The sequence below is a fragment of the Pseudomonas sp. LBUM1672 genome, assembly GCF_059695655.1.
In genome coordinates, this window is record NZ_CP166781.1 from 4,935,214 (window position 1) to 4,991,916 (window position 56,703).

General features: G+C 59.6%; 55 protein-coding genes and 1 pseudogene (2 of these 56 cut by a window edge). 27 read left to right on the top strand and 29 right to left on the bottom strand.

Features of this window, described 5'->3' with window-relative positions; genetic code table 11:
- From aspS to ACA053_RS22550, 4 genes are all read right to left on the bottom strand, one after another.
- Positions 1-454: the 5' end (the start) of an aspartate--tRNA ligase gene (aspS, locus tag ACA053_RS22535; protein WP_497313238.1), read on the bottom strand. It extends 1,322 nt beyond the left edge of the window; the window shows 454 of its 1,776 coding nt (coding positions 1-454); the start codon lies at positions 452-454; its stop codon lies off the left edge, out of view.
- A gap of 94 nt (positions 455-548) precedes the next feature.
- Positions 549-770, bottom strand: coding sequence for an FmdB family zinc ribbon protein (locus tag ACA053_RS22540; protein WP_010457489.1), 222 nt, complete (start codon positions 768-770; stop codon positions 549-551).
- 136 nt (positions 771-906) lie between these two features.
- The gene (locus tag ACA053_RS22545; RefSeq protein WP_109634298.1) at positions 907-1,245 is read right to left on the bottom strand and encodes a ribbon-helix-helix domain-containing protein; all 339 of its coding nucleotides are present in this window, start codon (positions 1,243-1,245) and stop codon (positions 907-909) included.
- Positions 1,246-1,507: 262 nt separating this feature from the next.
- Entirely contained in the window at positions 1,508-1,978 is a 471-nt protein-coding gene (locus tag ACA053_RS22550; protein ID WP_094470990.1) for a Dps family protein, read from the bottom strand.
- 308 nt (positions 1,979-2,286) lie between these two features.
- On the opposite strand from ACA053_RS22550, the gene ACA053_RS22555 reads away from it, so the two are divergent.
- The gene (locus ACA053_RS22555; RefSeq protein ID WP_497313241.1) at positions 2,287-2,889 is read left to right on the top strand and encodes a cold-shock protein; all 603 of its coding nucleotides are present in this window, start codon (positions 2,287-2,289) and stop codon (positions 2,887-2,889) included.
- Between the two features lie 61 nt (positions 2,890-2,950).
- On the opposite strand, the gene ACA053_RS22560 is transcribed toward ACA053_RS22555, so the two are convergent.
- The 3 genes from ACA053_RS22560 to ACA053_RS22570 all read right to left on the bottom strand — a co-directional run bounded on the left by ACA053_RS22560 (position 2,951) and on the right by ACA053_RS22570 (position 4,483).
- Positions 2,951-3,157 carry a SlyX family protein gene (locus ACA053_RS22560; RefSeq protein ID WP_010457497.1) on the bottom strand — a complete coding sequence of 69 codons (207 nt, stop codon included), beginning with the start codon at positions 3,155-3,157 and terminating at the stop codon, positions 2,951-2,953.
- Between the two features lie 3 nt (positions 3,158-3,160).
- Positions 3,161-3,586, bottom strand: a complete 426-nt coding sequence (locus ACA053_RS22565; RefSeq protein ID WP_497393735.1) for an HIT domain-containing protein — start codon at positions 3,584-3,586, stop codon at positions 3,161-3,163.
- 609 nt (positions 3,587-4,195) lie between these two features.
- Entirely contained in the window at positions 4,196-4,483 is a 288-nt protein-coding gene (locus ACA053_RS22570; RefSeq protein ID WP_497393736.1) for a hypothetical protein, read from the bottom strand.
- Between ACA053_RS22570 and ACA053_RS22575 the strand changes: the two genes are divergently transcribed.
- Positions 4,461-5,807, top strand: a complete 1,347-nt coding sequence (locus ACA053_RS22575; RefSeq protein ID WP_497393737.1) for an OprD family porin — start codon at positions 4,461-4,463, stop codon at positions 5,805-5,807. The two genes, ACA053_RS22570 and ACA053_RS22575, sit on opposite strands and share 23 nt — an antisense overlap.
- A gap of 139 nt (positions 5,808-5,946) precedes the next feature.
- On the opposite strand, the gene ACA053_RS22580 is transcribed toward ACA053_RS22575, so the two are convergent.
- Together ACA053_RS22580 and ACA053_RS22585 are read right to left on the bottom strand one after the other, a co-directional pair.
- Positions 5,947-6,789, bottom strand: coding sequence for a mechanosensitive ion channel family protein (locus ACA053_RS22580; RefSeq protein WP_497393738.1), 843 nt, complete (start codon positions 6,787-6,789; stop codon positions 5,947-5,949).
- A gap of 196 nt (positions 6,790-6,985) precedes the next feature.
- On the bottom strand, positions 6,986-7,471 hold the full coding sequence (locus tag ACA053_RS22585; protein WP_007906601.1) for a YajQ family cyclic di-GMP-binding protein: 486 nt from the start codon (positions 7,469-7,471) through the stop codon (positions 6,986-6,988).
- A gap of 140 nt (positions 7,472-7,611) precedes the next feature.
- On the opposite strand from ACA053_RS22585, the gene ACA053_RS22590 reads away from it, so the two are divergent.
- The 3 genes from ACA053_RS22590 to ACA053_RS22600 are packed head-to-tail and all read left to right on the top strand — an operon-like array spanning position 7,612 to position 11,196.
- The gene (locus ACA053_RS22590; protein WP_109634304.1) at positions 7,612-8,529 is read left to right on the top strand and encodes a putative 2-dehydropantoate 2-reductase; all 918 of its coding nucleotides are present in this window, start codon (positions 7,612-7,614) and stop codon (positions 8,527-8,529) included.
- A 45-nt stretch (positions 8,530-8,574) separates the two neighbouring features.
- Positions 8,575-10,611 carry a sensor histidine kinase gene (locus ACA053_RS22595; protein WP_497393739.1) on the top strand — a complete coding sequence of 679 codons (2,037 nt, stop codon included), beginning with the start codon at positions 8,575-8,577 and terminating at the stop codon, positions 10,609-10,611.
- A gap of 3 nt (positions 10,612-10,614) precedes the next feature.
- Positions 10,615-11,196, top strand: coding sequence for a cob(I)yrinic acid a,c-diamide adenosyltransferase (locus tag ACA053_RS22600; RefSeq protein ID WP_109634306.1), 582 nt, complete (start codon positions 10,615-10,617; stop codon positions 11,194-11,196).
- Positions 11,197-11,310: 114 nt separating this feature from the next.
- Here the strand turns inward: ACA053_RS22600 and ACA053_RS22605 are convergent, their stop codons facing one another.
- From ACA053_RS22605 to secA, 4 genes are all read right to left on the bottom strand, one after another.
- Positions 11,311-12,261: a Nudix family hydrolase gene (locus ACA053_RS22605; RefSeq protein WP_497393740.1), complete on the bottom strand. Its 951-nt coding sequence runs from the start codon at positions 12,259-12,261 to the stop codon at positions 11,311-11,313.
- On the bottom strand, positions 12,258-12,890 hold the full coding sequence (locus ACA053_RS22610) for a glutathione S-transferase family protein (RefSeq protein WP_497393741.1): 633 nt from the start codon (positions 12,888-12,890) through the stop codon (positions 12,258-12,260). Before ACA053_RS22610 ends, ACA053_RS22605 begins: the two co-directional genes overlap by 4 nt.
- Before the next feature lie 163 nt (positions 12,891-13,053).
- Positions 13,054-14,271 (bottom strand): bifunctional glutamate N-acetyltransferase/amino-acid acetyltransferase ArgJ, encoded by a 1,218-nt coding sequence (argJ, locus tag ACA053_RS22615; RefSeq protein WP_497393742.1) that lies wholly within the window; start codon positions 14,269-14,271, stop codon positions 13,054-13,056.
- Between the two features lie 122 nt (positions 14,272-14,393).
- Positions 14,394-17,129 (bottom strand): preprotein translocase subunit SecA, encoded by a 2,736-nt coding sequence (gene secA, locus ACA053_RS22620; RefSeq protein WP_109634312.1) that lies wholly within the window; start codon positions 17,127-17,129, stop codon positions 14,394-14,396.
- Between the two features lie 307 nt (positions 17,130-17,436).
- Between secA and ACA053_RS22625 the strand changes: the two genes are divergently transcribed.
- Positions 17,437-17,892, top strand: coding sequence for a DUF721 domain-containing protein (locus tag ACA053_RS22625; RefSeq protein WP_109634314.1), 456 nt, complete (start codon positions 17,437-17,439; stop codon positions 17,890-17,892).
- A 121-nt stretch (positions 17,893-18,013) separates the two neighbouring features.
- Here the strand turns inward: ACA053_RS22625 and ACA053_RS22630 are convergent, their stop codons facing one another.
- Positions 18,014-19,501: a helicase HerA-like domain-containing protein gene (locus ACA053_RS22630; protein WP_109636189.1), complete on the bottom strand. Its 1,488-nt coding sequence runs from the start codon at positions 19,499-19,501 to the stop codon at positions 18,014-18,016.
- Positions 19,502-19,689: 188 nt separating this feature from the next.
- On the opposite strand from ACA053_RS22630, the pseudogene ACA053_RS22635 reads away from it, so the two are divergent.
- The 5 genes and pseudogenes from ACA053_RS22635 to gpgF form a co-directional block, all read left to right on the top strand.
- Positions 19,690-20,721, top strand: a pseudogene (locus ACA053_RS22635) (HAMP domain-containing protein); the annotation flags it as partial.
- A 93-nt stretch (positions 20,722-20,814) separates the two neighbouring features.
- Positions 20,815-21,579: a methyl-accepting chemotaxis protein gene (locus tag ACA053_RS22640; protein WP_427701491.1), complete on the top strand. Its 765-nt coding sequence runs from the start codon at positions 20,815-20,817 to the stop codon at positions 21,577-21,579.
- 190 nt (positions 21,580-21,769) lie between these two features.
- Entirely contained in the window at positions 21,770-22,891 is a 1,122-nt protein-coding gene (gpgS, locus tag ACA053_RS22645; RefSeq protein ID WP_497393743.1) for an N-acetylglucosaminyl phosphatidylglycerol synthase, read from the top strand.
- Positions 22,884-23,660 carry an N-acetylglucosaminyl phosphatidylglycerol deacetylase gene (gene gpgD, locus ACA053_RS22650; protein ID WP_497393744.1) on the top strand — a complete coding sequence of 259 codons (777 nt, stop codon included), beginning with the start codon at positions 22,884-22,886 and terminating at the stop codon, positions 23,658-23,660. Before gpgS ends, gpgD begins: the two co-directional genes overlap by 8 nt.
- Positions 23,657-24,652 carry a glucosaminyl phosphatidylglycerol flippase gene (gpgF, locus tag ACA053_RS22655; RefSeq protein WP_497393745.1) on the top strand — a complete coding sequence of 332 codons (996 nt, stop codon included), beginning with the start codon at positions 23,657-23,659 and terminating at the stop codon, positions 24,650-24,652. The genes gpgD and gpgF overlap by 4 nt, the downstream gene beginning before the upstream one ends.
- Here gpgF and ACA053_RS22660 read toward each other — a convergent pair.
- Positions 24,639-24,815, bottom strand: a complete 177-nt coding sequence (locus ACA053_RS22660) for a hypothetical protein (RefSeq protein ID WP_178082322.1) — start codon at positions 24,813-24,815, stop codon at positions 24,639-24,641. The genes gpgF and ACA053_RS22660 overlap by 14 nt on opposite strands.
- Positions 24,816-24,901: 86 nt before the next feature.
- A complete protein-coding gene (gene purU / locus ACA053_RS22665; protein WP_461976236.1) occupies positions 24,902-25,750 on the bottom strand; it encodes a formyltetrahydrofolate deformylase in 849 nt (282 codons plus the stop codon).
- Positions 25,751-26,089: 339 nt separating this feature from the next.
- Between purU and mvaT the strand changes: the two genes are divergently transcribed.
- Positions 26,090-26,467, top strand: coding sequence for a histone-like nucleoid-structuring protein MvaT (gene mvaT / locus ACA053_RS22670; RefSeq protein ID WP_007933316.1), 378 nt, complete (start codon positions 26,090-26,092; stop codon positions 26,465-26,467).
- 99 nt (positions 26,468-26,566) lie between these two features.
- On the opposite strand, the gene sbcB is transcribed toward mvaT, so the two are convergent.
- Positions 26,567-27,997: an exodeoxyribonuclease I gene (gene sbcB / locus ACA053_RS22675; RefSeq protein WP_497393746.1), complete on the bottom strand. Its 1,431-nt coding sequence runs from the start codon at positions 27,995-27,997 to the stop codon at positions 26,567-26,569.
- A gap of 182 nt (positions 27,998-28,179) precedes the next feature.
- Between sbcB and ACA053_RS22680 the strand changes: the two genes are divergently transcribed.
- From ACA053_RS22680 to ACA053_RS22715, 8 genes are all read left to right on the top strand, one after another.
- Positions 28,180-28,905 (top strand): RDD family protein, encoded by a 726-nt coding sequence (locus tag ACA053_RS22680; protein ID WP_497393747.1) that lies wholly within the window; start codon positions 28,180-28,182, stop codon positions 28,903-28,905.
- Positions 28,902-29,879 carry a stage II sporulation protein M gene (locus tag ACA053_RS22685; RefSeq protein ID WP_497313269.1) on the top strand — a complete coding sequence of 326 codons (978 nt, stop codon included), beginning with the start codon at positions 28,902-28,904 and terminating at the stop codon, positions 29,877-29,879. The genes ACA053_RS22680 and ACA053_RS22685 overlap by 4 nt, the downstream gene beginning before the upstream one ends.
- Positions 29,866-31,410, top strand: a complete 1,545-nt coding sequence (locus tag ACA053_RS22690; RefSeq protein ID WP_497393748.1) for a DUF4129 domain-containing protein — start codon at positions 29,866-29,868, stop codon at positions 31,408-31,410. The genes ACA053_RS22685 and ACA053_RS22690 overlap by 14 nt, the downstream gene beginning before the upstream one ends.
- Entirely contained in the window at positions 31,407-32,570 is a 1,164-nt protein-coding gene (locus tag ACA053_RS22695) for a DUF4350 domain-containing protein (RefSeq protein ID WP_497393749.1), read from the top strand. The genes ACA053_RS22690 and ACA053_RS22695 overlap by 4 nt, the downstream gene beginning before the upstream one ends.
- Positions 32,567-33,568, top strand: coding sequence for an AAA family ATPase (locus ACA053_RS22700; RefSeq protein ID WP_497393750.1), 1,002 nt, complete (start codon positions 32,567-32,569; stop codon positions 33,566-33,568). Before ACA053_RS22695 ends, ACA053_RS22700 begins: the two co-directional genes overlap by 4 nt.
- Positions 33,569-33,737: 169 nt before the next feature.
- Complete coding sequence (locus tag ACA053_RS22705; RefSeq protein ID WP_497393752.1) at positions 33,738-35,069, top strand: DUF58 domain-containing protein; 1,332 nt, start codon at positions 33,738-33,740, stop codon at positions 35,067-35,069.
- Between the two features lie 133 nt (positions 35,070-35,202).
- Positions 35,203-35,421 (top strand): hypothetical protein, encoded by a 219-nt coding sequence (locus ACA053_RS22710; protein WP_497313277.1) that lies wholly within the window; start codon positions 35,203-35,205, stop codon positions 35,419-35,421.
- A gap of 260 nt (positions 35,422-35,681) precedes the next feature.
- On the top strand, positions 35,682-36,065 hold the full coding sequence (locus ACA053_RS22715; protein ID WP_497393753.1) for a DUF6124 family protein: 384 nt from the start codon (positions 35,682-35,684) through the stop codon (positions 36,063-36,065).
- 154 nt (positions 36,066-36,219) lie between these two features.
- On the opposite strand, the gene ACA053_RS22720 is transcribed toward ACA053_RS22715, so the two are convergent.
- Together ACA053_RS22720 and ACA053_RS22725 are read right to left on the bottom strand one after the other, a co-directional pair.
- Positions 36,220-36,579, bottom strand: a complete 360-nt coding sequence (locus tag ACA053_RS22720; RefSeq protein ID WP_109636196.1) for a PilZ domain-containing protein — start codon at positions 36,577-36,579, stop codon at positions 36,220-36,222.
- A gap of 237 nt (positions 36,580-36,816) precedes the next feature.
- The gene (locus tag ACA053_RS22725) at positions 36,817-37,191 is read right to left on the bottom strand and encodes a tetratricopeptide repeat protein (RefSeq protein WP_109634345.1); all 375 of its coding nucleotides are present in this window, start codon (positions 37,189-37,191) and stop codon (positions 36,817-36,819) included.
- A 157-nt stretch (positions 37,192-37,348) separates the two neighbouring features.
- On the opposite strand from ACA053_RS22725, the gene pyk reads away from it, so the two are divergent.
- A complete protein-coding gene (pyk, locus tag ACA053_RS22730; RefSeq protein ID WP_497393754.1) occupies positions 37,349-38,800 on the top strand; it encodes a pyruvate kinase in 1,452 nt (483 codons plus the stop codon).
- 194 nt (positions 38,801-38,994) lie between these two features.
- Here pyk and ACA053_RS22735 read toward each other — a convergent pair whose 3' ends face one another.
- From ACA053_RS22735 to ACA053_RS22745, 3 genes are read right to left on the bottom strand one after another with little or no spacing between them, the layout of a single operon-like run.
- Positions 38,995-39,744, bottom strand: coding sequence for an enoyl-CoA hydratase-related protein (locus ACA053_RS22735; RefSeq protein ID WP_497393755.1), 750 nt, complete (start codon positions 39,742-39,744; stop codon positions 38,995-38,997).
- A gap of 32 nt (positions 39,745-39,776) precedes the next feature.
- Entirely contained in the window at positions 39,777-40,712 is a 936-nt protein-coding gene (locus tag ACA053_RS22740; protein WP_497393756.1) for an iron-sulfur-binding ferredoxin reductase, read from the bottom strand.
- Positions 40,705-41,811 (bottom strand): GGDEF domain-containing protein, encoded by a 1,107-nt coding sequence (locus tag ACA053_RS22745; protein WP_497393757.1) that lies wholly within the window; start codon positions 41,809-41,811, stop codon positions 40,705-40,707. The genes ACA053_RS22740 and ACA053_RS22745 overlap by 8 nt, the downstream gene beginning before the upstream one ends.
- 493 nt (positions 41,812-42,304) lie before the next feature.
- Here ACA053_RS22745 and ACA053_RS22750 point away from each other — a divergent pair, with 493 nt between their 5' ends.
- The 5 genes from ACA053_RS22750 (at position 42,305) to ACA053_RS22770 (ending at position 49,567) form a co-directional block, all read left to right on the top strand.
- Entirely contained in the window at positions 42,305-43,828 is a 1,524-nt protein-coding gene (locus ACA053_RS22750) for a fumarate hydratase (protein WP_109634353.1), read from the top strand.
- A gap of 159 nt (positions 43,829-43,987) precedes the next feature.
- Positions 43,988-45,754, top strand: a complete 1,767-nt coding sequence (locus tag ACA053_RS22755) for a sensor histidine kinase (RefSeq protein WP_497393758.1) — start codon at positions 43,988-43,990, stop codon at positions 45,752-45,754.
- Positions 45,748-47,082 (top strand): sigma-54-dependent transcriptional regulator, encoded by a 1,335-nt coding sequence (locus ACA053_RS22760; RefSeq protein WP_497393759.1) that lies wholly within the window; start codon positions 45,748-45,750, stop codon positions 47,080-47,082. The genes ACA053_RS22755 and ACA053_RS22760 overlap by 7 nt, the downstream gene beginning before the upstream one ends.
- A gap of 297 nt (positions 47,083-47,379) precedes the next feature.
- Positions 47,380-48,699: an MFS transporter gene (locus ACA053_RS22765; RefSeq protein ID WP_109634358.1), complete on the top strand. Its 1,320-nt coding sequence runs from the start codon at positions 47,380-47,382 to the stop codon at positions 48,697-48,699.
- A 238-nt stretch (positions 48,700-48,937) separates the two neighbouring features.
- A complete protein-coding gene (locus ACA053_RS22770; RefSeq protein ID WP_497393760.1) occupies positions 48,938-49,567 on the top strand; it encodes a flavin reductase family protein in 630 nt (209 codons plus the stop codon).
- On the opposite strand, the gene ACA053_RS22775 is transcribed toward ACA053_RS22770, so the two are convergent.
- Both ACA053_RS22775 and ACA053_RS22780 read right to left on the bottom strand, forming a co-directional pair.
- Entirely contained in the window at positions 49,568-49,798 is a 231-nt protein-coding gene (locus tag ACA053_RS22775; RefSeq protein ID WP_109634362.1) for a hypothetical protein, read from the bottom strand.
- 41 nt (positions 49,799-49,839) lie between these two features.
- The gene (locus tag ACA053_RS22780; protein ID WP_497393761.1) at positions 49,840-50,193 is read right to left on the bottom strand and encodes a putative quinol monooxygenase; all 354 of its coding nucleotides are present in this window, start codon (positions 50,191-50,193) and stop codon (positions 49,840-49,842) included.
- A gap of 335 nt (positions 50,194-50,528) precedes the next feature.
- On the opposite strand from ACA053_RS22780, the gene ACA053_RS22785 reads away from it, so the two are divergent.
- Positions 50,529-51,458: an AraC family transcriptional regulator gene (locus tag ACA053_RS22785; RefSeq protein ID WP_497313295.1), complete on the top strand. Its 930-nt coding sequence runs from the start codon at positions 50,529-50,531 to the stop codon at positions 51,456-51,458.
- Between the two features lie 152 nt (positions 51,459-51,610).
- On the opposite strand, the gene ACA053_RS22790 is transcribed toward ACA053_RS22785, so the two are convergent.
- From ACA053_RS22790 to ACA053_RS22810, 5 genes are all read right to left on the bottom strand, one after another.
- Positions 51,611-52,666, bottom strand: coding sequence for an ABC transporter ATP-binding protein (locus ACA053_RS22790; protein WP_109634368.1), 1,056 nt, complete (start codon positions 52,664-52,666; stop codon positions 51,611-51,613).
- Between the two features lie 15 nt (positions 52,667-52,681).
- Positions 52,682-53,530 (bottom strand): ABC transporter permease, encoded by an 849-nt coding sequence (locus ACA053_RS22795; RefSeq protein ID WP_497393762.1) that lies wholly within the window; start codon positions 53,528-53,530, stop codon positions 52,682-52,684.
- Positions 53,527-54,435 carry an ABC transporter permease gene (locus ACA053_RS22800; RefSeq protein WP_497393763.1) on the bottom strand — a complete coding sequence of 303 codons (909 nt, stop codon included), beginning with the start codon at positions 54,433-54,435 and terminating at the stop codon, positions 53,527-53,529. Before ACA053_RS22800 ends, ACA053_RS22795 begins: the two co-directional genes overlap by 4 nt.
- A 193-nt stretch (positions 54,436-54,628) precedes the next feature.
- Entirely contained in the window at positions 54,629-55,732 is a 1,104-nt protein-coding gene (locus tag ACA053_RS22805; protein ID WP_131063254.1) for an extracellular solute-binding protein, read from the bottom strand.
- A 217-nt stretch (positions 55,733-55,949) separates the two neighbouring features.
- Positions 55,950-56,703: the 3' portion of an aldehyde dehydrogenase family protein gene (locus ACA053_RS22810; RefSeq protein WP_497393764.1), read on the bottom strand. Its footprint extends 695 nt past the window's final position; only the last 754 of its 1,449 coding nucleotides appear in the window; the start codon falls outside the window, past its right edge; its stop codon occupies positions 55,950-55,952.

Below are 56,703 nucleotides of genomic sequence, written 5' to 3' on the forward strand. Positions count from 1 at the left end.
GGATGCTGGTGGTCATGCGCGAACGCAGACGCAGCTTCTCGGCCATTTCCGGGCGGCGCAGATCAAGGAAGCGATAACGCAGGCGGGTTTCTTCACCGACGTCGGAGTACTCGTTCAGCGGGAACGGCGGGGTTTCCGATTCGTTCAGCACTTCCAGCTCGTAACCCAGGACTTCGATCATGCCCGACGCCATGTTGGCGTTGGTGGCACCGGCCGGACGCAGGCGAACCTTGCCGGTGATCTTCACGACATACTCGCTGCGCACGCGATCGGCGGCGGCGAAGCTCTCGGCGCGGTCCGGGTCGAACACCACCTGGGCCAGACCGTCACGATCACGGATATCGAGGAAAATCACCCCACCGTGGTCACGGCGACGGTGAACCCATCCGCAAAGGGTAATTTCCTGGCCTTCCAGGGCTTCGTTCAGTTGGCCGCAATAATGGCTGCGCATCATGGTAGTGGTTTCACTTCTCGTAATCGAAATTCGGTTGGAGCCCCTGCAGATGTTGCTAGGGCTCGCGCGTGTCGTTCAACTCAGGTTCCAGACCTTAGTCAGCTTTGTCGCCGCCGGCCAGATTCTTCTTGGAACCGGTCTTGAAATCGGTTTCGTACCAGCCGGTGCCGCTCAGGCGGAAGCCCGGCATGGACAGCATCTTTTTAAGCTCTGGCGCCTGGCAGGCAGGGCAGTCGACCAGCGGTGCTGCGCTGATCTTTTGAATGGCTTCCAACTGATGACCACAGGAAGCACATTGATAGTCGTACATCGGCATGGGGGTTGTCTCGGCGATCAGATTGCTACCGCATACGCTGGGTTTTGCGGCAAAGAGCGGGATTATATCCATTAAATGCGGCCTGTGCAGCCGTAAGACTGCACGGACCGACACTCTGCCCGATCCACCGCTGTGGCTAAGGCATTGCGACACAACCGCCTTCTTTCAGGCTATGCACGACGCAGACAACCCGCACCAGCCCGGTAAAGTTCTTGACCCCGCCATGACGCAAGTGCACTTCGCGGTCCACATGGGACAGCAGCGCACTGACCGTACAACAATTGACCTTGGCCATATCGCCCAGAATATCCCAGTACACCTGCTCAAGCCGCAAGCAGGTGGCGAAGCCGTTCAACCTCACCGACCGGGACAGAGGCCGGGCCAGCCCCATATCAAATTCGCTGACAAACGGATCGATCTTTATATCCTTGACCGGACCGACCCTCCCCTCGCTTCGCCTGTCTCCATAATCCATATCGTTGACACTCCTTTGTCATCCTTGCCTTCTGTAAGAGCACTCTCGTGGCCTTATAAAAGCGCAGGCGCAAAGGTATATCCAGATGACTTTATGACCATCGACGTAGGATAAGCCAACAGCTGTAGGGCGATCATGGACAGCGTCCTAGGCCGGCCATATTCCTACGCAACCAGACGAATTTTAACGAGAGCAAAAGCGATTTTAAGAAGGCAAAGACCGCGAATAACGCCCGACGGGCATCATTCGCGTATTGACGATATTACTGATCCAGCAGAGAACGCAGCATCCACGCAGTTTTTTCGTGGACTTGCATGCGCTGGGTCAGCAGGTCAGCCGTTGGCTCGTCACTGACTTTTTCCAGCAGCGGAAAGATCCCGCGCGCCGTACGGGTGACCGCTTCCTGGCCATCGACAAGCTGCTTGATCATGTCTTCGGCGCTCGGCACGCCGGCTTCTTCCTTAATAGAAGACAGCCGCGCATAAATCGAATAGGCGCCTGGCGCAGGAAATCCGAGGGCGCGAATGCGCTCGGCAATCGAATCGACGGCCAGGGCCAACTCGTTGTATTGCTCCTCGAACATCAGGTGCAGGGTCCGAAACATGGGACCGGTGACATTCCAATGGAAGTTATGGGTTTTCAAATACAGCACATAAGTGTCCGACAGCAGACGCGAAAGCCCGTCGACGATGGACTTGCGGTCCTCTTCACTGATACCGATATCGATTGCCATGTTTATCCCCTAAAGGTGATGAGTTCATCCAACAGGTGCAGGGACCACTCTAGCAAGCCTGCCACCCCCTCGCAGCCCGGGATTGCACAATACCCTGCGACAAATCGCCCCTCGGAGCACCGCTGGACTGCCTGATTTGAGTAGCTGCAGGCTTTGCTGTTAAATAGACAGTGTGTCGCGACCGCCTATTTTCCGGGGGCTGCGCATAGGCTGGTACCGGGTACGTGTCCAACGCCTCTTATTGTTCTGAAGCGAACCGTGCTCCATCAGCTCTTCCTTGTGATCCGTCTTAACGTGAGTTAATCAAAATGTTGAAAATCGTCCACCTGCTAATGGGCGCAGCAGCTTTGCTGTTGTCCTTCATCCCTAGCCTGCGATCCGAAGCACTACCTTACCTGCAACAACCCGATGCGCTGTACCTGGCCTTTTTCGGCCTGCTCAACCTCACCCTTGCTCCCGTTATCCCTTACTGGAACAAAGGCCCGCGTCATCAACTGCAAAATCTGGTCAGCGCCCTGCTGGTCCTGGCCGTCGTCCTGCAAACCCTGACGTTGCTCGCGCCGATGCCCGTCATCGCCGGTCAACCTGCCGTTCTGTTCAGCCTGGTGGCTGCGCTGATTGCCGTTCTCCTGCACCTGGCAATCAGCTTCTACAAATCTTCACCGGCCGCCGCCTCGCCAAGCTATGACATGAGCAACCGCGATACCGGCACCGTCAAGTGGTTCAACACCTCCAAAGGCTTCGGCTTTATTTCCCGTGATTCCGGCGATGATATTTTCGTGCATTTCCGGGCCATTCGTGGCGAAGGTCACCGTGTTCTGGTCGAAGGCCAGCGCGTGGAGTTCTCCGTCATGAATCGTGACAAAGGGCTGCAAGCCGAAGACGTGATCGCCGCATTGCCGCGTCGCTGATTCAAGGCTAAAAAAAACCGCGAACAGCTGAGCTGTTCGCGGTTTTTTATTGCCTGCGGTTTCAATAATGAGGCGGCGGTGCTTCTTCTTCGAAGGTCTCGAACTGCCCAGCCATTTCTTCCTGGCGCTTGAGCAAGGCGGCCATCTGCAATTGCAGGCGCTCAACGGCGCGCTGCTGCGTCGCCAGCACATCGCTCAATGACTGGATGGTGTCATCCTGAAACGCCAGCTGGCTCTCCAGATCGGTAACGCGATCTTCCAGGCTCATAATTCAACCCTCCAGAAACGTGAAGTCTTCGGTTAACAGCAGACGCAGACGCTCGCGAATCGACGCGATCTGCGCTGCGCTGTAAGGCACGGCCGGGTGCTTACCCCAGACCGGGGCTGGCCAGGCGGCATCCTCGCGTTTGCGCACAATCACATGCATGTGCAACTGACTGACGACATTACCCAGCGCCGCGACATTCAACTTGTCGGCGTCGAACGAATCCTTGAGCAGTTCCGCCAGCGCAGTTGTTTCCTGCCACAGCTGCTGTTGATCTGCGACACCCAACTGAAATATCTCACTGATATCTTCACGGCGTGGCACCAGGATGAACCAGGGGTAGTTCGAATCATTGGATAACAACAACCGGCAAAGCGGGAAATCGCCAATCGGTAGCGTGTCTTGTTGAAGTCGTGAATCTAAAGCGAACACCGCGCGCACTCCCGCATTCATCATTTTTCAGCTTAGCGCGCCTCCCAAGCGGCAGCGAACCAAGCGACAGGACGGCAGCATACCTGTGAACGTCACTGGCTTCACGCCGCACGAACGCCCCGATATGGGCCTTTTTTGCTCACGACGCACCATTACAGAACCGAAGATCACACCGAAAACGCCGAAATGACTGATAACCAATGAATAGTTCCAGGCGAGCCCGTTACCGCACTGTGTGATTTCAGCACAGCGATTAAGATTTTTTGCACCAAAACCGCACAGTGCGTCTACGCTGAGTTCGTCAGCATCCGCCAAGTACTCACTGGAGGGGTGAACCGGTAACATTTTTTGTTGTCACGCCGTCCACCGTCGGGTGACAACACCATGCAACGCATGGCGTCAAGCGCGCAAAAAACGCGCTTGAAGCCCCCGGTTTTATGAGGTTTTTACAGCGACAGGCAGGCTTTCAGAAAAAAACAGCTGCACAATTGCAGTTTGTGCACGCTTGTTGCATTCACACCCACATCGCTCTGGAAGCCTCCGCTGGAAGTAGAGGCCCCAAGGCAAATAAAAACAGTGGCAGGGCTGCCCAATGGAGATTCAAACGTTTCACCAGGGACTCTTTTTACCGATGCTCAAGCCTTGGAAAACAACGCTAAAGTTGCCAATCCGCTTGCGTCGAGGCAGTAAATTTGCGACATCTACCAAGCTGTTTGCGACACCGTCGTAAAGAAGCTGAAAGGTTAGATACGCAAGTATCGCCAACATGGTCTGCGTGATATAACTTTGCGCCGACTCAAAAAAGAAAGAGCCGCCCAGATAATAAAACAGGTGGGACGGCAGTACTCTTCTAAAACCAAAGGAGCAAATCACGATGCGCGTGATGAAGTGGAGCATGATCGCACTGGCAGTTGCAGCAGCAGCCAGCACCCAAATGGCTACGGCCGCACCTTTTGTAAGTGACCAGGCTGAAGCCAAGGGTTTTGTTGACGACGCCAAGTTGGACTTGCTGGTTCGCAACTACTACTTCAACCGTGACAACAAAGATGGCGCACGCGACGTCAAAGACTGGACCCAAGGTATCTGGGGCACCTTCAACTCCGGTTACACCCAAGGTACTGTTGGCGTCGGCGTTGATGCATTCGGTTACCTGGCCATCAAACTCGATGGCGGCGATGGCACTTCGGGTTCGGGCAACATGAGTCGTAGCGACACCGTCAACGCCAACGGTGGCCGCGACGTCAACGACAGCCAGGGTAAAGCCGGCGCTGCCGTTAAATTCCGCATCTCCAAAACCGAGCTGAAATTCGGCGACATGTCGCCAAGCACTTCTCCAGTGTTTGCTGTTGGCGGTTCCCGTATCCTTCCTCAAGTTGCCAGCGGTTTCCAACTGCAAAGCAGCGAAGTCAAAGACCTTGACCTCGAAGCCGGTCACTTCTACTCGGGTTCCAGCCAGGACAAAAACGCTCGTGACGGCGACCTGTTTGCAACTTACGCTGGCGCTCAAGCCGACTCCATCGACTACTTCGGTGGCAAATACGGCATCACCGACAACCTGAGCGCATCGCTGTACGGCTCCAAGCTGGAAGACATCTGGAACCAGTACTACGCCAACGTGAACCTCACCACCCCGATTAGTGGTGACACGTCGCTGAACACTGACTTCAACATCTACCGCACCACCGATACCGGTGACGCGAAAGCCGGTGACATCAGCAACACCACGTTCTCGCTGGCCACTGCTCTCTCGTTCCTGAAAGCACACACCATCACCTTGGCCTTCCAAAAGGTTAATGGCGATACCCCATTCGACTACATCGGTATCGGCAAGAACAACCGCGGCGGCGATTCGATCTTCCTCGCCAACTCCATCCAGTACTCTGACTTCAACGCCCCGAACGAGAAGTCTGCCCAGATCCGTTACGATCTGAAAATGGCTGAGTACGGCGTTCCTGGTCTGAGCTTCATGACCCGTTACGTGAAGGGTTGGGACATCGACGGCACCAAAACTCCAGCAGGCAGCGCTTACGCCGGTCTGTACGGTGAAGACGGCAAGCACAACGAAACCAACTTCGAAGCCAAGTACGTTGTTCAGTCTGGCCCGGCAAAAGACCTGTCCGTCCGCTTCCGTCAAGCTTGGCACTTTGCTAACGCCGACGAAGGTGAAGGCGACGTGAAAGAGTTCCGTGTGATCGTCGACTACCCACTGTCGATCTTGTAATCGCAGCGGTTTAGTTAGCAAGTATAAAAAAGGCCCCTCTTCGGAGGGGCCTTTTTTTTAACCGTGTTTCGTGTGCATTAATGATTAGCTTGCTACTCAATAAGCCTGACTGTTAAGTCAGGCTCGGTAACAACACCACTCAATTTACCGATGCTTCCTGAACCACACGAATAACCCGCTGTGGGAACGGAATATCGATACCAGCAGTTTTCAATCGATCCCGGGACTGTTCGTTAAACATGAACATCACATCCCAGTAATCCGCAGTCTTCACCCACACTCGCAGCGAAACAGTAATCGAACTATCACCCAGTGTCGAAATCACTGCCTGAGGTGCCGGTTCAGCCAAAATACGCTCGTCTTTGGCCAGATCCAGCAATACTTCACGGGCCTTCTGAAGATCCGCTTCGTAGTCCACGCCCACATCAAACACAACTTTGCGGGTTGGCTGGCGATTTGTATTGGTAATGATACCGTTCGACAAGTTGCCGTTAGGCACGATGATGGTTTTGTTATCGCCTGTGCGCAGCACGGTGTGGAAAATCTGGATACTGTCGACCGTACCGGCAACGCCTTGGGCTTCGATCCAGTCACCGATGCGAAACGGACGGAACAACAGAATCAGCACGCCGCCCGCGAAGTTCGCCAGACTGCCCTGCAAGGCCAGACCGATGGCCAGACCCGCCGCACCGATGGCCGCCACGAACGAAGTGGTTTCCACGCCGATCATCGAAGCTACGCTGACTACCAGCAAAACCTTGAGAATAATGTTCGCCAGACTGCTGATGAACCCCTGCAGCGCGAGGTCGGCATTACGCAACGCCAGCAGACCACCGAGCTTTTGCGCCACTTTGCTGATCAACCACCAGCCGACGGCCAGCGTTATGACCGCCAGCAACACGCGGCTGCCGTACTCCATGATCATCGGGATCCAGGCTTGTGATGCCTTGACCAGGTTGTCCACTTCGGTATTCAAATCCATCTACTTTCTCCTGATTCCCGGCCATCCGGCACGCGAAAAATAAGCGGCAGAAAAGCCCCGCCGGGGTTAAGCACATTCCAGTGTGGGAGCGGCGGTGCGGCGATCCGACTTGCTCGCGAAAGCGGTGTGTCATTCAACAGTGATGTCGACTGATACGCCCTCTTCGCGAGCAAGCCCGCTCCCACAGGTTCCCGCATCAGTCGCGGAAGTTGTTGAACTGCAGCGGCATGTCGAAAGTCTTGGCGCGCAGGGCCGCGATGGCTTCCTGCAAATCATCACGTTTCTTGCCAGTGATGCGCACTTGCTCGCCCTGAATGGCAGCCTGGACCTTGAGCTTGGCGTCCTTGACGTGAGCGACAATTTTCTTCGCCAGCTCTTTGTCGATGCCTTCCTTGAGGACGGCTTCCTGTTTCATCAGCTTGCCCGACGCGTAGGCATCCTTGACCTCAAGGCACTGCACGTCGATCTTGCGCTTGACCAGGGCCAGCTTGAGGATCTCGATCATCGCTTCGAGCTGGAAGTCAGCTTCGGCGGTCAAGTTGACGGTCAGGTCCTTTTCCTTGAATTCAAAGGTGCCCTTGCCTTTCAGGTCATAACGGCGATCGAGTTCCTTGACGGCGTTCTCGACCGCGTTGGTGACTTCGTGTTTGTCCAGTTCGGATACCACGTCGAACGACGGCATGTAATCTCTCCAATAAAAGGCGCGCTCAATAGCGATGGCGCGCGCTTGGCTTGCGGTTAAAATCGGGCTCATTATAACGGGTCTTTTCCAACCGATACTGCGAGCCTCCACATGCCTGCGCCAATCCGAGTAAAAAGCTGATGTCCACCACCTGGCATGTATTGGGCGCCGGCAGCCTCGGTACGTTATGGGCTACCCGTCTGGCGCGGGCCGGGGTGCCGGTCCGGTTGATCCTGCGCGATGAGCAACGCTTGCAGGCGTATCAGGCGGCCGGCGGGTTGACGCTGGTGGAGCACGGTGAGGCCAAGACTTACGAAATACCGGGAGAGACACCGGACAGCCTCGAGCCAATCAACCGTCTGCTGGTGGCCTGCAAAGCCTACGATGCCGAAAAGGCCGTCGCACAACTGGCATCGCGCCTGACGCCTGATGCCGAGCTGATCCTGTTGCAGAACGGCCTCGGCAGTCAGGACGCCGTCGCCGCCCAGGTTCCGCAGGCCCGTTGCGTATACGCCTCGAGCACCGAAGGCGCGTTTCGCGATGGCGACTGGCGCGTAGTGTTCGCCGGTCACGGCTACACCTGGCTGGGAGATGCCGGTCATCCAGTCGCGCCGATCTGGCTGGATGACCTGACGGCTGCCGGTATTCCTCACGAGTGGAGCACCGACATCCTGACCCGGCTGTGGCGCAAACTGGCGCTCAACTGTGCGATCAATCCACTGACGGTGCTGCACGATTGCCGCAACGGCGGCTTGCAGGAACACCGTTGCGAAGTCGCCACCCTCTGTGGCGAACTGACCGACTTGCTGGAACGCTGCGGTCAGCCGGCAGCGGCCCAGGACCTGCAACAGGAAGTCGAACGGGTGATCCATGCCACGGCGGCCAACTACTCGTCGATGCACCAGGACGTCGCGAGCCAGCGCCGGACCGAAATCAGCTACCTGCTGGGCTATGTCTGCAAAGTGGCCTCGCGACACCAACTGAACCTGCCCCACCTCAATCAATTACAGCAGCGACTGATTACCCATCTTCAAAGCCTTGGATTGCCCAGCGACTGAGCACCGGCTACGCTGGCCACTTGTTCCTTTTCAGCGATGAACCTGATGCCATTGCGCCAGCGTCTCGAAAACCTTCCGGTCGGCCAGAAACTGCTGGCCGCCCTGCTCGTGCTGTTGATCACCATCCTGCTGGTCGCCAACCTGACCTTTATCAGCGCCGCGTATTACATCTCTCAGGAAAGCATGGCGCCCCAGGCCTTGCAGACCATCGGCCGACTGGTGTCCAACCCGAGCCTGGTGGCCGACGCCTTGAAGTCGCCGCAAAGCGCCGAACGCCTGCTCAACGAACTCAACAGTTATTCACCGCTGCGGGCGGCGGCCTTGTATGACGGCAAGGGTGAGCGACTGGCGCAGTTGCAGCATGGCGACAAGTTGCACCTGCCGGAACGTTATCGGCACATTGAATCCTGGCAGGCCACCGAGTTTCGCAGCAATCAAGTGATCACCCTGCCCCGCCCCGGCACCGCGCCGGGCCATCTGTTGTTAGTGGCCAGCAGCGAGTTGCCGATGGCGTTCTACACCGGGACCCTGACCGCCAGCCTGGGCATTCTGATCTTCAGTGTGCTGTTGTGGCTGGTGATCGCCCGGCAGATCAAACGCCTGATTACCCGGCCGATCCATCAGCTCGAAGAACTGTCCCGGCAAGTGACCCGCGAAGAGAACTACGCCCTGCGCGCCTCCCGTGGCAACCACGACGAAATCGGCAGCCTCGCCGAGGCCTTCAACACCATGCTCTCGCGGATCGAAGCCCGGGAGCAGCAGCTCAAGCGTGCCCGGGATGACTCACAGGCGGCTTACGATCAGGCGCAGGGCCTGGCCGAAGAAACCCGCCACACCAATCGCAAACTGGAACTCGAAGTCCAGGTGCGCAGCAAGATCGAGAAGAAGCTCACCGGTTTCCAGAACTACCTCAACAGCATCATCGACTCCATGCCGTCGGCCCTGATTGCCCTCGACGAGCAGCTCTATGTGACCCAGTGGAATCAGGAGGCCAGCGCCCTGTCCGGCACCCGTCTGGACGAAGCCTTGAACCAGCCGATCTTCCTCGCCTTCGAACCCTTGAAGCCATTTCTGCCGCAGCTCAAGCAAACCGTCGAGCAGCACACCGTGGCGAAGATCGAGCGCGTGACCTGGTTCAAAGACGATGAACCCAAGCACTACGCCCTGACCTTCTACCCGCTAATGGGCGGGGCCGGGCGCGGTGTGGTGATCCGGATCGACGACATCACCCAGCGTCTGTCTCTGGAAGAGATGATGGTGCAGTCAGAAAAAATGCTCTCGGTCGGTGGCCTCGCCGCCGGTATGGCCCACGAGATCAACAACCCACTGGGCGCGATCCTGCACAACGTGCAGAACATTCGGCGACGCCTGTCGCCTGACTTGCCGAAGAACCTCGAACAGGCCGAGCTAGCCGGCATTTCCCTGGACACGGTCAACAAATACCTGCAATTGCGCGAAGTCCCGCAGTTGCTCGATGGCATTCAACAGGCCGGCGCCCGGGCAGCGAAGATCGTCACGCACATGCTCAGCTTCAGCCGGCGCAGCACCCGGCAAATGGCCCCGTGCGACCTGCCGGCGCTGATCGATCAAGCAGTGGAAATTGCCGGTAATGACTTCGACCTGGCCATCGGTTTCGACTTCAAGGGCCAGGCGATCATCCGTCAGTTCGACCCGGCGCTGGGCCCTGTGCCCGGCACGGCCAACGAACTGGAACAAGTGCTGCTCAACCTGTTGAAAAACGCCGCCCAGGCGATTCACCAACGTGAAGACGACCGCGAACCTGGACGGATCATTCTGCGCACCCGGCTGAATCCGCCGTGGGCCGAAATCCAGGTCGAGGACAACGGCATCGGCATGAGCGAGAACGTGCGCAAACGCACCTTCGAACCCTTCTTCACTACCAAGGAAATCGGTCAGGGCACCGGTCTTGGCTTGTCGGTTTCTTATTTCATCATCACCAATAACCACAAGGGTCAGATGGAAGTGCAATCCACACCCGGCCAAGGCACCTGCTTTACCTTGCGTCTGCCACTGGCGGGCAGCCCCGTCATCTCCCAAGAACTCAATCAGCTATCGAGGTAACCCATGGGCTTTCGCTTGTCGAAGATCTACACCCGCACCGGCGACAAAGGCGAAACCGGACTCGGCGATGGCCGCCGCGTCCCCAAGGACCACCCGCGGATCGAGGCCATTGGCGAGGTCGATACGCTGAACAGCCAGGTGGGCGTGCTGTTGGCCGGGTTGGCGGCAGAAAGTGCGGCGTATCCGGGTTTGAACGAGGTGATTGAGGTTTTGGCGCCTTGCCAGCATCGGTTGTTCGACCTGGGTGGCGAGTTGGCGATGCCGGTGTATCAGGCGCTGAATGCAGCGGAAATCGAACGGCTGGAAGCGGCGATCGATCTGTGGAATGAGGAGTTGGGGCCGCTGGAGAATTTCATTCTGCCGGGGGGTTCAGCGCTAATTGCCCAGGCCCATGTGTGCAGAAGCCTGGCGCGTAGCGCGGAGCGACGGTGCCAGCAGTTGAATGGGATTGAACCGTTGGCCGGGGTTGGCTTGGCGTATATCAATCGGTTGTCGGATGTGTTGTTTGTGGTGGCGAGGGTGATTGCCAAGCGCCAGGGGGTTGCCGAGATTTTATGGCAGGCAGCCGCTAAACCTCAGGAATAATCGGCGTATTCGAGGACGCTATCGCGAGCAGGCTCGCTCCCACAGTTGACCGAGTTCCTCCAGAAGGAATGCGATCAAAGGTGGGAGCGAGCCCGCTCGCGATGAGGCCGGTGGCTACACCAGAGAATCAGGCCAAAACGCCCGGATCCCCGCCACACCTTGAGCCCCTGTTTCCCACGCCTTTTGCTGCTCTGCCGGGCCTACGCCACCGAGCAAAAACACTGGTTTGCTGAAACCTTCGATCAACGCCGTAGCCTGCTCCCAACCCAGCGGCAGCGCATCCGGGTGAGTCTGGGTCTTTTGCACCGGCGACAAGGTCACGAAATCCACCCCCATCTGTTCAGCCAGCGCCAGCTCTTCAGCATTGTGACAAGACGCCGCCAGCCAGCGCGACGCCGGTAGCGGTCGACCCGCTGCCGCGTATTTGCGCAATTGCGCAGCCGTGATGTGCCAGCCGGCGGACGGGAAGTCGCCCAGCCACTCGAACGGGCCCTTGATCATCAATTGCGCCTTGCCGGCACACAACCCCGCCGCATCCACCGCCAGATCGCGGTACTTCGGATCGTAGCCGTTGGGCGCGCGCAGCTGGATCAACTTGATGCCACCAGCGATGGCTTTCTGGATACCGCGCAGCAAGGCCGGGGTTTCCAGGTCTTCAGGCGTTATCAAATACTGCGCAGGCAAACGTGCAGCCGCAACGATCGGCTGGTTGGCCGCCGGGAACTCGTAGTTCAGCAGATCACGCTGAGCCACCCATTCCAAAGGCTGGCCTTCGGCGCCGTGGGGTTCGCCGGTAAAGGCCGAGACTTCCCAGACGTCGAGCAACACCTGTTTGTCCGGGTAATCGTGGCGGACTTTGATCAACGGTCGCGCGGCGCTCACCACAATACCCAATTCCTCCTGGAGCTCGCGAGCCAGAGCGGTTTCGACGGATTCGTCGTCCTCGACCTTGCCGCCTGGGAATTCCCACAAACCGCCCTGGTGCTGGGTGTCGGCGCGACGTGCGATCAGGATCTTGCCACTGCTGTCACGGATAACGGCGGCGGCTACGTGTACTCGTTTCACTGCCCAATCTCCTCCAGGCCTGCCTTCTGCCAGGCCTTGAACGACGGCCATTGGTAGACGGTTTCAACATAGGCTTCGTCCGCTGCCGGCAACTTCACCTGATACGTGCGCAAGCGCACGGCAATCGGTGCGAAGAAGGCATCGGCGAGGGTCGCGCCGCCAAACAGGAACGGACCGGTTTCAGTGGCGGCCGCACGGCATTCAGCCCACAACGCCAGCATGCGTTCGATATCCGCCTGCACCTCTGGAGGTGTCGGCGACAGTGGTGCATCGCGGCTCAGGTCGAACGGCATACTCCCGCGCATGGCAAAAAACCCGGCGTGCATCTGCGCGCAGGCCGAACGTGCCTGGGCACGGGCGGCGGGGTCTTTGGGCCAGAGACCGGCGTCGGGAAATTGCTCGGCCAGGTATTCGGCAATCGCCAAAGAGTCGGCGATGGTGCCGTGTTCGGTTTTCAGCAACGGGACTTTGCCGGTCGGCGAGTGCTTGAGCAGCCGTTCGCGGGTGTCTGGTTGATTCAGCTTGATCAGTTCTTCGGTGTAAGGGGCGCCGGTGAGGTCGAGCGCCAGAGCGCCGCGCAGGGACCAGGAGGAAAGCAGTTTGTCGCCGATGATCAGGTGGAGGCTCATGTTCGGGGCCTTTTGAGAAGGGTAATGTCCAGACTCTTTAGTGCCTGGTCGGCCGCCTTCGCGAGCAAGCCCGCGCCCACATTTGACCGAGTTCTTTCAGAAGAAATGCGATCGAATGTGGGAGCGGGCTTGCTCGCGAATGGAGCGCCTCGGTGTAACAGTATTAAGTACGGTATTCGGCGTTGATCTTCACGTATTCGTGGGACAGGTCGGTGGTCCAGATGGTTTCGCTGCAATCACCGCGACCCAGTTCGATACGGATGGTGATTTCTTCCTGCTGCATCACCGCCGCGCCCTGGGCTTCGGTGTAGGTCGCGGCGCGGGCGCCACGGCTGGCGATGCAGACTTCGCCGAGGAACACGTCGATCTTGCTCACGTCCAGGTTCGGCACGCCGGCACGGCCGACGGCGGCGAGGATGCGGCCCCAGTTCGGGTCGGACGCGAACAGCGCGGTCTTGATCAGCGGCGAGTGCGCCACGGTGTAGCCGACGTCCAGGCATTCCTGATGATTGCCGCCGCCGTTGACTTCGACGGTGACGAACTTGGTCGCGCCTTCGCCGTCACGCACGATGGCCTGGGCCACGTCCATGCAGACTTCGAACACAGCCTGCTTCAGCTTGGCGAACAATTCGCCGCTCGCTTCGGTGATTTCCGGCAGCGCTGCCTGACCGGTGGCGATCAGCATGCAGCAGTCGTTGGTCGACGTGTCGCCGTCGATGGTGATGCGGTTGAACGACTTGTTCGCACCGTCCAGCAGCAGGTTTTGCAGCACGTCGCGGGCGACTTTGGCGTCGGTGGCGATGTAGCCGAGCATGGTCGCCATGTTCGGACGGATCATGCCCGCGCCTTTGCTGATGCCGGTGACGGTGATGGTCACGCCGTCATGCTGGAACTGGCGGCTGGCACCTTTTGGCAAGGTGTCGGTGGTCATGATGCCGGTGGCGGCCGCTTCCCAGTTGTTGACCGACAGATCATCAAGGGCAGCCTGTAAAGCACCTTCGATTTTCTCGACCGGCAGCGGCTCGCCGATCACACCGGTGGAATACGGCAGCACCAGGCTGGCGTCGACGCCGGTCAGCTCAGCCAGTTTGGCGCAGGTGCGCTCGGCAGCGGCCAGGCCAGGTTCGCCGGTGCCGGCGTTGGCATTGCCGGTGTTGGTGAGCAGGTAACGCACCGGGCCTTGCACACGTTGCTTGGCCAGAATCACAGGTGCTGCGCAAAACGCGTTCAGGGTGAACACGCCCGCGACCGTGGAGCCTTCGGCGCAGCGCATGACCACGACATCCTTGCGCCCCGGGCGCTTGATGCCGGCCGAGGCAATACCGAGTTCAAAACCGGCAACCGGGTGCAACGTTGGCAAAGGACCAAGACCAACAGCCATGAATGCGCTCCTTAGTAAATGATGTCAGCACCGCTTTCAGAAAGAACGGTGGTGTAAATGGCAAAACGCCGCGACGGCTGATGCCGGTCGCGGCGCGGGTATTTCAGCGATTGAAACGGGGTTTACTGGATCTGCCCGTGGCAATGCTTGAATTTCTTGCCCGAACCGCAGTAGCACAGTTCGTTACGGCCCAGCTTCTGTTCGTTGCGTACCGGCGCGGTGGCGAGGGCTACATCGACCTCTTCACCGAGCAGTTCCGGTTGCTCAAGACCTGGCGCCTCATCGTGCTGGAACTGCATGCGCGCGGCCAGTGCCTCGGCTTCCTGACGCAGGCGTTGCTCTTCTTCGATCGGATCTTCGCGGCGAACCTGAACGTGCGACAACACACGGATCGAGTCACGCTTGATCGAATCCAGCAGCTCGGAGAACAGCGTGAACGACTCGCGCTTGTACTCTTGCTTCGGGTTCTTCTGCGCATAACCACGCAAGTGGATGCCGTGACGCAGGTGATCCATGGTCGACAGGTGATCTTTCCACAGGTCGTCCAGAACACGCAGAACGATTTGCTTCTCGAAGGTGCGCAGCGCATCGGCGCCGGCCTGGTCTTCTTTCTCGTTGTAGGCAGCGATGAGCTCCTGCATCAGCTTCTCGCGCAGGGTTTCTTCGTACAGGTGATCGTCTTCGTCGAGCCATTTCTGGATCGGCAACGCCACACCGAAGTCGCTCTGCAACGCCGCTTCCAGACCGGCCACGTCCCACTGCTCAGGCAGCGATTGAGGTGGAATGTGCGCGCTGATGGTTGCGTTGAGCACGTCCTGACGGAAGTCGGCGATAGTTTCACCGATGTTGTCGGCGGCCAGCAACGTGTTACGCATGTGATAGATCACTTTACGCTGTTCGTTGTTGACGTCATCGAACTCGAGCAGTTGCTTGCGAATGTCGAAGTTGCGGCCTTCAACCTTGCGCTGGGCCTTCTCGATGGCGTTGGTCACCATGCGGTGCTCGATCGCCTCACCGGACTGCATGCCCAGGGCCTTCATGAAGTTCTTCACCCGGTCAGAGGCGAAGATGCGCATCAGGCTGTCTTCCAGCGACAGGTAGAAACGGCTGGAACCGGCGTCACCCTGACGACCGGCACGACCACGCAGCTGGTTGTCGATACGGCGCGACTCGTGACGCTCGGAAGCGATCACCTGCAAGCCGCCCGACTCCAGCACTTGCTGGTGACGTTTCTGCCAATCGGCCTTGATCTGGGCAATCTGCTCAGGGGTCGGGTTTTCCAGGGTCGCGACCTCCACTTCCCAGTTGCCGCCCAACAGAATGTCGGTACCGCGACCGGCCATGTTGGTGGCGATGGTCAGCGCACCCGGACGACCGGCCTGGGCAATGATCTCGGCTTCTTTTTCGTGGAACTTGGCGTTCAGGACCTTGTGTTCGATGCCTTCCTTCTGCAGCAGCGCAGACATGTGCTCGGACGTTTCGATGGTTGCAGTACCCACCAGCACCGGACGGCCCAGGGTCATGCATTCCTTGATGTCATTGATGATCGCCGCATATTTCTCTTCGGCGGTCAGGAACACCAGGTCGTTGTAGTCTTTACGCGCCAACGGCTTGTTCGGCGGGATCACCATCACCGACAGACCGTAGATCTGGTGGAATTCGAACGCTTCGGTGTCCGCGGTGCCGGTCATGCCGGACAGCTTGTTGTACAGACGGAAGTAGTTCTGGAACGTGGTCGAGGCCAAGGTCTGGCTTTCGGCCTGGATGTTCAGATTTTCCTTGGCTTCGATGGCCTGGTGCAGGCCTTCGGACAGGCGACGACCCGGCATGGTACGACCGGTGTGTTCGTCGACCAGGACGACCTGGCCATCCTGCACGATGTATTCGATGTTGCGATTGAACAGTTTGTGAGCGCGCAGACCGGCGTAAACGTGGGTCAGCAGGCCCAGGTTGTGCGCCGAATACAGGCTCTCGCCTTCAGCCAGCAGGCCAACGCGGGTAAGCATGTCTTCGATGAACTGGTGACCGGCTTCGTTGAGTTCGACCTGACGGGTCTTCTCGTCAACGGTGTAATGGCCAGCCTTGGTGACTTCGCCTTCCACTTCTTCGACGTGCAATTCCAGCTGCGGGATCAGTTTGTTGATCTCGATGTACAGCTTGGAGCTGTCCTCGGCCTGACCGGAAATGATCAGCGGGGTACGGGCTTCGTCGATGAGGATGGAGTCGACTTCGTCGATCACGGCAAAATTGAGTTCGCGCTGGAATTTTTCTTCCATGCTGAACGCCATGTTGTCGCGCAGGTAGTCGAAACCGAATTCGTTGTTGGTGCCGTAGGTAATGTCGGCAGCGTAAGCCAGACGTTTCTCTTCCGGCGGCTGGAACGGCGTGACAACACCGACCGACATGCCGAGGAATTCGTAGAGCGGACGCATCCAGTTGGCGTCACGACGGGCCAGGTAGTCGTTCACCGTTACAACGTGCACGCCCTTGCCGGACAGCGCGTTGAGGTAAACGCCCAGTGTTGCCACCAGGGTCTTGCCTTCACCGGTACGCATTTCCGCGATCTGGCCTTCATGCAAGGTCATGCCGCCGATCAACTGGACATCGAAGTGGCGCATACCCATGACACGCTTGCCGGCTTCGCGGGCGACCGCAAAGGCTTCGGGCAGCAGCTTGTCGAGGGTTTCCCCTTTGGCGATGCGGGCCTTGAACTCGTCTGTCTTGGCACGCAATTGATCGTCCGAAAGGGCCACCATTTGCTCTTCGAAGGCATTGACGAGTTGCACCGTCTTGAGCATGCGTTTGACTTCACGCTCGTTCTTGCTTCCAAAAAGTTTCTTTAACAAAGGCGCAAACATATCGGCAGGATCTTCCACACTAAAGGGATGGAGGGCGGCCCCGTGAGTCGCCCGTGCAGCCCTCATGGCCGCATGCGAACGAGCATTCTACCCGGAAACGATGGTGAGGAAAGTGGCGTTGTTCCACGATGCATGCACTGCGCTATAACGGGGCTCACTTAAAATAAGGGCTTTTTACTGAACTTCAAGCCATTCGCGGCAGAAGTTACTTGTTGATTTAATGGGTAAAGCGCTCGCAAAGCAATGGGTCGGGTGCCGGTGGTGCTTTCTGCTACCATGGCGGCTCTGTTACTTCAGGTGTCTGATCATGGCATTTCGCCCTCTCACGGCCAGAGCACCCGCCGTTCTGCTTCGCGAAGCCAAACCGCTGAAAGCCATTTTTGGCCATGCTCAACGCCTGGGTCATTTACAACGCCTGCTGGAAAGCCAGTTACAGCCTGCCGCGCGCGAGCATTGCCATGTGGCCTCGTGGCGCGAAGGCAGTTTATTGCTGATCGTCACCGACGGTCATTGGGCCACCCGCCTGCGTTATCAGCAAAAGCGTCTGCAACGCCAGTTACAGATGTTCGACGAATTCGCCAGCCTGACGCGGATTCTGTTCAAAGTGCAGCCGCCTACCGTTCAGCAAGGGGCAGCGGGCCATACCATCAGTTTGTCGACGGATGCCGGCGCGACCATTCAGGCCACGGCCGATGGCATCAGCGATCCGAATCTGCGAGCAGCGCTGGAGCGGCTTGCGGCGCACGCCAAACCCAAGGAATGACACAAAACCCAATGTGGGAGCGGGCTTGCTCGCGAAAGCGGTGTGTCAGTCACAGTTGATGTCGACTGAAACACCGCTTTCGCGAGCAAGCCCGCTCCCACATTTGGACCGTGCCCGCTGGCTATCGGCGTTTGCTGCCGCCGAGCAGCGAGCCCATCAGGCCGCGTACCAGCTGTCGGCCCAATTGATTGGCCGCCTGGCGCATCGCCGATTTCAGCGCCTGCCCCGCGGCTGTACCGAGGAATTCCCCGGCCTTGTCGGTAAAGCTTGGCTCTTCGGCGGCCGGTTTACCCGGAACGGCGTCGGGCTCCGGCGCCAACCCTTTGCGCCCCATCAATATTTCATACGCCGATTCCCGATCAACCGGCTTGTCATACCGTCCCTTGAACGGCGACCCGGCGATCAGCATCGTGCGTTCGGTTTCGGTCAGTGGCCCGATCCGCGATTGCGGCGGGGCGACCAATACGCGCTGGACCATCTCCGGCGTGCCTTTGTCCTGCAAAGTGCCGACCAGCGCCTCGCCGATCCCCAGCTCGGTCAGCACCGACAAGGCATCAAACGCCGGGTTCGGCCGGAAACCTTCGGCTACCGCGCGCAGGGATTTCTGCTCCTTGGCGGTGAAGGCACGCAAACCGTGCTGGATGCGCAGGCCGAGCTGGGCCAGCACGTCATCCGGCAAGTCGCCCGGTGATTGCGTGACGAAATACACGCCCACACCTTTGGAGCGAATCAGCCGCACCACCTGCTCCAGGCGATCCTGCAACGCCTTGGGCGTGTCGGCGAACAACAAATGCGCTTCGTCGAAAAACAGCGCCAGCAGCGGTTTGTCCGAATCGCCCCGCTCCGGCAGTTGCTCGAACAACTCGGCCAGCAACCACAGCAGGAACGTCGCATACACCTTCGGCGCTTCATGAACCAGACGACTGGCATCCAGCAAGTGTATGCGTCCACGGCCATCGGCCGTCGGTTGCAGAATGTCTTCGAGTTGCAGCGCCGGTTCGCCGAACAGCGCCTCGGCGCCTTGTTGTTCCAAAGTCGCCAGGCGCCGCAATAGCGCCTGACTGGAACCGGTGGTCATTAGCGCCGCGTCGTCTCCCAGCAATTCAGGGTTGTCACGCAGGTGATTGAGCAGCGCCTTCAAATCCTTGAGGTCCAGCAACAACAGCCCTTCGCGGTCCGCCACCTTGAATGCGGCATACAGCGCCGACTGCTGACTGTCGGTCAACTCCAGCAGGCTGCCGATCAACAACGGCCCCATTTCACTCAAGGTGGTGCGCAACGGATGACCGGACTGACCGTGAATGTCCCACAAGGTGACCGGATAGGCTGCCGGCTTGTGGTTCAGCCACGGCATTCCGGCAATCCGCTCGGCGATTTTGCCTTGCGGGTTGCCGGCGGCACCCAGGCCACACAGGTCGCCCTTGATGTCTGCGGCGAACACCGCGACGCCAGCATCGCTGAAGGCTTCGGCCAGACGCTGCAACGTGACGGTTTTACCGGTCCCGGTAGCGCCCGCCACCAGACCGTGACGGTTCGCCAGGCGCATGGCCTGAGAGATTGGCTGGCCGGTCAGGTCGGCGCCGATAACGAGTTGCAATGAGTCAGGCATTTTGTCACCCATGGTTAATCTTTGATCCTGCACGGCCGATACAAATAGTTGTGAGACCAATCCGAAAATAGCGTCGGTAATTCCCTAAGGAGAGGATGGAAATATCAGCTTTTTTTCAACATTGCCCATTTAGCGTGCCTTTATAAAAGCACGCTCGGGACATTAAGACCTTAGCGGAACCCCAAGCCATGAACAAAAACCTGCGCTTCAGCCATAAAATTTTGCTTGCCGCCGCCCTCATCGTCATTGCCGCCTTCGCCTCGTTCACACTGTACAACGACTATCTGCAGCGCAACGCCATTCGCGAAGACCTGGACAATTACCTTAATGAGATGGGAGACGTCACCGCCAGCAACATCCAGACCTGGCTGGCCGGTCGTATCCTGCTGATCGATAACCTCGCTCAAAATATCGCGGTCAATCCTGAACAGGCCAACGTCGCCAGTCTGCTTGAGCAGAAAGCCCTGACGTCGACCTTCATGGCGTCCTACCTGGGCGATGCCACCGGCAGCTTCACGATTCGCCCCGACGCCAAAATGCCCGCCGGCTTCGACCCTCGGGTACGCCCTTGGTACAAAGGCGCCGAAAGCAGCAGCACGGCGACCCTGACCGAACCTTACATCGACGCGGCCACCGGCCAGACCATCATCTCCATCGCCACCGCCTCGAAAAAGGCCGGGCAAAGCGTGGGCGTGGTGGGCGGCGACTTGAGCCTGCAAACCCTGATCGATACCCTCAGCGCCCGGGACTTCGACGGTATGGGTTATGCCTTCCTGGTCAGCGCCGACGGCAAGATCCTGGTGCACCCGGACAAAGCCCTGGTGATGAAGTCCCTGAGCGAGGCGTACCCGAAAAACACCCCGCGCATCAGCAGCGACTTCACTGAAGTGGAGGTCGACGGCAAGACCCGCATCGTCACGTTCACGCCGATCAAAGGCCTGCCATCGGTCAACTGGTACATCGGCCTGTCGGTGGATAAAGACAAAGCCTTCTCGATGCTCAGCGAATTTCGCGCCTCGGCGGTCGTCGCGACGATCATCGCCGTGGCAATCATCATCGCCTTGCTGGGCATGCTGATCCGCATCCTGATCCAGCCGCTGCACGTCATGACTCGCGCCATGGAAGACATCGCCGACGGCGAAGGCGACCTGACCAAGCGCCTGACCATCGTCAACAACGACGAATTCGGCGTTCTCGGCACCGCGTTCAACCGTTTTGTGGAACGCATTCACGGTTCGATCCGTGAAGTGTCCTCGGCCACCGGCCAGGTCAACGAAGTGGCCCTGCGTGTGGTCGCCGCGTCGAACTCGTCGATGTTCAACTCCGACCAGCAAGCCTCGCGCACCAGCAGCGTGGCCGCGGCGATCAACCAGCTCGGTGCCGCCGCTCAGGAAATCGCCCGCAACGCCGCCCAGGCGTCCAGTCAGGCCAGCGATGCCCGCAGCCTCGCCGAGGACGGCCAGCAAGTGGTGGATCGCAGCATCAAAGCGATGAATCAGCTGTCGAGCATGCTCAGCGCTTCGAGTACCAACATCGAATCGCTGAACAGCAAAACCGTGAACATCGGGCAGATTCTCGAAGTGATCACCAGCATCTCCCAGCAAACCAACCTGCTGGCGCTCAACGCTGCGATTGAAGCAGCACGTGCCGGTGAAGCCGGACGGGGTTTTGCCGTGGTGGCCGACGAGGTGCGCAACCTGGCGCACCGCACGCAAGAATCGGCGCAGCAGGTACAGACCATGATCGAGGAGCTGCAAGTCGGCGCCCGTGAATCCGTCAGCACCATGAGCGATAGCCAGCGCCACAGCCAGGACAGCGTGGAAATCGCCAACCTGGCAGGCGAGCGTTTGAACAGCGTGACGTTGCGTATTGGTGAGATTGACGGGATGAACCAGTCGGTGGCGACGGCGACTGAGGAACAGACGGCGGTGGTGGAGTCGATCAACGTCGACATTACCGAGATCAATACGCTGAATCAGGAAGGTGTGGAGAACTTGCAGTCGACGTTGCGAGCGTGTTCGGACCTGGAGCAGCAGGCGGCGCGGCTTAAGCAGTTGGTAGGCAGTTTCCGCATTTAGTGTCTGATAGGGCCCTATCGCTAGCAGGCTAGCTCCCACAGGTTTAGCACTGAACCTGTGGGAGCTAGCCTGCTAGCGATGGCGGTCTGAAATACACCGCAAAAACCTCGCTGGACCCCCCGCCACAAAACCCTAACCGAACATCTATCCTTCATAAAGGTCAACCAAGGGAGAACAACGGACCGGAGGGATGCTCATTGTGCATATCGCGGACATAACCATGTTCTACGCCCCTGCCAGCGGAGGCGTGCGCACGTATCTGGATGCCAAGCACCGTCGCCTGGGTATCAAGCCAGGCATTCGCCACAGTTTGCTGATTCCGGGGGCACACCTGAGTGAACGGGATGGCGTCTACACCGTTCCGGCCCCGGCCCTGCCTTTCGGCAAGGGTTATCGTTTTCCCCTCCGCTTGGCGCCATGGCGAAATGTCCTGCAGGATTTGCAGCCCGACCTGATCGAAGTCGGCGACCCCTACCTCACCGCCTGGGCGGCTCTGGATGCGCGGCGGCAACTGGATGTGCCGGTGATCGGGTTTTATCACTCCGACTTGCCGCTGCTGGTCAGCAATCGAATGGGCAATTGGGTAACCCCGAATGTCGAAGCCTACGTCAGAAAACTGTATGGCAACTTCGACCGGGTCTTGGCGCCGAGCCAGGTCATGGCCGACAAGTTGATCGGGCTCGGGGTGAAGAATGTGTTCGTGCAGCCATTGGGCGTGGACCTGCAAACATTCAATCCCGAAGCAAGGGACAGCGGCTTGCGGGCCGAATTGGGCATCGATGAAAACACCCATCTGCTGATCTTCGCTGGCCGGGGTTCCAAGGAAAAGAACCTGCCGGTCCTGCTCAACTGTATGAAACGCCTCGGGCCTCGTTATCACTTGCTTCTGGTCGGCTCGTCGATGCCCGCCGTGGTGCCGGACAATGTCACCGTCGTCGACGAGTTCTGCCCGGCCGTACAAGTCGCGCGGTTAATGGCCAGTGCGGACGCGTTGCTGCATGCCGGTGATCAGGAAACCTTCGGCCTAGTGATCCTCGAAGCCATGGCCAGCGGCATTCCGGTCGTAGCGGTGGCCGCCGGGGCCTTTCAAGAAATCGTGACCGATCAATGCGGTCTGCTCTGTGCGCCGAACAATCCCCTGGCGATGGCCAACGCGGTGCGCGAGCTGTTCAGTCAGGGTAGCGCTGCTTTGGGCAAACAGGCGCGCAATCATGTTGAACAACATTACGCCTGGGATACCGTGGTCAACAGCCTGTTGGGGCACTATCACGCCGTGCTCGGCAGCCAATGGCCGCTGACCGCCAATGGTTGACCCCATGAACCCGCCCAGTCTGTTACTTGTGCTGCATGACGTTGCGCCGCAAACCTGGGCCGATTACCAGCCTTTTGTCGAAGCCGTCGATGCCCTGGGCGAGGTGCCGATGACCTGGCTGGTGGTGCCAAACTTCCACAAGCACAATGAACTGGACGAGCATCCTGGATTTCGTCGGATGCTGACCAGCCGAGTAGCCCGAGGTGACGAACTGGCGTTGCACGGCTACTTTCATTGCGATGAAGCCCCTCCTCCCAGCAATCCCAGAGACTGGTTCATGCGTCGAATCTATACCCACGAAGGCGAGTTTTACAGCTTGTCGCAAGCTGCCGCCCTCGCCCGCCTGCGTGCCGGCATCGAGGTCTTCCATCGAAATCACTGGCCGCTGGAAGGCTTCGTCGCCCCAGCGTGGTTAATGAGCGAAGGCACTCGTCAGGCGTTACGCCAGTTACCGCTGAGCTACACCAGCGATCCCCAACATCTCTATCGACTGCCGGATTTCATGGCCATCGATGCGCCGGGGCTGGTCTGGAGTGCGCGCAGTGCCTGGCGTCGGGGCTTGTCGAAACTCGTCAGTGATCAGCGTGAACAGCGTTGGCGGCAAGCCCCAGTGATTCGACTTGGCCTGCACCCGGTGGACATGCGCCATGGATTTTCGCGCAATTACTGGCTGCAAACCCTCAAGCGTTTGCTCGATGAAGGGCGGGTGCCAATGACCAAGACACGGTGGCTCTCGCTGCACAGTGACCGCCTCGGTCGCGCCGCATGAGCCGGGGCATTCTGCTGTTTATCGCCCTGCTCGCCGCGGTGCTGATTCCGTTGTTGCTGGGCGGCAACGAGACGTGGTCGCGGCTGCAAAATTTCCCATTGAATGAATTGCTGATCATGTTCGGCATGATCTTGCTGTGCTGGGTGGTGAACACCCTGCGCTTACGCCTGTTGCTGGGTGATCAATGCGACAAGGTGGGTCGGGTCAGAAGCCTGGGCGTGGTGATGGCCGCCGAGTTCGCCTACTGCGCCACACCCGGCGGCAGTGGCGGGCCGTTGACCATCATGGCGCTGCTGGCGCGTAACGGTGTGCGTCCGGCGCGGGGCAGCGCGGTGTTCGCCATGGACCAGCTCAGCGACCTGCTGTTTTTTCTCTGCGCGTTGAGCGGGATTCTGATTTACGCACTGTTCCAGCACCTCAGCGAACGCCTGGAATGGCTGCTGATCGTCAGCGCCGTCTCGATGTTTGGCGGGCTGCTCAGCTGCGTGGTGGTTGCGCGCTACCATCGAGTGCTGATTCGCTTGAGCGGACGATTGCTCGTTCGCCTCAATGTCAAAGGCACCACGCGCCTGCGCTGGGCACGCAAGCTCCTGCACTTCCTGGCGGCGTTCACTGACACGCTGAAGTTGCCGATTCTGACGCTGATCAAAGTGTTTGCCCTGACGTGCGTGCATTGGCTCCTGCGGTATAGCGTGCTGTACCTGGCGCTGCGTGGACTCGGAGCGGATTTACAGTGGGCCTGGTGCTTTCTGATCCAGATGCTGTCACTGAGTGCCGGGCAGTTCAGCCTGTTGCCGGGCGGTGCCGGCGCGGCAGAGTTGACGTCGGCGGCGCTGCTGGCGCCCATGGTAGGGAAATCCACCGCAGCGGCGGCGATTCTGATCTGGCGGGCGGTGACGTATTACTTCTATCTGGTGGTGGGCGGTCCGGTGTTTTTGCTGATGCTGGGGCGGCCGCTGCTCAAGAAGCTGATGAAGTTCAAGCAGGCTTAGGCGTGTCTTCGGGCTCTTGCTGCAACTGTTCCCACAACTCGGCAGCGCCGGGAAACTCCGTGCCGTCTTCGGCGCTCATGTCATCCGGGTCATATCGACTCAAGCAGCCCTCGCCCAACGTGGCGGGGGCCTTGGAGGTGGCTTTGTCGAGTGGATCGGCCATGGTCATGTCCTCAGTGCAGAAACGGCGAAGGGCCTGAGGCGATTGAACGCCCAGGCCCTTCGAATTTCAACCGTGTTGTGCGGCTATCAGAACACCACGGTCTTGTTGCCGTGCACCAGCACCCGGTCTTCCAGGTGATAACGCAGACCGCGGGCCAGCACCATCTTCTCGACGTCACGACCGAAACGCACCATGTCTTCGATGCTGTCACTGTGACTGACGCGCACCACGTCCTGCTCGATGATCGGACCGGCGTCCAGCTCTTCGGTCACGTAGTGGCAAGTCGCGCCGATCAACTTCACGCCTCGCATGGAGGCCTGGTGATACGGCTTGGCTCCGACGAACGACGGCAGGAAGCTGTGGTGAATGTTGATGACCTTGTGCGCATATTCACTGCACAACGCGGGCGGCAGGATTTGCATGTAACGGGCAAGTACCACCACTTCGGCATCGTGCTGTTTGACCAGGCGCGAGACTTCGGCGAAGGCCGGCTCTTTATCCTGTGGATTGACCGGTACGTGGTAATAAGGAATGCCGTGCCACTCGACCATGCTGCGCAAGTCGTCGTGGTTGGAAATCACGCAAGAGATTTCGCAGTCCAGTTCGTCACTGTGCCAACGGTGCAGCAAGTCGGCCAGGCAGTGAGATTCACGGCTGGCCATCAACACAACGCGCTTTTTCTGCGCGGTGTCGGTAATGCGCCAGTTCATCGAGAACTCTTCGGCAATCGGTGCAAACGCTTCGCGAAAGGCTTCGATACCGAAAGGCAGCGAATCGGCACGAATTTCGTGACGCATGAAGAACCAGCCACTCTGATTATCCGAGTGATGGCTCGCTTCAGTGATCCAGCCGTTATGTGACGCCAGAAAGTTACTGACTTTAGCAACGATGCCGACGCGGTCCGGGCAAGCAATCACCAGCCGAAAAGTGCGCATGAGGGGGAAACTCCAGAACTTCGCAAAGGCCGCCATTCTAGCGATTGCGCAGCAAAACTGCAGTATTGATGACGCACTGATCTGCACGCAGGCCAGTGGGGCGCTTGCGACAGCACCTCAACGCCCGCGCGATGGTGCTCTTGTACTCAATCTTCAAGCGTTCATTTGTGAATATCTGTGATGACTGCATCACACTTTTAACTCTGCGTTCAATTTGTGCCCTATTCATCGCAACTAATTTAAATAAAACACCGGTTAAATGTTTACTTGATGAAACACCCTGACTATTATTGCGGCACTGTCACCCTGCCATCCAGCGCCCAACATAAGGTAGTCCTCATGTCCTTGATCAACGAATATCGCGCCACCGAAGAAGCTATCAAAGAGCTGCAAGCCCGTTTGAAGAACCTGTCCCAAGACGACAAACTGCAAACCGAGCTGGAATTCGAAGGCAAACTGCGCACCCTGATGGGCGAATACTCCAAGTCCCTGCGTGACATCATCGCTTTGCTGGATCCAGAGTCCAAGACCAAAGCACCACGCGGTGGCGCAGTAAAAACTACTGGCACCAAGCGTGCTCGCAAAGTTAAACAATACAAAAACCCGCACAACGGCGAAGTCATCGAAACCAAAGGTGGCAACCACAAGACTCTGAAAGAGTGGAAAGCCAAGTGGGGCGGTGACGTGGTTGAAGGCTGGGCTACCCTGCTGGGCTAAGCCCTAGAGGTCGTCAAAGAATTATCCGCGACAAAAAATAACGCCAGCTGATGCTGGCGTTTTTTTATGCCCGAAATACAGTCCGGGTATTTTTCGTTTTCAAAGACTCAAACGTTTGCGTAATCCCTGGACATAATTCTGCCATTCATTCAGCACCTCTCGCTGAAACGATGTAGCTGTAACGTTCAATTGGGCTGCGGCTTCTACGAAACTTTCAAGCGTATTGGGCGCCCCCCACTCAGGGGCCGACAAACGTTGCTGACAGAATAATCGCCAGCGCTCTTGCTCCTCGAAACTCAACGTATCGGGGAAGTTGCGCGCTCGATAACGAAACAATAATTCAGGTAAACGTTCGTCATCGAAAGGCCATTGCTGTTGTGATAATTGGGCAGGGTCGGCGGCCCTGACTTGCTCACATAGCCGACGATCCCGATCACCGATAAAACCATCGTATAACTGTTGTTCGGGATCCTGGCTCGGAGTGAAATCTTCGCCGGCATAAATTGCTAACACTTTATCCCGCCAAACTTGTTGTGCGTCACTTAGCCGCAGTACGCGATCCTGATAAAGCGCCATGTCCAGCCCCAGACGTTGCTGATCGTCAGGGCGAAGTACCGACAGCGGCGCCACCACCGGGCACTTATTGATATGAATGAGTTTAAGCGGCACCGGTAATTCGCCGTCGGCCAGGTCATCGCGGCGGGTGTACAGCCGCTGACGCAAGGTCTCCGCATCCAGATCAAGCAACCCCTGGGGATCCAGGTGCAGGTCACAGACAATCAACGCGTTCTTGTTACGCGGATGCCAGGCCAGTGGCAGCACGACCCCCACATAACTGCGAGCCGCCGAGAAACGCCCGGACACATGCACCATTGGCTGCAACAGCCGAATCTGATCCATCACCTTCTGTTTACTGCGCAACTGAAATAGCCAGTCATACAACTTCGGCTGCTTCTCGCGAACAAGACGTGCAAGGGCGATGGTGGCGCGAACGTCCGACAGCGCCTCGTGGGCATTGCCGTGGTCAATGCCATTGGCGGCGGTCAGCCGTTCGAGCTTGAGCGTCACCCGCCCTTCATCATCGGTTGGCCAGGCGAGGTCATCGGGACGCAAGGCATAGGCGGCACGCACCACATCAATCAGGTCCCAGCGGCTGTTGCCACCCTGCCACTCGCGGGCATACGGGTCGAAGAAGTTTCGGTACAGGCTGTAACGGGTCATCTCGTCATCGAAGCGCAGCGTGTTGTAACCCGCTCCGCAGGTGCCCGGCGCCGCCAGTTGAGCGTGCACCCGGGTCATGAAGTCGGCTTCACTCAAACCGTGTTCGGCCAGTTGGCCCGGCGTAATGCCAGTGATCGCGCAGGCGGCCGGATGCGGCAGGATGTCGTCGCTGGGCTGGCAAAACAGGTTGACCGGCTCGTCTATTTCATTGAGATCGAAGTCGGTGCGAATCCCCGCCACCTGCAGCGGGCGGTCGCATCGGGGATTGATGCCAGTGGTTTCGTAGTCGTACCAGAAGATCGAGGTCACGGGCTGTTCCTGAACTGAAGATCGGCAAAGTCTAGGCGTTCACATCCCGCCCCGGCCAGTAACTTGTCATTCAATCAGCTCTGGTTACGCAACGTGCACTACATAGTTATGTCGTTTTCCCCCGAGAGGCTGCTAGCATCGGACGGACATCGAATCCCGAACAGGCCACATCAAGGTTGCCCATGCTCGTGACCACAGCACTGCCAAGGAAAGCGACGCTGTCCCCGCCACTGGACACGCGGTATCAAGTCGAAACGCCCGAAGGCATCGACTTGCCACTGCGCCCGGCCGGGTTGATGGTTCGTGCGCTGGCATTCTCCATCGACCTTGGGTTGCGCGGGCTGATACTCGGCGTGCTGTTTATCGTGTTGGCGTTTCTCGGAAAACTCGGCGCCGGGCTGGGCTCGATCCTGCTGTTTGCGGTCAGCTGGTGGTACATGGTGCTGTTCGAGGTGCTGAATCAAGGCCGTTCTCCGGGCAAACAATGGATGGGATTGCGCGTCGTGCACGACGATGGCACGCCGATCGGCTGGTCCGCCTCGCTGTTGCGCAACCTGTTGCGATTCGTCGACCTGTTGCCGTTTGGCTACTTCCTCGGCGCCATCAGTTGCCTGCAACACCCCTCCTTCAAACGCCTCGGTGACCTGGCCGCCGGCACGCTGGTGATCTACCGCGAACAACCGTTGACCCGACCGCAACTGCCCGACGTCCCGCCTCGGCGACCCGCCTTTGCCCTGACGCTGAGCGAGCAACGCGCCATCCTCGGGTTTGCCGAACGCCAAGGCGAACTGTCCGAAGCGCGAACCCATGAACTAGGGTCCATTCTTGCCCAACCGTTGCAGGTTCCCGCGCCACGCGCCGTGGCGGAACTCAACGGCATCGCCCGTGGCTTGTTGGGGCCAGCATGAAGCAAAGCCTTTTCGAAAATCGCCACAAGGCCGAATGGGAACAGTTTTCCCTGATGCTCGAACAACTGGAGCGAGGCAAGCACACCTCCCGGATCGCCAGTTTCCCGAAAGACTATCGGCGGCTCTGCCAACAACTGGCACTGGCGCAGGAACGCGGCTACAGCAGTTTCCTGATCGACTTTTTGCAGCAGCAAGCATTGCGCGGGCATCAACAGCTTTACCGGCATCGCAGTCGACTGGGCGCCAACCTACTGAGTTTCATCCTTGCCGGATTTCCGCGGCTGGTGCGCGAACAATGGCGCTTCGTGCTAGCTGCCGGCCTGATGTTTTTTGGCAGCCTGATCGGCTTCGCCCTGCTGGTATATCTGTTCCCGGACCTGGTCTACAACCTGATTCCGGCCGAGCAAGTCAATGAAATGCAGAGCATGTACGACCCGGTCGCCGGTCACTTGGGGCGCTCGGCGGAACGCGCCGCCAGTGAAGACTGGGTGATGTTCGGTTACTACATCATGCACAACATCGGCATCGCCTTTCAGACCTTCGCCAGCGGTTTGCTGTTTGGTGTGGGCAGCGCGTTTTTCCTGTTGTTCAACGGTTTGATGATCGGTGCGGTGGCCGGGCACCTGACGCACATCGGTTTCGGTCAAACCTTCTGGTCGTTCGTGATCGGCCACGGTGCGTTTGAACTGAGCGCCATTGCCCTGGCCGGTGCCGCCGGCCTGCAACTGGGTTGGGCGTTGATCGCCCCGGGGCGCCTGCCTCGCGCCGAAGCGTTGCGACTGGCGGCACGCAAAAGCGTGTTACTGATCTGCGGCGTCATGCTGTTTCTGCTGATTGCCGCGTTTATCGAAGCCTACTGGTCGTCGATGACCGCGCCGGCGCCCATGACCAAATACCTGGTCGGCGCGGCGCTCTGGTTGCTGGTGGCAACTTACTTGCTGTTTGCCGGACGAACCCGCCATGCGCCTGAGTGACGCCACGGTGGTGATTCGCCCGCGCACTTCCTGGGAAGCCATGGACCTGGGCGTGCTGTTGAGCCAGCGCCATCGACGATTGCTGATGACCAGTTGGGCCATCATCACCTTGCCGGTCTTCGCCCTGCTCACCTTGTTTCTGTGGGATTCCCCCTCCCTCGCCGTGTTCATCTTCTGGTGGTTGAAACCGGCATTCGAGCGGCTGCCGCTGTACATCTTGTCCAAAGCCATGTTCGGTGAAACGCCCACCTTGAAACAGGCGCTGCGCGAATGGCCACGCCTGCTCAAGCCGCAATTGCTGGCCAGCCTGACCTGGCGACGCCTGAGCCTGAGCCGCAGTTTCCTGATGCCAGTGGTGCAACTCGAAGGCCTGGCGGGGGACGAACGACAGCAGCGCTTGCGGGTGCTGCTACAGCGCAATGCCGGCGCCGCGCAGTGGCTGACGATTATTGGCGTGCATCTGGAAAGCGCACTCTGGATCGGCCTGATGGTGCTGTTCTATATGTTCCTGCCACAGCAGATTGAACTCGACTGGAGCTGGCAGACCCTGATCACTGCCGCTACCCAGGACTGGCGTTGGCTGGAACACCTGACCAATGTCTTTTACGTGCTGGTGCTGATTGTCTGGGAACCGGTCTATGTAGCCTGCGGCTTCAGCCTTTATCTGAATCGGCGCACGGTGCTGGAAGCCTGGGACATCGAACTGGTGTTCCGCCGATTGCGCCAACGCCTCAACACCACGGCGGTCACGCTGTTGCTGGCGGCGATATTGCTGATGCCGACCACGCAAAACGTTTGGGCAGATGAGCCGGTCATTACCCCGGACAGCCCACGCCTGCTGGACCAACCGCTGACCAGCCAGGCCTCCAGGGACAGCATCAAAACAATCCTCGATCACCCCCCGTTCAAGAACAAGGAAACGGTGACCCGCTATCGATTTGGCGAAGACAAACCCGACACCCAAACCCCGGACGACGGAAAAACACCCGATTGGCTGAAAGCCCTGGCCAGTTTGCTCGACAGCCAGCGTTTCGGCGTTATCGCCAACCTGATTGAAGTGCTGCTGTGGGCCGCCGTGATGAGCGCCATCGGCGCGCTGATCTGGCGTTACCGCGACTGGCTGCTGGCGTTCGTCAGCCGTCGGCCGGTGTTAACCCGTAAAGTTTCACGTTCGTTACCACAGCAAGCGTTCGGTCTGGACCTGAGCCGTGAAACCCTGCCCGCGGACATTGCCGCCAGCGCCGAAAGCCTCTGGCAAACCAACCCGCGCGCCGCCCTCGGGTTGCTCTATCGCGCATTACTCAGCCACTTGCTGCACGACCACCACATGGCGCTCAAACCCGCCGACACTGAAGGCGAGGTGCTGCAACGCGTCGAGCAAATGCACCAACCGGCCTTGCTCGCCTTCAGCAAAACCCTGACCGGGCACTGGCAGAACATGGCCTACGGGCATCGCCTGCCACCTGCGCATTTGCAACAGGAACTCTGTGACGGCTGGCGAACATTGTTCGGCCCGGAAGCCGCCCGTTGAGCCGGCGCTTGTGGCTTTCGGTCGGTGTGTCCATCGCTGTGCTGGTGGGCGTGCTGAGTGTTTATCTGTACCTGAAGGCCACACCTTATCAAGTTGAAATCGATCACGGACCGTCGCCCGAAGCCCAGGCCAATCCTTATCTGGCCGCCGAGCGCTTCCTGCGAAAACAGGGCCTGACCGTCGGCCATGCCAACAGCCTCGACGTGCTGCCTACTCTCGACCCGCATCAGCACAGCCTGTTGTTGCTCGGCGATCGCTACAACATGACGCCGCGTCAGATTGATCAAGTGATGAACTGGACACGGGCCGGCGGACGCCTGCTGTTTGTCGCCCAGTCGCTGTGGGATGAAAAGACCGGCCAGAGCAATGACCTGCTGCTCGATCGCGTGCAGGTGCATCAGTCGTTGAGCAAAGACCTCAAGGAGCCGCCGCCGGACATTCTCGACGACCCGTTCCCCAAACTCACCAAGCTGTACCTGGAAGACGAGAACGCGCCGGCCTACGCCAGTTTCGATACCGCGTTCCATCTCGAAGACCCGAAAAACCTCGCGCAAGCTTGGGCCAACAGCGGCAAGGCCACGCACATGATGCAGCTGAACCACGGGCTCGGTTCGATCATTGTGGTCACCGACGCCGACCTGTGGAAAACCCCGGCCATCGGCCAATATGACAACGCCTGGCTGCTCTGGTACCTGACCGCCGACACAAGCGTGACGTTGCTGTTCAACACCGATCACGACAGCTTGCTGACGTTGCTGCTGCGCAACTTTCCACAGGCGCTGGTTGCCCTTTTCGCCCTGATCGGTCTTGCGCTTTGGCATGTCGGAGTGCGCCATGGTCCGCTGCTGGAACCGGCGTCGAAAGGTCGCCGGCAACTTCAGGAACACCTGCGCGCCAGCGCCGATTTCATGCTCCGCCGCAATGGCCAGCAGCACCTGCTGCAAGCCTTGCAACAAGACATCCTGCGGCGTGTGCGGCGCCGTCATCCCGGTTTCGAACTACTCGGCGTAGCCGAGCAATGGCTGGTGCTCGCACGCCTGACCGGCCAACCCACACGCGCCATCAGCCAGGCCATGAGCCCGCGACCGAAGCAGCGGCTGTCCAGCGCTGAATTCAGCCGCCAGGTCGCCCACCTGCAAACCTTGAGGAACACGCTATGAGTCAACAGATCGAGCCTGGCAGCGCGCCCCACGCCGCCCAGCAACGCCAGCGCGCCAGTCAGTTGGCCCAGGCCGTGCGCAATGAGTTGCAGAAAGCCGTTATCGGCCAGAACAGCGTGATTGATGACGTCCTCACCGCGCTGATCGCCGGCGGTCATGTGCTGCTCGAAGGCGTGCCGGGGTTGGGCAAGACGTTGCTGGTGCGCGCCCTCGCCCGTTGCTTCGGTGGCGAGTTCGCGCGCATCCAGTTCACCCCGGACCTGATGCCCAGCGATGTCACCGGGCACGCGGTCTACGACCTGAACACCGAGCAGTTCAAACTGCGCAAAGGGCCGCTGTTCACCAACCTGCTGCTGGCCGATGAAATCAACCGCGCCCCGGCGAAAACCCAGGCCGCATTGCTCGAAGCCATGCAGGAACGCCAGGTCACCCTCGAAGGCCGCGCCCTGCCCATCGTGCAACCGTTCATGGTGCTCGCCACGCAAAACCCGATCGAACAGGAAGGCACGTATCCACTGCCCGAAGCCGAGCTCGACCGTTTCATGCTCAAGGTGCGCATGGACTACCCCGACGCCGAGCAAGAGCTGAACATGGTCCGCCAGGTCAGTCGTTCGACCCGCGCCGACATGCTCGACGTGCAACCGCTGCGCACCGTGTTGCAAGCCAAGGATGTGCTGGCCTTGCAACGCATTGCCAGCGATCTGCCGCTGGACGATCAGGTCCTCGATTACGCCGTGCGTCTGGCCCGCACCACCCGCACCTGGCCAGGCCTGACCCTCGGCGCGGGGCCACGCGCCTCCATTGCCCTGGTGCGTTGCGCCCGGGCCCGTGCGCTGCTGCGCGGTGGCGACTTCGTGATTCCCGATGACATCAAAGGCTGCGCCCTGGCGGTGCTGCGCCATCGCGTGCGGATTGCCCCGGAGCTGGACATCGAAGGGCTGGATGTTGATCAGGTGCTCAAGCAACTGCTCGATCAAGTGCCGGCGCCACGACTGTGAAAACGGTCATGCGGACACCCCCTGTGGCGAGGGAGCTTGCTCCCGTTCGGCTGCGCAGCAGTCGTAAACCAGAAAGACACGTTTTCTCTGACACTCTGCGCTGGATGGTTTTGGGGCTGCTTCGCAACCCAGCGGGAGCAAGCTCCCTCGCTACAAAAGGCGTACACCCATGAAACCGTCGCGCCTGCTGCTGATCTGGCTCGCCGTGCTGCTCGCCATCGGCGTCGTACTGGGCGCCCTGCGAGCTTTGGAGTTCGACGTGCCCTCCACCCTGCTGTCGGTCAACTGGGGACTGCTCCTGGCGTTGCTGCTACTGGCCGTGCTCGACGCCGTTCGCCTAAAGCGCCTGCCGTCACCGCGCCTGCAGCGACAAATGCCGGGCAGCCTCGCACTGGGTCGATGGAGCGAAGTGCGCCTGGAAGTCGAGCATGACTTTGCTCACTCACTGAACATTCAGATTTTCGACCATGTCCCCGACGGCCTGAGCTTCGAACACCTTCCCCTGTCGGCCGAATTGCAACCCGGTCAACAGAGCCAGATCGGCTACCGCCTGCGCCCTCTCAAGCGCGGCCACTTCACCTTCGAACATTGCGAAATCAACCTGCCGAGTCCAATGGCCCTGTGGTCCGACAAACGCCTGCTCAACGTCATCGACAGCACCCGCGTCTACCCCGACTTCGCCCGCCTCTACGGCGGCGAACTGCTGGCGGTGGACAACTGGCTCAGCCAGCTCGGCGTGCGCCAACGACAACGTCGCGGCCTGGGACTGGAATTCCATCAGCTACGCGAATTCCGTGAAGGCGACAGCCTGCGCCAGATCGACTGGAAAGCCACCGCCCGTCAACGCACGCCCATTGCCCGCGAATACCAGGACGAGCGCGACCAACAGATCATCTTCATGCTCGATTGCGGCCGCCGCATGCGCAGCCAGGACGGCGAACTCGCCCATTTCGATCACGCGCTCAATGCCTGCCTGTTGCTCAGCTACATCGCCTTGCGCCAGGGCGATGCGGTGGGCCTGAGTACCTTCGCCTGCGACCGACCGCACTACCTTGCCCCGGTCAAAGGCACCGGTCAGCTCAACGTATTGCTCAACAGCGTCTACGATCTCGACAGCACCCAACGCCCCGCCGACTATCAGGCTGCCGCCACGCAATTACTGGCCCGACAAAAACGCCGGGCGCTGGTGGTGCTGGTCACTAACCTGCGGGATGAAGACGATGAAGAGTTGCTGACTGCGGTCAAGCGCTTGAGCAAACTGCATAGGGTGTTGGTGGCGAGCTTGCGGGAAGACTTGCTCGACAATCTACGGCACGCCCCGGTGCAGACCTTGCCAGAGGCGCTGACTTACTGTGGGACGGTGGATTACTTGAATGACCGGGCGCAGCTCCATGAGCGGTTGAAGGCTCATGGAGTGTTGGTGGTGGATGCTCGGCCCCAAGAGCTGGGGGCCGAGTTGGTGACGCGGTATTTGGGGTGGAAGAAAGAAGGCGTTATGTAATAGCAATATCGTAAAAGCAGCCATTCCATAGCGATAAAAAGGTGGCGATGTCCGGCCTCAGCAATGCAGCAAAGCTGAAGTTAATGCTTTAAATGAAAATCCGAAATACCAAATAGCTAGCAAGGAATAACTCATGGACGATAAATATCTATACGCGTCAGTGCTAACCAAGATCAACGAAAACCAACTAGCGTTGAGTGCTGCTATAGATGAGCTCACTTCCTGGGCTGAGAAGCGTGGTGCGATCGATGTCGCAGGCCACATAAGAGACGCATTAGAAACACTGGATAAAAATCAAGAGTTTATCTCGTTGGCACTTCTCTCTGTGTCAACTGACTTCAATGGAGAATAGGTATCCCAATTTTTTAGTCCCTTTGCCCGAAGCGAAGAGTGATGCAGCGGAGAGACTCGCTTTGCTGTGGCCAATGCTCACGATCAACGGCTATGTCCACCCTGGTCCTACACGTATATACAAGAAGACGTACAACGGCTACATAACCAGGTGCTTCTGCCTACAACCTGTGGTGCCCCCGACTGACTGCGGGCGCGAGTCACCCCGATTAAGGTTCTCCTATCGCAATTCATCAGCGATCCAACAAGGAGTTAACCCAAATGTCGAAGGCTACACCTGACCTTTCCGAGCCTACGTGCTCACCCTATGCCACTTTCGATCCAAAAAAACTTCATGCCGCCGCCCAAAAAGCGCTGAACCATCATCTCGCTCAAAAAAACACCAAATCGAGCTTTGCTAACGAACGCACCACCGAGGAACGCGCCATGAAGATGTTCACCGTTATTCCTGATGCCAACCCTGATGCCTTGAACATCGAGACCTACGAAACCTTTTCGACGGTCAGCATTTTGCTGCTCGACCTGGCGGAAAGCCTGGAGGACAAGCCACGGCATCTGGCGATGGCGATTTACCGGATGAGTGAGTTGGGGTTGATGCTGGTTGAGCGGTCGCTGGATAACGAGCAGGCGATCAAGACGACGTAGCCTTTACCCACTTTTTTTTGCTGTATGAACTGACGCCATCGCGAGCAGGCTCGCTCCCACAGGGTTATCTGGTGCTCACAAATGTTGTGTTCACCGAAGATCAACTGTGGGAGCGAGCCTGCTCGCGATGGCGGTGTTGAAGACACCGCAGATTTCAGGCAGACGCAGGCAACGGCTGAAAACTGAAATACTGCGTCAACGCCTCCATCAGTTGCCCATACTCCGGCGGTGCCCGTTGCAGGCTGAACCCGGCGTCGTAATGGTGGGGTGTTTCATCTTCATGGCACCACAGGCAACACGCCGTCAGGTCAATGACCTGCTGGCAGCCGTCGCTGGTGGGGATTTTCAATCGCAGGTCAAAGTCGACGCCCACCATCATGGGCAATTGGCTGATGAGCATCAGCCCGTCAGTGGACACATTGCCCAGAAAGCCGATGGGTTTGTCGGTGACACTGTTGAACACTTTCAGGAAATACGGCAGTTGATGCCGCTCGATCCGGCGGTCGGTAAACATGCGCAGTTGGCCCAGCAAGGCCCTTAAGCAGGGCCGCACTAATGCTTCGGAACGTGCCGGCTTCTTTATAAACCTGGGCGCGCTCTCCCCGATCCCGGTGCGTCAGTCCCTACATCGCTGACGCATACTCCTGCCGATCACAGGTATGACCTCGGTCTGGAGGCGAGGCTCTAAAACCGATCTCTTGGACTATAGCTCACCACCGCCGGGCGGCCAGCCTTTGCATGACAGCGGCTATCAGAACCGTGTCGGGCGCACGGCCGCCGCGCTGCGCGTCGGGTAATGGCCCAGGCTCTGCAAGGTTTCCAGGCGGGCGCGGGCGCGGTAGGCGTATTCGCTTTGCGGGTACGACGCCATGATGAATTGATACGTTTGGGCCGCATCGATGAACAGCTTCTGCCGTTCCAGGCACTGGCCGCGCATCATCGACACTTCCGGCCACACATAAGGCCGCGCACGACTGGAGCGTTCGACTTTCGACAGTTCGAGCATGACTTGCTCGCAATTGCCGCGATCGTAAGCGCTGTAGGCGTTATTCAAATGATGGTTCATCGACCAACGGGCGCAGCCCGTCACACTGAGGGCAAGCACGGCAATGAGCGCGAATCGCATGGGGGATCTCCTGTCTTGAGCTCTGTATCGACCCGCTTCGCAAAATCTTCAGGAATGTTCGTTTAAAGAAACAAACGAATAAGTAGTGCACATGAACAATGACTACAACCGGAGACCATAGTAGCCTCACTCAGCGCTTGAACTCAGGAGTCTATGCATGTCCGTCCGTCGCACCAAAATCGTCGCTACCCTTGGCCCGGCCAGTAACTCGCCGGAAGTTCTCGAACAGCTGATTCTGGCTGGCCTGGACGTCGCCCGCCTGAACTTCTCCCACGGCACCCCCGACGAGCACAAGGCTCGCGCGAAGCTGGTGCGTGACCTCGCTGCCAAGCACGGCCGCTTCGTTGCCCTGCTGGGTGACCTGCAAGGCCCGAAAATCCGTATCGCCAAATTCGCCAACAAGAAGATCGAGCTGAAGATCGGTGATCAATTCACCTTCTCCACCAGCCATCCGCTGACCGAAGGCACCCAGACCGTCGTCGGTATCGACTACCCGGATCTGGTCAAGGACTGCGGCGTGGGCGACGAGCTGTTGCTCGACGACGGCCGCGTGGTAATGCGCGTGGATACCGCCAATGCCACCGAGCTGAATTGCACCGTGCTGATCGGCGGCCCGCTGTCCGACCATAAAGGCATCAACCGTCGCGGCGGTGGCCTGACCGCACCGGCTCTGACCGAGAAAGACAAGGCCGACATCAAGCTCGCTGCCGAGATGGAAGTCGACTACCTCGCCGTGTCCTTCCCGCGTGACGCCGCCGACATGGAATACGCCCGTCAACTGCGCGACGAGGCCGGCGGTACTGCCTGGCTGGTGGCGAAGATCGAACGTGCCGAAGCGGTGGCCGACGACGACACTCTCGATGCGCTGATCAAAGCCTCCGACGCTGTGATGGTGGCTCGTGGTGACCTCGGTGTGGAAATCGGCGACGCCGAGCTGGTGGGCATCCAGAAGAAAATCATTCTGCACGCACGCCGCCACAACAAGGCTGTGATCGTGGCGACCCAGATGATGGAGTCGATGATCCAGAACCCGATGCCGACCCGCGCCGAAGTGTCCGACGTGGCTAACGCCGTGCTCGACTACACCGACGCCGTAATGCTGTCGGCGGAAAGTGCTGCGGGCCTGTATCCACTGGAAGCCGTGCAGGCGATGGCGCGCATCTGCGTCGGCGCTGAAAAGCACCCGACCAGCAAGACCTCCAGTCACCGCATCGGCAAGGTCTTCGAAAGCTGCGACCAGTCCATTGCCCTGGCGGCCATGTACACCGCCAACCACTTTCCGGGCGTGAAAGCGATCATCGCTCTGACCGAAAGTGGCTACACGCCGTTGATCATGTCGCGCATCCGATCTTCGGTGCCGATCTACGCGTTTTCCCCGCACCGCGAAACCCAGGCCCGCGCAGCCATGTTTCGTGGCGTCTACACCGTACCGTTCGACCCGGCATCGCTGCCGCCTGAGCAAGTCAGCCAGGCTGCGATCGACGAGTTGTTGAAACGCGGTGTTGTGGAGAAAGGCGACTGGGTCATCCTGACCAAGGGCGATAGCTACCACACTATCGGCGGCACCAACGGGATGAAAATCCTGCACGTTGGCGACCCGATGGTCTGAGTGACCGGTTGCTGAAAAACAAAAAGCCCTGCCATGTGAATGGCGGGGCTTTTTGGTTTTTGATCCGAAAGATGTGTTGTTTGGGCTGGCCCCATCGCGAGCAGGCTCGCTCCCACAGGGGATTTGTGAAACGCCACAGATCCAATGTGGGAGCGAGCCTGCTCGCGATGACGTAAGTCCAGTCACCGCATTATTCAGTGCCGGCTGATAAAAGCTGACAACGCCGCCATCGCTTCCGGCGACCGCAACCGCTGGGTGAACAACGCACCCTCTTCTTCGATCACCTTGCGCAGCTGTTCCCGGTCCGGCGCTTTCATTAATTGCTTGCTGATCCGCACTGCTTCCGATGGCAATGACTCAAACCGCAACGCCATCTCCCGCGCCTTGGCCAGCGCCGCTTCGCCACTGCCCAACGCTTCGGTGGCGATGCCCCAGGCGGCGGCCTGTTCTCCGCTGAAGCGCTCGCCAAGAAGAAGCAACTCCGCCGCTTTTGCGTGCCCGAGCAGTCGCGGCAGGATCAGGCTGGAACCAAACTCCGGGCACAACCCAAGGTTCACGAACGGCATGCGCAACCGAGCATCCCGACTGACATACACCAGATCGCAATGCAGCAACATCGTTGTGCCTATCCCCACCGCCGCGCCCGCCACAGCGGCGATCACCGGTTTGCGGCATTCGAGCAGGTTGAGCATGAAGTGGAACACCGGGCTGTCGAGGTTGCCCGGCGGTTGCTGGATGAAATCGGCGATGTCGTTGCCGGCGGTGAAGCACTCGGCGCTGCCGGTGATCAGTACGGCGTTGATTTCGGGATCGGCATCCGCCTGTTTCAGCGCCTCGGCCAAACGGCTGTACATGGCGCGGGTCAGGGCGTTTTTCTTGTCGGGGCGGTTCAGGCGCAGGGTCAGCAGGCCGCGTTCGCGTTCAAGCTGGATGGCATCGGTCATGGCGAGTCTCGCGTCGTTTAAACGATCAGCACTCAACCACGGGGAACAAAGACATCCGCCAGCAGTTGGTTGCGCGGCAATCCGGCCAGGTACAAGCGCCGGGCAAAGGCGTCGACACTGTCGGGGGCTCCGCAGACTAAGGCCAGGGTTTGCCGGGAAACAAGCCGCAGTTGCGCCAACGCCTGCGGCAACTCGGCCGGGGTCCAGAATTCGACGCTGAGGTTTTCACGCACATCGCACATGGCTTGCAGGGGTTTGGCCAAGTAGTGCTCGCTGGCATCATGGGCGAGGTGAATGACGCGGATGGCGCCTTGATGATCTTGACGCAACGCTTCGCGCAGTACACCGAACAACGGCCCCAACCCCGTGCCGGCAGCCATCAGCCACAGCGGCCGGGTGTTCCAGTCCGGGTCGTATTGCAACGCCCCGCCGCGCAGTTCGCCGAGGCGAATCGGGTCGCCGATTTTCAGCTGACGGGCCGCGTCGCTGAATTCTCCCGGCTGGCGGCAATCGAGGTGGAATTCCAGAAAGCGGTCTTCTTCCGGCAGGCTGGCCAAAGAGTAAGGCCGTGCCACGTTGCCGGCCCACAACACCAGATGCTGCCCGGCGCTGTAACGCAACGGCCGCTCGGTGGTCAGGCGCAGACGCAACACGCTGGCGCTCAACCAATCGACGGCGGCGACTTGCGCCGGGCGGCCGTCGACGTGTGGATCGAAGGTATGCACCTGCAAGTCCTCGACCACCTGACATTGACACGACAGGCGCCAACCTTGCTGACGCTGTTCAGCGCTCAAGGCATCGGGGCGGTTGTCGCCGGGCAATCCTTGGACGCATTGCACCAGGCACGCATGGCAACTGCCGGCGCGGCAACTGTAGGGCACGGCCACGCCATTCTGATTCAGGGCGTCGAGCAAGTTGCTACCCGGCGCCACCGACCAGTGACGCTCGCCGACACGCAATTCAGGCATCGACATTCTCCCACGCCGCCGCGCAGCGATTGCGGCCGTCACGCTTGGCGCGGTACAGCGCCTGATCGGCCCGCTGCAAGGCGTCGTCGAGATCGTCGCCCAGCTCCAGCAAGGTCATGCCGGCGGATAAACTGAGGTGGGCGACGTTGAGGCCGATCAGTTCGACATCGGTGAAGGCAATGCGCAGCCGCTCACAACAAGAGGTCAGTCGTTCGGCGTTGCAGTCGGGCAACAGCAGCACGAATTCTTCGCCGCCATAACGGGCCAGCACATCGCCCTCGCGCAGGCAGGCGGTGGCCACGCCGGCAAAGGCTTGCAGCACCTGATCGCCCGCAGCGTGGCCGTGAACGTCGTTGATGCGCTTGAAATGGTCGAGGTCGATCAGCGCGAGGCCATGCACCACGCCCGCCTCCATCGCGTTCAGCTCGCGGGAGGCCAGGCGCAGGAAATGCCGGCGGTTGAACAGCCCGGTGAGTTCGTCGGTGGCGACCAGGTCTTCGAGCTGGCGCATCATCCCGCGCAGGGTGTCCTGATGCGCCTGCAAGGCAAACCGGCGTTGACGCATGCGCTGGCGTGAAGCCTGAACATAACGGGCGTAGAGTTCCAGCCAGATCAGCACGATAAACAGCACGCACACCTGCAACGCAGCTAGCGCCGGGTCGTTCAACTCGAAGTGGTAACCCTCCCACAGCGTGATCGCGCTGAAACTGAAAAACACCAGCAACGTACAGCGCACAAACGCACGACGGGAAAGATGGAACAGCCCGAACAACATGATCAACAGGTAGAACACCAGGAACGCGCCGCGTGCCTCATCCAGATTGGCGATCAGCCACGTCTGCCAACCCAGGCCCATCAACACTTGCGCCTCGGTCAGGCTCGGGTCGGAAAACCGCAGGTTGCAGCCGCTGTAAAACACCGCGAACAACGCCCCCTGAGAGATCACCACCAGCGCACTGCCGATGGCCATGCTGGTCAGGGGTTCGTCGTAATGCCCGGTGAAAAATGCCAGCCACAGCAAGACCAGAGCCAGGGCGTACGTGCCGGCTGCGAGGGCAAAGCGTTTGAGTAAAAGCCGTTGGATGGCGTTATGGGTCAATCGTTGACTCACCGTGCGAAAGGAGACTGATCGAGTGTCCTACTCTACAGACCGAATGCCACTTTAGTGGGGTGTCTGCTAAATGACCATTCAAATTTCGGGGCAGAAAACTGGCGTCAAAAGCATGTCCGGTTTTTACCTGGATCCTGGTCCTTGCCACGGTCCTTGTAGCAGCTGGCGAAGCCTGCGTTCGGCTGCGTGGCAGTCGTGAAACCTGTGTTTATGGTCTGTCTGATACACCGAGGTGACCGATTTCACGACGGCTTCGCCGCCGAACGCAGGCTTCGCCAGCTGCTACAGGGATCGCGGCGTTATAAGACCAACGATTGACTGTCGGCGGGTGTGCCCGCCATCGAGGCGCGGTATACTGCCGCGCCTTTTTAGCGTCGCGCCAGCAGCCCCGGCGTGCCTTGAAAGGTGCTTGCAACCGACCGATGCACCCAAGCTGCAAGCACCTTATTGAATGTTCCCGTCTTTTAGAGGAGCGCGACTCATGACCGTGATCAAGCAAGACGACCTGATTCAGAGCGTTGCCGACGCCCTGCAGTTCATTTCCTATTACCACCCCGTTGACTTCATCCAGGCGATGCACGAGGCCTACCTGCGCGAAGAATCGCCGGCAGCTCGCGACTCGATGGCGCAAATCCTGATCAACTCGCGCATGTGTGCCACCGGCCACCGCCCGATCTGCCAGGACACCGGCATCGTCACCGTGTTCGTGCGAGTAGGCATGGACGTACGTTGGGATGGCGCCACCATGGGCCTGGACGACATGATCAACGAAGGCGTGCGCCGGGCTTACAACCTGCCGGAAAACGTCCTGCGTGCCTCGATCCTCGCCGACCCGGCGGGCGCTCGTAAAAACACCAAGGACAACACCCCGGCCGTTATCCACTACTCCATCGTTCCGGGTAACACCGTGGAAGTGGACGTGGCAGCCAAGGGCGGCGGTTCCGAGAACAAGTCGAAAATGGCCATGCTCAACCCGTCCGACTCGATCGTCGACTGGGTGTTGAAGACCGTTCCGGAAATGGGCGCCGGCTGGTGCCCACCGGGCATGCTCGGCATCGGCATCGGCGGCACCGCCGAGAAAGCCGCCGTCATGGCCAAGGAAGTGTTGATGGAATCCATCGACATCCACGAGCTGAAAAAGCGCGGCCCGTCCAACCGTATCGAAGAAATGCGCCTGGAGCTGTTCGAGAAGGTCAACCAACTGGGCATCGGCGCCCAGGGCCTGGGTGGCCTGACCACCGTACTCGATGTGAAGATCATGGATTACCCGACCCACGCCGCTTCGTTGCCGGTGTGCATGATCCCGAACTGCGCCGCCACCCGTCACGCGCACTTCGTGCTCGACGGTTCCGGCCCGGCATCCTTGGAAGCGCCACCGCTGGACGCCTACCCGGAAATCGTCTGGGAAGCCGGCCCGTCGGCTCGTCGCGTCAACCTCGACACGCTGACCCCGGAAGACGTGCAGAGCTGGAAGCCGGGCGAAACCGTCCTGCTCAACGGCAAGATGCTCACCGGTCGCGACGCCGCGCACAAGCGCATGGTCGAGATGCTGAACAAGGGTGAAACCCTGCCGGTAGACCTCAAAGGTCGCTTCATCTACTACGTCGGCCCGGTTGATCCGGTGCGCGAAGAAGTGGTTGGCCCTGCCGGTCCGACCACCGCGACGCGGATGGACAAGTTCACCCGTCAGATCCTCGAGCAAACTGGCCTGCTGGGCATGATCGGCAAATCCGAGCGCGGCCCGACCGCAATCGAAGCGATCAAGGACCATAAGGCCGTTTACCTAATGGCAGTGGGCGGCGCGGCTTATCTGGTGGCGCAAGCGATCAAGAAATCCCGCGTGGTGGCGTTCGCCGAACTGGGGATGGAAGCGATCTACGAGTTCGACGTGAAAGACATGCCGGTGACTGTTGCAGTGGACAGCAAGGGCGAGTCGGTTCACATCACCGGTCCTGCCATCTGGCAGCAAAAGATCAGTGAAAGCTTGGCGGTCGAAGTGCAATAAGCGCATCGACGACGAAATAAAAGGCGACAGGAGCTATGCTCTTGCCGCCTTTTTTTGTTTTATATATCTATGTCTAAAAGGTGGTGGATTTCAGCGTGGGAATGCTCAACACCGTCGTGATATGGTTCGCGCCCTCCGCACACTTGTGTAATCCCCGGCATGCTTGAGTCTTCTCGCTCTTTGCGCATAACGCTATACACCCTCCTTATCCTTGCTGGTGCCGCATTGGCCGCCGGTTTTGCCCTGCGTCACACCGAACGCCAGGCACTGGTGGAAGACGCCGCCCGCGCCAACCAGCAATTGGCCTTGTACGCCAATTCGCTGCACACCCTGATCGACCGCTACCGTGCCCTGCCCGCCGTATTGGCGCTGGACCCGGAGCTGCGTGGCGCGCTGAACGGTGAAGTGGGTCCCGAGCAGCAACTTGCGCTGAACCGCAAACTGGAAAAAATCAACGGCGCCGCGCAGTCCTCGACCCTGGAACTGCTCGACCGCACCGGCCTCGCCGTGGCCGCCAGCAATTGGCGTTTGCCCAGCAGCTATGTCGGCCACAACTACGGTTTTCGCCCCTACTTCAGCCAAACCCGCACCCAGGGCACCGGGCGTTTTTACGCAGTCGGCGTCACCAGCGGCATTCCGGGGTATTTCCTGTCCAGCGCGGTGACCAGCGACAGCGGCGAGTTTCTCGGCGCCATGGTGGTGAAACTCGAGTTCCCGGAACTGGAGCGCGAATGGCGTCAGGGCAGCGACACGCTGCTGGTCAGCGATGCGCGCGGGATTATCTTTATCGCCAACCAGCCGGGCTGGCGCTATCGCTTGTTGAAACCGTTGAACGACAGCGATCACGCCGAGCTCAAGGTCACCCGTCAATACGACAAACAACCGCTGACACCGCTGGACTATCAATCGCTGCAGCGCTTTGACGACAACAGCGATCTGGCGCGGGTCGTCGGTCCTGACGGCACGGCGAACTATCTGTGGGAATCCCTGCCGCTGAGCACGGAAGGCTGGACCTTGCACCTGCTGCGCCGCCCGCAAGTCGCCTTCGAAGACAGCCGCAACGCCGCGCTCGCCGCTGCCGGGTTGTGGCTGGCGCTGGTGTTTCTGCTGCTGTTCCTCAATCAGCGCTGGCGCCTCGCGAAGATGCGCCAGCGCAGCCGTGAAGAACTCGAACAATTGGTGGAAGAACGCACCCGCGACCTGCGCACCGCTCAGGACGGTCTGGTGCAATCGGCCAAACTCGCGGCCCTCGGGCAGATGTCGGCCGCCCTCGCCCATGAAATCAATCAACCGCTGACCGCCCAGCGCATGCAGCTTGCGACTCTGAGGCTGCTGCTCGATCACGGCCGGGTCGATGACGCTTACAAGGCGCTGAAACCGGTGGACGACATGCTCACGCGCATGGCCGCCCTCACCGGCCACCTGAAAACCTTCGCCCGTAAAAGCCCCAGCGGTTTGCGCGAACGCCTGGATCTGGCGGCCGTGGTCGACCAGTCGCTGCAGTTGCTCGACGCCCGTTTGCGTGACGAGCAGGTCAGCACCGTGTTGCACCTGACGCGTCCGGCGTGGGTGCGTGGCGATGCGATTCGCCTGGAACAGGTGCTGATCAATCTGCTGCGCAATGCCTTGGACGCGATGCAGGACAAACCCTGCAAACGCCTGGAAATCCGCCTCGAAGCCGACGAACAACTGTGGCGCCTGACCGTCACCGACAACGGTGGCGGCATCGCCGAAGAGCATCTGGCGAACGTGTTTGACCCGTTCTTCACCACCAAACCGGTGGGTGATGGTTTGGGGCTTGGCTTGGCGGTATCGTTTGCCATCGTTCACGAATCGGGCGGACGCCTGAGTGCCGACAATCACGCCAACGGCGCCGTGTTCACCTTGACTTTACCCATCGACCAGGAGGCCCACGGCCCATGCTGAACTCAGTGATGGTGGTCGACGACGAAAGCAGCATTCGCAGCGCCGTTGAACAATGGCTGAGCCTGTCGGGTTTCGAGGTGCAGCTGTTCAGCCGCGCCGATGAGTGCCTGGCGCAGTTGCCCAGTCATTTCCCCGGCGTGATCCTGAGCGACGTGCGCATGCCCGGCATGACCGGGCTGGAGTTGCTGGCTGAGATTCAGCGCCGCGATGCCGACTTGCCGGTGATTCTGCTGACCGGCCACGGCGATGTGCCGATGGCGGTCGAAGCGATGCGCGACGGCGCCTATGACTTCCTGGAAAAACCCTTCAGCCCGGAAACGCTGATGAGCAGTTTGCGCCGCGCTTTGGACAAGCGCCGGCTGGTGCTGGAAAACCGCGCACTGCATGAGCTGGCCGATAACCGCGCCAAACTCGACGCGACACTGTTGGGCGTTTCTCGTGGTTTGCAGACCTTGCGCCGACAGGTGCTGGATCTGGCGGCGTTGCCGGTCAATGTGCTGATCCGGGGTGAAACCGGCAGCGGCAAAGAGCTGGTCGCCCGCTGCCTGCACGACTTCGGGCCGCGCGCGGACAAGCCGTTTGTGGCGCTCAATTGCGCGGCGATTCCCGAGCAGCTGTTCGAAGCTGAGCTGTTTGGTCATGAGAGCGGCGCGTTCACCGGGGCTTCGGGCAAACGTATCGGCAAACTCGAATACGCCGATGGCGGCACGCTGTTTCTCGATGAAATCGAAAGCATGCCGCTGGCCCAGCAAGTGAAATTGCTGCGGGTGTTGCAGGAGCAGAAGCTTGAGCGATTGGGGTCGAATCAGAGCATTCGCGTGGATTTGCGGATCATCGCCGCGACCAAACCGGATCTGCTGGATGAAGCGCGGGCGGGGCGTTTTCGCGAGGATTTGGCCTATCGGTTGAACGTCGCTGAATTGCGCCTGCCGCCGTTGCGCGAACGGCGTGAAGACATTCCGTTGTTGTTCGAGTCGTTCGCGCAAAATGCCGCTGAGCGCCTGGGGCGGACTTTTCCACCGTTGAGCGGCCCGCAGTTGAGCCATCTGCTGAACCACGACTGGCCGGGCAATGTGCGTGAATTGGCGAACGTTGCCGAACGGCAGGTGCTGGGGCTGGGCGAGCCGACACCTGCGGGCATCGATCCCGGGCAGTCGCTGGCGGCGCAGGCGGAAGCGTTCGAAGCGCATTGCCTGCGAGCGGCGTTGACCCGGCATAAAGGCGATGTGAAAGCGGTGCTGGAAGAGCTGCAACTGCCGCGCCGGACCTTCAATGAAAAGCTGCAGCGGCATGGGCTGACGCGGGAGATGTTCCTGCAAGACAGCTGAATTTTCAGTGCATGGACTGGCCCCATCGCGAGCAGGCTCGCTCCCACATTTGAACGGTGTACACCAGTCTCCTGTGGGAGCGAGCCTGCTCGCGATGAGGCATTCATGGACAACACATCTCGCAACCAGTAAGCAATTTTCCGCTCACTCCCAATCCAGAATGAGCGGATTTCCGCTCATTCAACGGTCAAAACCCCTCTAGTCCGGCCCTCCTCCCCTTGGCACACCTCCTGCTATAGCCCCAGCAGGCTGCGTTTCAACGCGCTCCACAAAAACAATTAAACGAAGGATCCTTCAATGGATAACTCCAACGCCCTGCCCCTTGGGTCGGCTGCCGTGCCCGCCAAAGAAAGAACCACCGCCAGTCGCATCAAGTCGATCTTCAGCGGCTCTGTCGGCAACATGGTCGAGTGGTACGACTGGTACGTCTACGCTGCCTTCTCCCTGTATTTCGCCAAAGCCTTCTTCCCCAAAGGCGACACCACCGCCCAACTGCTGAACACTGCCGCGATCTTCGCCGTGGGCTTCCTGATGCGCCCGATCGGTGGCTGGCTGATGGGCCTGTATGCCGACAAGGCTGGTCGCAAGAAAGCACTGATGGCTTCGGTGTATCTGATGTGTTTCGGCTCGCTGCTGATCGCACTGAGCCCGGGCTATGAAACCATCGGCATCGGCGCACCGATCCTGCTGATTTTCGCCCGCCTGCTGCAAGGCCTGTCGGTCGGTGGCGAGTACGGCACCTCGGCCACCTACCTCAGCGAAATGGCGACCAAGGACCGTCGCGGCTTCTACTCCAGCTTCCAGTACGTGACCCTGATCTCCGGCCAGCTCATCGCTTTGGCAGTGCTGATCGTGCTGCAACAGACCCTGACTACTGAAGAGCTGTACGCCTGGGGCTGGCGCATCCCGTTCGCCATCGGTGCGCTGTGTGCCGTGGTCGCGCTCTACCTGCGTCGTGGCATGGAAGAAACCGAGTCGTTCACCAAGAAAGAGAAAGCCAAGGAAAGCGCGATGCGCACCTTGATGCGCCATCCCAAGGAACTGATGACCGTGGTCGGCCTGACCATGGGCGGCACCCTGGCGTTCTACACCTACACCACCTACATGCAGAAATACCTGGTGAACACCGTCGGCATGAGCATCTCCGACTCCACCACCATTTCCGCCGCCACGCTGTTCCTGTTCATGTGCCTGCAACCGATCATCGGCGGGCTGTCGGATAAAGTCGGTCGTCGTCCGATCCTGATTGCCTTCGGTGTGCTCGGGACGCTGTTCACCGTGCCGATCCTGACCACCCTGCACACCATTCAATCCTGGTGGGGCGCGTTCTTCCTGATCATGGCAGCGCTGATCATCGTCAGCGGCTACACCTCGATCAACGCCGTGGTGAAAGCCGAACTGTTCCCGACCGAGATTCGTGCTCTGGGCGTCGGCCTGCCGTACGCACTGACCGTGTCGATCTTCGGCGGCACCGCTGAATACATCGCGCTGTGGTTCAAGAGCATCGGCATGGAAACCGGTTACTACTGGTACGTGACCGCGTGTATTGCCGTGTCGTTGCTGGTGTACATCACCATGAAAGACACCCGCAAGCATTCGCGGATCGAGACGGACTGATTCGGCTCGCGCAATAAAACAGGGGCAGACCTTCACGGGTCTGCCCCTTTTCTTTGCAACCGACACAAAACCCTGTGGGAGCGAGCCTGCTCGCGATAGCGGCGTATCAGCAACAAATTGGCTGACTGACACACCGCTATCGCGAGCAGGCTCGCTCCCACATTTGAATCTCATCGCTGGAAATTATCCGTTCGTCCTTGCACCATGACTGCCTCCCGATCCTCCCGGAATGTATGCCATGCCCGACGACATCCACTTCTACGAACCCGCCAACGGCCACGGCCTGCCGCATGACCCGTTCAACGCCATCGTCGGCCCCCGCCCCATCGGCTGGATTTCCTCCCAGGACGCCAACGGCCGCTTGAACCTGGCGCCTTACAGCTTCTTCAATGCCTTCAACTACATTCCGCCGATCATTGGTTTTTCCAGCGTCGGGCGCAAAGACAGCCTGAACAACATCGAGCAGACCGGCGAATTCGCCTGGAACCTGGCCACGCGCCCGCTGGCCGAGCAGATGAACCAGAGTTGCGCGATGGTCCCGCCCGAGGTCAACGAGTTCGAGCTGTCTGGCCTGACCCCGGTCGCCTCGGAAATCATTCAGGTGCCGCGCGTCGCCGAAAGCCCGGTGTCGTTCGAGTGCAAGGTCACGCAGATCATTCAGTTGCAGCGGGCGGACGGGAACGTGGTGCCGAGCTGGCTGATTCTGGGCGAAGTGGTCGCCGTGCATATCGCCAAGTGGCTGTTGAAGGACGGGGTGTACGACACCGCCGCGGCAGAGCCGATTCTGCGCGGCGGCGGGCCAGCGGATTACTTTCAGCTGGGGCCTGAGGCATTGTTCAAGATGTTCCGCCCGGGGGCGGTCAAGTAATTACCAGACGAGTTCGGCGTCGTCGCTGACATTCTTGAGGCTGGTCAGCTTCAGCGCAGCGGCTTCATCGGCGTCGTGGGCGGTCTTGAAGACCTGATCGTCGAGAATCTTGTGAAAACGCGGTGCACCTGAGCCACCCAGTGCTTTAACAGCGATTGCGGCGTGATAACCGCCTTCGGCCGGCACTACGGCGGATACGGCTTCGAAGGTTTCAAAGGCTTTACGTGCCATGTCGCGGATCCTGGCTGATTGAGAATGGAGCCATTAAACCCTCAACCCGCCATTTTGTGTACCCACGACCGAGACTGGCCCCGCGCCTGGTCGGCCGACACGTCCTTGAAGGTATGAAAATCCAGGCTGTTGACCACCAGTTCCTGCACCAGCTCGGCGAAAATCTCCATCGCCGGGGTACTGAAGTAGGCGGTCATCGCTTGTTGGTGGGTCCAGAAACCGGACACCAGCCACAACTCCGGATCGACTTGCGAATGCTGCAGGGAAAAACTCAGGCAACCCGGTGCGCTGCGGGATGGCTCGATCAAGGCGCTCAGGCGCGCACCGAGTTCCGCCGAACGCCCGGCGCGGGCACGGACAAAAGCCATATGACTGACGGGGATCTGCGTAGACATGTTCAACCCTCCCAGGTACTCGAGTGGCAGCCGTGGGACGGGCTGCGACAGGATCAAAGGTTAAGCGCGCAGGGGGAAGTGCAGTTAGTCGATTCCTGCCGGCTTTTTGCACAATCCTGCGTGGCGTTTCGATGAACCTGTAACAACCTGTAAAACTCCTCAAAACGATGAAACACGGCTTTCAAGCAAGTTTCCCCGGGTTGTAGCAGCCATAGAGGCACCGCTGATCCACTCGATGCAGAATCAGGCAAGCTTGAGGCAGGATGTGTCTACCGCATCGTCTTGCACAAACTTAAGCTCGCCCCATTACCAACGCACCGCCGAGGATGCCTTGCATGTCGTCGCTCGATCACTTTCAAGCCCCGCTGGATGCCGACATGGAGAAACAGCGCGCGGAACTGGCCGCTATCATCCGTCGCAACACGATGGAAGATGGCACTTATGCCACTGCCGTCGGTTCGCTGTTCATGTCCAAACACAGCCAGTCCCATGACTTTGCCCCGGTGCTGGCCCAACCGGCGCTGTGCATCATGGCGCAGGGCCGTAAAGAGGTCAGGCTGGCCGACGAATACTTCAATTACGATCCGCTGAATTACCTGGTGGTGTCGGTCTCGATGCCCTTGAGCGGACGAGTGGTGAATGTCACGTCTGAAGAACCGATTCTCGCGGTGCGACTGGACATTGATCCAGCAGAAATCACTGCACTGATTGCCGACGCCGGCCCTCTCGGCGTCCCCACACGTCCAACCGGGCGCGGCTTGTATGTCGAACGGATCGATACGGCGATGCTCGACGCCGTGCTGCGTCTGGCGCGCCTGCTCGATGCGCCGAAAGACATCGCCATGCTCGCGCCGCTGATTCGTCGGGAGATTCTTTATCGGTTGTTGCGCAGTCAGCAGGGGCATCGGTTATACGAAATCGCGATCGCCAACAGCCAGAGCCACCGCATCAGCCAGGCGATCAAGTGGCTCAACGGCAATTATGAGCAACCGCTGCGCATCGATGATCTGGCGAAGGAGGTGAACCTGAGCGTGTCGACGTTGCATCACCGGTTCAAGGCGATGACGGCGATGAGTCCGTTGCAGTATCAGAAACAGCTGCGCTTGCAGGAAGCGCGGCGGTTGATGCTGGCCGAAGGGTTGGAGGCATCGGCGGCGGGGTATCGGGTGGGGTATGAAAGTCCTTCGCAGTTCAGCCGGGAATATAGCCGGTTGTTTGGGGCGCCGCCGTTAAGGGATTTGGCGCGGTTGCGGTTGAGCGTCTGATTCAGCCTTGAGGGTGTAACTGATGGCCTCATCGCTGGCAGGCCAGCTCCCACAGGGATTGTGAGTGCTCACACAATCAAGTGAACACCGATGTAACCTGTGGGAGCTGGCCTGCCAGCGATGGGGCCAGTAAGGCCGACATCAAATCTGGATTAGGCGCCGAGTACTCGGCAAGCCTCGGCCGGCAATGTCACCGACACCGGGTTGCCAATGCTCAACCCAAACCCCTGACACGGCGTACTCAACGCCGTAAACGACACCCCGGAACACTCCACCGTCGTTTCAATCGTCGCGCCGATATCGCGCACGAACGTCACCGTACCGAGCAACCGGTTTCCCGCCGTCGCCTGCGGATGCGACAGTTGCAGGTCCTCTGGGCGAATCAGCATCTTCACCTTCTCACCGACCACAATGCTTCTGCAGATCGGCACTTCCAGCGCATCGCCACCGGGCAGTCCCACCTTGCCGTTGCCCAGTGCGGTGGCCGGGAAGATGTTGCCCGAGCCGATAAAGTCCGCGACAAATTCATTGGCCGGGTGCCGATAAATTTCAATCGGCGTGCCCACTTGCTGCACCCGATGCTCACCCAGCACCACCACGATATCGGCCATGGTCATCGCCTCACGCTGATCGTGGGTCACCATGATCGTGGTGATGTTCAGGCGCTGTTGCAGCTGACGGATTTCCACCTGCATCGACTCACGCAGCTTGGCATCGAGCGCCGACAGCGGTTCATCCAGCAAGAGGATTTTCGGGTGGTTGGCAATCGCCCGGGCAATCGCCACGCGCTGGCGTTGACCGCCAGACAGCTTCGCCACCGGGCGATCAATCATCTCGCTCAGTTGAATCAGCTCCAGCAACTCCACCACCCGCGCCTGCTGGTCAGCCTTGCTGACCCCGCGCAGTTTCAGCGGATAAGCGATGTTCTCCCCCACCGTCATGTGCGGAAACAGCGCCAGCGACTGGAACACCATGCCGAAATTGCGCTGATGCGCCGGGGTGTGACCGATGTCTTCACCGTCCAGGCGAATCTCGCCGCCACTGAGAGTTTCGAGGCCGGCAATCATCCGCAGCAACGTGGTTTTGCCGCAGCCCGACGGGCCGAGGAAACACACCAGTTTGCCTTCCGGCAAATGCAGGTTCACATCCTTTACCGCGCAGGCCGAGCCGTAATGTTTCTCGACGTTTTCCAGAATCAGACCAGTCATGTTGCACCTCAAGAATCAGAACGAAACGCCACCTTCACCGACCAGCTTCTCCAGCGCCCAGATCAGGACGAAGTCGATCAGCACGATCAGCACGGCAAACGAAAATACGGTGGGGTCGAGCGAAGACACAGTGCGGCTGTACATCCAGATCGGCACGGTCATCACGTCGATGGTGTAGAGAAAATAGGTCACGGTGAATTCGTTGAACGAGACGATGAACGCCAGCAGCATGCCCGCCAGAATCCCCGACTTCATCAACGGCACCACCACATCGATAATCGCCCGCAGCGGTGAAGCGCCGAGCATTTGCGCGGCTTCTTCGACTTCGCTGCCGATGGAGAGCATCGCCGCGGTGCAGTTTTTCACCACGAACGGCAGTGCCAGGATCACGTGGGCAATCACCAGGCGCGAGGTGGTCATCTGGAACGGCAGGCTGTCGAACACCAGCAGCAACGCCAGGCCCAACACCACCATCGGAAACACCAGCGGCAGCGACATCAGTTGCAGCGCCACGGCTTTGCCGCGGAATTCGCAACGGGTCAGCGCGTACGCCGCCGGCACCGCCACAATCGTCGCGAAGACCATGGTCAGGCACGCCACCATCAGGCTGGTGGTCATGGCTTTGCCCAGGCTCAGCACATCGCTGGAATCCGGCGATACGAAGGTGTGCCAGGCGGCTTTGTACCATTGCAGGCTGTAGCTGCTCGGCGGGAAGTCGAGGTTCGACGCACCGCTGAACGACATGACGATCATGGTCAGGATCGGCAACACCGCCAGCAGCAGGATGAAGCCCGAGAGGATGCCGGCTAACTTGCCGGTCTCCCCGGGCAGCAGGCCATAACGTTTTTTGGTCAACGTGCTCATTGGGAAGCCTCCAGCATGCGCCGACGACGGCCAGTGATGAATTCGGACAAGGTCATGATCGCGAGCGTGGTGACGATCAGCACCACACCGGCAGCGGACGCGGCGGGCCAGTTCATCAGCGGGGCGATCTGGTCATGCACCATCACCGCCAGCATCGGCACGCGCCGGCCACCGAGCAGCAACGGCACCACAAAGCTGCTGGCGTTATAGGCGAACACCAGGGTCGCGCCGGTGATAATCCCCGGCATGCTCATCGGCAACACCACTTGGCGGAACACCTGGAAGCGACTCGCACCGAGGGTGGCGGCAGCTTCTTCGTAAGTCCGCGCAACGCCGCGCATGGCGCTGGCAATCGGCAGCACGGCCAGCGGGAAGGCGGTTTGCACCAGGCCCATCAATACGCCGTTCTGGTTGTACAGCAGCATGATCGGGCGCTTGATCAGGCCCAGGCCCATCAGTGCCTGATTGAGCATCCCGCCCGGGCCGAGAATCACCAGCCAGCCGTAGCTTTGCAGCAGCAGGTTGACCAGCAACGGCAGCAGCACCGCCGCGAGGAAGATCCGTCGCACGAACGGCGAGGTCAGGCGCGACATGGTGTAGGCCACCGGGATCGCCAGCACCACCGCGATCACTGCGCTGATCAGCGCCAGACGCAGGGTCAGCAGCAAGGATTTGAGGTAATACGGTTCCAGCAATTGGGCGTAACTGGCCAGGCTGAACCCGGTCCACTCCGCGCCCTTGGTGCCCACGCTCATGCGCAGAACCAGGAGGCTGGCGGCAATCAATACGCCCAGAAACAGCATCGACGGCGACAGGAAAAACCACGCACGCGTCGTCGGCGAAACACCCCGATTGGTGCGCACGGGAGCGGTGGCGACCGGATGAGTCAGAGGTTGGTGTTCCATAGCAAGGGTCTCGTCAATGGAAAGCAGCTGACAGACACAAGTCTCGAAATCACCTTGGCCCCTTGTGGGAGCTAGCCTGCTAGCGATAGCGATCCGTCAGTCGACATCAATGCTGAATGTCAGACCGCAATCGCTAGCAGGCTAGTTCCCACAGGGGCTTGCAGTGTTCTGAAGATTTGTGTTCGCCACTCGATCAGGAAGAAAAGATTTCCGTGTAGCGACGAATCCATTGGTCATGCACGGAGGCCAGGAAGGCGTTGTCGTGCATGATCGCTTTCTCGGCAATCTGCTCCGGCGTGAGGATGTACGGGCTCTTGCGCGCTTCGGCGGAGATGATCGCCTTGGCGTTGACCGGACCGTTGTAGATGTCCTCGGCCATCTTGCCCTGCACCAGCGGGTCCAGAGAGTGGTTGATGAAGGCGTAGACCAGATCGGTATCGCCTGGACGATTCTTCGGCATCACCGAGAGCATCAGGTCGGTGTAGAAACCTTCCTTCATGCCGAACGTGGCGCCCAGGCCGTAGGCCGGGTCGCGGATCTGTTTCGGGAAAAACGCTGGAGCGTACAAGCCGCCCATGTCCAGGGAGCCGGTGCGGAACAGCTCGGCGATCTGGTTCGGGTTTTCGCCCAGGGTCACCACACGATCTTTCAGCTCGGCGAGTTTCTTGAAACCCGGCTCGATGTTGTGTTCGTCACCACCGGCCAGTTTGGCGGCGATGATGATCAGGTCCATCGCTTCGGTCCAGTTCGGCGGCGGCAGGAAGATGTTCGGCGACAGCTCGGCGTCCCACAGGGCGGCGTAACTGTCCGGGGCTTCCTTGATGGTGCGGGTGCTGTAGACGAGGCTGTTGCACCACAGCAGGTAACCGATGCCGTGACCATTGGCGCCGGTGCGGTATTTCTCCGGCACGTCGACCAGGTTGGGAATGCGGTTGAGGTCGGGTTTTTCCAGCAGGTTGGCGGCGGCCAGGCCTTCGGCGCCAACGCCGGCCAGGGTGATGATGTCGTACTGCGGACGATCGCCGGCTGCCTTGAGTTTGGCGACCATTTCCGAAGTACTGCCGGTACGGTCAGCGATGACCTTGCAACCGTATTTGTCTTCGAAGGTGGCTGCGATGTTGCGCAGTGCCGCGAGGCCGGTGTCATCGGACCAGGTCAGCAGGCGCAGGGTCTTGCCCTGGAACCGCGTGTCGCTGGCATTGGCCTTGACGAAGGGCAAGCTCATGGCCGCCGCTGCCACCGAGGCCACGCCCACGGTTTTGATGAATTGACGTCTGTTCAGATCATGCTCGCCCATTACGGACTCCCTTTGTTTTTGTAGGTATAAGGCAGGTCGAAACTGTTGCATCCGCGCGGTTGGATCAGCGTTATCCCTCGTATTTTCGGGGGTTTGGCTGAACCAGAGAGTTCATCCTGAGGTCGTGCAAAACACCTGACTATCGATAAAAACTCATCGAAGCCATGACACCAGCGCATGCCTCGATACGAGGCATGCACTCACCTTTTTCGTGCCGTCAGACGGCGCGAATCACGTGTTTGATTTCCTGAAAAGCCTGCAAGCCCCACGGCCCCAATTCGCGGCCGATGCTGCTCTGTTTGTAGCCACCCCAGGCAGTCTGCGGGAAGATCACTTGCGGCGCGTTGATCCACACCAGCCCCGCCTGCAAGGCGTTGGCGACCCGATCCGCCGCTTCGGTGTCGCGGGTGACGACGCTGGCCACCAGACCGAACTGGCTGTCGTTGGCCAGGGCGATCGCTTCGGTTTCGGAGGCGAAACTGCGCACGCAGATCACCGGCCCGAAAATCTCTTCACACCACAACGCACTGTCGAGGGGCACTTCAGTGAAAATCGTCGGCTGCAAAAAATAGCCGCGGGACAGGTCTGCCGGGCGATTGCCACCGCAAATCAACTTGGCGCCAGCACTCAGACCACGATCGATGTGGCCCAGCACACGCTGGTATTGCGCCTGATTGACCAGCGCACCCATTTCCACGTTCGGGTCGAACGGGTCGGCCACGCGAATGGCTTCGGCGCGAATTTTCAGTTTCGATAGAAATTCATCCGCCAGTTCATCGGCGACCAGCACGCGGCTGGTGGCGGAACACATTTGCCCGGCGTTGAAGAAACCGCCGCCGCACGCCACTTCCACGGCCAGTGAAATGTCGGCGTCCTCGAGTACCAGCAGCGAGGATTTGCCGCCCAGTTCCAGGCTAACGCCTTTCACAGTTTCCGCTGCGCGTTGCATCACCTGGACGCCGACCGCGTTG

Bases quoted from the DNA above. Each gene is read 5' to 3' on its own strand.
- ACA053_RS22540 (WP_010457489.1), bottom strand. From the start codon at position 770: ATGCCGATGTACGACTATCAATGTGCTTCCTGTGGTCATCAGTTGGAA.
- ACA053_RS22545 (WP_109634298.1), bottom strand. From the start codon at position 1,245: ATGGATTATGGAGACAGGCGAAGCGAGGGGAGGGTCGGTCCGGTCAAG.
- ACA053_RS22550 (WP_094470990.1), bottom strand. From the start codon at position 1,978: ATGGCAATCGATATCGGTATCAGTGAAGAGGACCGCAAGTCCATCGTC.
- ACA053_RS22555 (WP_497313241.1), top strand. From the start codon at position 2,287: ATGTTGAAAATCGTCCACCTGCTAATGGGCGCAGCAGCTTTGCTGTTG.
- ACA053_RS22560 (WP_010457497.1), bottom strand. From the start codon at position 3,157: ATGAGCCTGGAAGATCGCGTTACCGATCTGGAGAGCCAGCTGGCGTTT.
- ACA053_RS22575 (WP_497393737.1), top strand. From the start codon at position 4,461: ATGCGCGTGATGAAGTGGAGCATGATCGCACTGGCAGTTGCAGCAGCA.
- ACA053_RS22570 (WP_497393736.1), bottom strand. From the start codon at position 4,483: ATGCTCCACTTCATCACGCGCATCGTGATTTGCTCCTTTGGTTTTAGA.
- ACA053_RS22580 (WP_497393738.1), bottom strand. From the start codon at position 6,789: ATGGATTTGAATACCGAAGTGGACAACCTGGTCAAGGCATCACAAGCC.
- ACA053_RS22585 (WP_007906601.1), bottom strand. From the start codon at position 7,471: ATGCCGTCGTTCGACGTGGTATCCGAACTGGACAAACACGAAGTCACC.
- ACA053_RS22590 (WP_109634304.1), top strand. From the start codon at position 7,612: ATGTCCACCACCTGGCATGTATTGGGCGCCGGCAGCCTCGGTACGTTA.
- ACA053_RS22595 (WP_497393739.1), top strand. From the start codon at position 8,575: ATGCCATTGCGCCAGCGTCTCGAAAACCTTCCGGTCGGCCAGAAACTG.
- ACA053_RS22600 (WP_109634306.1), top strand. From the start codon at position 10,615: ATGGGCTTTCGCTTGTCGAAGATCTACACCCGCACCGGCGACAAAGGC.
- ACA053_RS22610 (WP_497393741.1), bottom strand. From the start codon at position 12,890: ATGAGCCTCCACCTGATCATCGGCGACAAACTGCTTTCCTCCTGGTCC.
- argJ (WP_497393742.1), bottom strand. From the start codon at position 14,271: ATGGCTGTTGGTCTTGGTCCTTTGCCAACGTTGCACCCGGTTGCCGGT.
- secA (WP_109634312.1), bottom strand. From the start codon at position 17,129: ATGTTTGCGCCTTTGTTAAAGAAACTTTTTGGAAGCAAGAACGAGCGT.
- ACA053_RS22625 (WP_109634314.1), top strand. From the start codon at position 17,437: ATGGCATTTCGCCCTCTCACGGCCAGAGCACCCGCCGTTCTGCTTCGC.
- ACA053_RS22630 (WP_109636189.1), bottom strand. From the start codon at position 19,501: ATGCCTGACTCATTGCAACTCGTTATCGGCGCCGACCTGACCGGCCAG.
- ACA053_RS22640 (WP_427701491.1), top strand. From the start codon at position 20,815: ATGTTCAACTCCGACCAGCAAGCCTCGCGCACCAGCAGCGTGGCCGCG.
- gpgS (WP_497393743.1), top strand. From the start codon at position 21,770: ATGCTCATTGTGCATATCGCGGACATAACCATGTTCTACGCCCCTGCC.
- gpgD (WP_497393744.1), top strand. From the start codon at position 22,884: ATGGTTGACCCCATGAACCCGCCCAGTCTGTTACTTGTGCTGCATGAC.
- gpgF (WP_497393745.1), top strand. From the start codon at position 23,657: ATGAGCCGGGGCATTCTGCTGTTTATCGCCCTGCTCGCCGCGGTGCTG.
- ACA053_RS22660 (WP_178082322.1), bottom strand. From the start codon at position 24,815: ATGGCCGATCCACTCGACAAAGCCACCTCCAAGGCCCCCGCCACGTTG.
- purU (WP_461976236.1), bottom strand. From the start codon at position 25,750: ATGCGCACTTTTCGGCTGGTGATTGCTTGCCCGGACCGCGTCGGCATC.
- mvaT (WP_007933316.1), top strand. From the start codon at position 26,090: ATGTCCTTGATCAACGAATATCGCGCCACCGAAGAAGCTATCAAAGAG.
- ACA053_RS22680 (WP_497393747.1), top strand. From the start codon at position 28,180: ATGCTCGTGACCACAGCACTGCCAAGGAAAGCGACGCTGTCCCCGCCA.
- ACA053_RS22685 (WP_497313269.1), top strand. From the start codon at position 28,902: ATGAAGCAAAGCCTTTTCGAAAATCGCCACAAGGCCGAATGGGAACAG.
- ACA053_RS22690 (WP_497393748.1), top strand. From the start codon at position 29,866: ATGCGCCTGAGTGACGCCACGGTGGTGATTCGCCCGCGCACTTCCTGG.
- ACA053_RS22700 (WP_497393750.1), top strand. From the start codon at position 32,567: ATGAGTCAACAGATCGAGCCTGGCAGCGCGCCCCACGCCGCCCAGCAA.
- ACA053_RS22705 (WP_497393752.1), top strand. From the start codon at position 33,738: ATGAAACCGTCGCGCCTGCTGCTGATCTGGCTCGCCGTGCTGCTCGCC.
- ACA053_RS22710 (WP_497313277.1), top strand. From the start codon at position 35,203: ATGGACGATAAATATCTATACGCGTCAGTGCTAACCAAGATCAACGAA.
- ACA053_RS22715 (WP_497393753.1), top strand. From the start codon at position 35,682: ATGTCGAAGGCTACACCTGACCTTTCCGAGCCTACGTGCTCACCCTAT.
- ACA053_RS22720 (WP_109636196.1), bottom strand. From the start codon at position 36,579: ATGTTTACCGACCGCCGGATCGAGCGGCATCAACTGCCGTATTTCCTG.
- ACA053_RS22725 (WP_109634345.1), bottom strand. From the start codon at position 37,191: ATGCGATTCGCGCTCATTGCCGTGCTTGCCCTCAGTGTGACGGGCTGC.
- pyk (WP_497393754.1), top strand. From the start codon at position 37,349: ATGTCCGTCCGTCGCACCAAAATCGTCGCTACCCTTGGCCCGGCCAGT.
- ACA053_RS22735 (WP_497393755.1), bottom strand. From the start codon at position 39,744: ATGACCGATGCCATCCAGCTTGAACGCGAACGCGGCCTGCTGACCCTG.
- ACA053_RS22740 (WP_497393756.1), bottom strand. From the start codon at position 40,712: ATGCCTGAATTGCGTGTCGGCGAGCGTCACTGGTCGGTGGCGCCGGGT.
- ACA053_RS22750 (WP_109634353.1), top strand. From the start codon at position 42,305: ATGACCGTGATCAAGCAAGACGACCTGATTCAGAGCGTTGCCGACGCC.
- ACA053_RS22755 (WP_497393758.1), top strand. From the start codon at position 43,988: ATGCTTGAGTCTTCTCGCTCTTTGCGCATAACGCTATACACCCTCCTT.
- ACA053_RS22760 (WP_497393759.1), top strand. From the start codon at position 45,748: ATGCTGAACTCAGTGATGGTGGTCGACGACGAAAGCAGCATTCGCAGC.
- ACA053_RS22765 (WP_109634358.1), top strand. From the start codon at position 47,380: ATGGATAACTCCAACGCCCTGCCCCTTGGGTCGGCTGCCGTGCCCGCC.
- ACA053_RS22770 (WP_497393760.1), top strand. From the start codon at position 48,938: ATGCCCGACGACATCCACTTCTACGAACCCGCCAACGGCCACGGCCTG.
- ACA053_RS22775 (WP_109634362.1), bottom strand. From the start codon at position 49,798: ATGGCACGTAAAGCCTTTGAAACCTTCGAAGCCGTATCCGCCGTAGTG.
- ACA053_RS22780 (WP_497393761.1), bottom strand. From the start codon at position 50,193: ATGTCTACGCAGATCCCCGTCAGTCATATGGCTTTTGTCCGTGCCCGC.
- ACA053_RS22785 (WP_497313295.1), top strand. From the start codon at position 50,529: ATGTCGTCGCTCGATCACTTTCAAGCCCCGCTGGATGCCGACATGGAG.
- ACA053_RS22790 (WP_109634368.1), bottom strand. From the start codon at position 52,666: ATGACTGGTCTGATTCTGGAAAACGTCGAGAAACATTACGGCTCGGCC.
- ACA053_RS22795 (WP_497393762.1), bottom strand. From the start codon at position 53,530: ATGAGCACGTTGACCAAAAAACGTTATGGCCTGCTGCCCGGGGAGACC.
- ACA053_RS22800 (WP_497393763.1), bottom strand. From the start codon at position 54,435: ATGGAACACCAACCTCTGACTCATCCGGTCGCCACCGCTCCCGTGCGC.
- ACA053_RS22805 (WP_131063254.1), bottom strand. From the start codon at position 55,732: ATGGGCGAGCATGATCTGAACAGACGTCAATTCATCAAAACCGTGGGC.